42 protein-coding genes and 1 CRISPR repeat array (2 of these 43 cut by a window edge) are annotated in these 57,671 nt (G+C 66.2%); of the genes, 12 read left to right on the plus strand and 30 right to left on the minus strand.

Going from position 1 to position 57,671, the window contains the following annotated elements:
- A protein-coding gene (locus ACQUSQ_RS01185) for a PAS domain S-box protein (protein WP_435066663.1) crosses the window boundary here: on the plus strand, nt 1-409 show its 3' portion. The gene continues 1,277 nt to the left of window position 1, outside the view; 409 of the gene's 1,686 nt are visible here — the last part of the coding sequence; the start codon falls outside the window, past its left edge; its stop codon occupies nt 407-409.
- Between the two features lie 15 nt (nt 410-424).
- Here ACQUSQ_RS01185 and ACQUSQ_RS01190 read toward each other — a convergent pair whose 3' ends face one another.
- The 6 genes from ACQUSQ_RS01190 to cobN all read right to left on the minus strand — a co-directional run bounded on the left by ACQUSQ_RS01190 (nt 425) and on the right by cobN (nt 10,030).
- Nucleotides 425-1,672, minus strand: coding sequence for a glycosyltransferase (locus ACQUSQ_RS01190; protein ID WP_435066664.1), 1,248 nt, complete (start codon nt 1,670-1,672; stop codon nt 425-427).
- Nucleotides 1,673-1,960: 288 nt separating this feature from the next.
- Nucleotides 1,961-3,448 carry a cobyric acid synthase gene (locus tag ACQUSQ_RS01195; protein ID WP_435066665.1) on the minus strand — a complete coding sequence of 496 codons (1,488 nt, stop codon included), beginning with the start codon at nt 3,446-3,448 and terminating at the stop codon, nt 1,961-1,963.
- The gene (locus tag ACQUSQ_RS01200; protein WP_435066666.1) at nt 3,445-4,752 is read right to left on the minus strand and encodes a cobyrinic acid a,c-diamide synthase; all 1,308 of its coding nucleotides are present in this window, start codon (nt 4,750-4,752) and stop codon (nt 3,445-3,447) included. The genes ACQUSQ_RS01195 and ACQUSQ_RS01200 overlap by 4 nt, the downstream gene beginning before the upstream one ends.
- Nucleotides 4,749-5,516: a cobalt-precorrin-7 (C(5))-methyltransferase gene (locus tag ACQUSQ_RS01205; protein ID WP_435066667.1), complete on the minus strand. Its 768-nt coding sequence runs from the start codon at nt 5,514-5,516 to the stop codon at nt 4,749-4,751. Before ACQUSQ_RS01205 ends, ACQUSQ_RS01200 begins: the two co-directional genes overlap by 4 nt.
- Entirely contained in the window at nt 5,509-6,186 is a 678-nt protein-coding gene (locus ACQUSQ_RS01210) for a precorrin-8X methylmutase (RefSeq protein ID WP_435066668.1), read from the minus strand. The genes ACQUSQ_RS01205 and ACQUSQ_RS01210 overlap by 8 nt, the downstream gene beginning before the upstream one ends.
- A complete protein-coding gene (cobN, locus tag ACQUSQ_RS01215; protein WP_435066669.1) occupies nt 6,179-10,030 on the minus strand; it encodes a cobaltochelatase subunit CobN in 3,852 nt (1,283 codons plus the stop codon). The genes ACQUSQ_RS01210 and cobN overlap by 8 nt, the downstream gene beginning before the upstream one ends.
- 4 nt (nt 10,031-10,034) lie before the next feature.
- Here cobN and ACQUSQ_RS01220 point away from each other — a divergent pair, with 4 nt between their 5' ends.
- On the plus strand, nt 10,035-12,197 hold the full coding sequence (locus tag ACQUSQ_RS01220; RefSeq protein ID WP_435066670.1) for an ATP-binding protein: 2,163 nt from the start codon (nt 10,035-10,037) through the stop codon (nt 12,195-12,197).
- A gap of 3 nt (nt 12,198-12,200) precedes the next feature.
- Here the strand turns inward: ACQUSQ_RS01220 and ACQUSQ_RS01225 are convergent, their stop codons facing one another.
- From ACQUSQ_RS01225 to cobA, 12 genes are all read right to left on the minus strand, one after another.
- Nucleotides 12,201-13,433 carry a PQQ-binding-like beta-propeller repeat protein gene (locus ACQUSQ_RS01225; protein WP_435066671.1) on the minus strand — a complete coding sequence of 411 codons (1,233 nt, stop codon included), beginning with the start codon at nt 13,431-13,433 and terminating at the stop codon, nt 12,201-12,203.
- A gap of 2 nt (nt 13,434-13,435) precedes the next feature.
- Complete coding sequence (locus tag ACQUSQ_RS01230; RefSeq protein WP_435066672.1) at nt 13,436-13,813, minus strand: DUF3209 family protein; 378 nt, start codon at nt 13,811-13,813, stop codon at nt 13,436-13,438.
- A complete protein-coding gene (locus tag ACQUSQ_RS01235) occupies nt 13,813-15,024 on the minus strand; it encodes a CbiX/SirB N-terminal domain-containing protein (RefSeq protein WP_435066673.1) in 1,212 nt (403 codons plus the stop codon). Before ACQUSQ_RS01235 ends, ACQUSQ_RS01230 begins: the two co-directional genes overlap by 1 nt.
- Entirely contained in the window at nt 15,021-15,683 is a 663-nt protein-coding gene (locus ACQUSQ_RS01240; protein WP_435066674.1) for a cobalamin biosynthesis protein, read from the minus strand. The genes ACQUSQ_RS01235 and ACQUSQ_RS01240 overlap by 4 nt, the downstream gene beginning before the upstream one ends.
- Nucleotides 15,680-15,925, minus strand: a complete 246-nt coding sequence (locus tag ACQUSQ_RS01245; RefSeq protein ID WP_435066675.1) for a ferredoxin — start codon at nt 15,923-15,925, stop codon at nt 15,680-15,682. Before ACQUSQ_RS01245 ends, ACQUSQ_RS01240 begins: the two co-directional genes overlap by 4 nt.
- Nucleotides 15,925-16,905 (minus strand): precorrin-3B C(17)-methyltransferase, encoded by a 981-nt coding sequence (gene cobJ, locus ACQUSQ_RS01250; protein WP_435066676.1) that lies wholly within the window; start codon nt 16,903-16,905, stop codon nt 15,925-15,927. The genes ACQUSQ_RS01245 and cobJ overlap by 1 nt, the downstream gene beginning before the upstream one ends.
- 2 nt (nt 16,906-16,907) lie before the next feature.
- The gene (locus tag ACQUSQ_RS01255) at nt 16,908-17,720 is read right to left on the minus strand and encodes a precorrin-3B C(17)-methyltransferase (RefSeq protein WP_435066677.1); all 813 of its coding nucleotides are present in this window, start codon (nt 17,718-17,720) and stop codon (nt 16,908-16,910) included.
- Nucleotides 17,717-18,673, minus strand: coding sequence for a cobalt-precorrin 5A hydrolase (gene cbiG / locus ACQUSQ_RS01260; protein WP_435066678.1), 957 nt, complete (start codon nt 18,671-18,673; stop codon nt 17,717-17,719). Before cbiG ends, ACQUSQ_RS01255 begins: the two co-directional genes overlap by 4 nt.
- Entirely contained in the window at nt 18,666-19,469 is an 804-nt protein-coding gene (locus tag ACQUSQ_RS01265) for a cobalt-precorrin-4/precorrin-4 C(11)-methyltransferase (protein ID WP_435066679.1), read from the minus strand. Before ACQUSQ_RS01265 ends, cbiG begins: the two co-directional genes overlap by 8 nt.
- Nucleotides 19,466-20,161: a cobalt-factor II C(20)-methyltransferase gene (locus ACQUSQ_RS01270; protein ID WP_435066680.1), complete on the minus strand. Its 696-nt coding sequence runs from the start codon at nt 20,159-20,161 to the stop codon at nt 19,466-19,468. Before ACQUSQ_RS01270 ends, ACQUSQ_RS01265 begins: the two co-directional genes overlap by 4 nt.
- Nucleotides 20,158-20,709, minus strand: coding sequence for a precorrin-6Y C5,15-methyltransferase (decarboxylating) subunit CbiT (gene cbiT / locus ACQUSQ_RS01275; RefSeq protein ID WP_435066681.1), 552 nt, complete (start codon nt 20,707-20,709; stop codon nt 20,158-20,160). The genes ACQUSQ_RS01270 and cbiT overlap by 4 nt, the downstream gene beginning before the upstream one ends.
- A 103-nt stretch (nt 20,710-20,812) precedes the next feature.
- Complete coding sequence (cobA, locus tag ACQUSQ_RS01280; protein WP_435066682.1) at nt 20,813-21,727, minus strand: uroporphyrinogen-III C-methyltransferase; 915 nt, start codon at nt 21,725-21,727, stop codon at nt 20,813-20,815.
- A gap of 109 nt (nt 21,728-21,836) precedes the next feature.
- Here cobA and ACQUSQ_RS01285 point away from each other — a divergent pair, with 109 nt between their 5' ends.
- Both ACQUSQ_RS01285 and ACQUSQ_RS01290 read left to right on the plus strand, forming a co-directional pair.
- A complete protein-coding gene (locus ACQUSQ_RS01285) occupies nt 21,837-22,025 on the plus strand; it encodes a CbtB domain-containing protein (protein ID WP_435066683.1) in 189 nt (62 codons plus the stop codon).
- Between the two features lies 1 nt (nt 22,026).
- On the plus strand, nt 22,027-22,770 hold the full coding sequence (locus tag ACQUSQ_RS01290; protein WP_435066684.1) for a CbtA family protein: 744 nt from the start codon (nt 22,027-22,029) through the stop codon (nt 22,768-22,770).
- Between the two features lie 36 nt (nt 22,771-22,806).
- Here ACQUSQ_RS01290 and ACQUSQ_RS01295 read toward each other — a convergent pair whose 3' ends face one another.
- Nucleotides 22,807-23,607, minus strand: a complete 801-nt coding sequence (locus tag ACQUSQ_RS01295) for a TrmB family transcriptional regulator (RefSeq protein ID WP_435066685.1) — start codon at nt 23,605-23,607, stop codon at nt 22,807-22,809.
- 375 nt (nt 23,608-23,982) lie between these two features.
- Here ACQUSQ_RS01295 and ACQUSQ_RS01300 point away from each other — a divergent pair, with 375 nt between their 5' ends.
- Nucleotides 23,983-24,783 carry a TrmB family transcriptional regulator gene (locus ACQUSQ_RS01300; RefSeq protein ID WP_435066686.1) on the plus strand — a complete coding sequence of 267 codons (801 nt, stop codon included), beginning with the start codon at nt 23,983-23,985 and terminating at the stop codon, nt 24,781-24,783.
- 61 nt (nt 24,784-24,844) lie between these two features.
- Here the strand turns inward: ACQUSQ_RS01300 and ACQUSQ_RS01305 are convergent, their stop codons facing one another.
- From ACQUSQ_RS01305 to ACQUSQ_RS01335, 7 genes are all read right to left on the minus strand, one after another.
- Nucleotides 24,845-25,144 (minus strand): hypothetical protein, encoded by a 300-nt coding sequence (locus ACQUSQ_RS01305; protein WP_435066687.1) that lies wholly within the window; start codon nt 25,142-25,144, stop codon nt 24,845-24,847.
- A gap of 2 nt (nt 25,145-25,146) precedes the next feature.
- The gene (locus ACQUSQ_RS01310; RefSeq protein ID WP_435066688.1) at nt 25,147-25,491 is read right to left on the minus strand and encodes a winged helix-turn-helix domain-containing protein; all 345 of its coding nucleotides are present in this window, start codon (nt 25,489-25,491) and stop codon (nt 25,147-25,149) included.
- A 60-nt stretch (nt 25,492-25,551) separates the two neighbouring features.
- Entirely contained in the window at nt 25,552-27,009 is a 1,458-nt protein-coding gene (locus ACQUSQ_RS01315) for a molybdopterin-dependent oxidoreductase (RefSeq protein ID WP_435066689.1), read from the minus strand.
- Nucleotides 27,002-27,301, minus strand: coding sequence for a hypothetical protein (locus ACQUSQ_RS01320; protein ID WP_435066690.1), 300 nt, complete (start codon nt 27,299-27,301; stop codon nt 27,002-27,004). The genes ACQUSQ_RS01315 and ACQUSQ_RS01320 overlap by 8 nt, the downstream gene beginning before the upstream one ends.
- A gap of 155 nt (nt 27,302-27,456) precedes the next feature.
- Nucleotides 27,457-27,711: a hypothetical protein gene (locus ACQUSQ_RS01325; RefSeq protein WP_435066691.1), complete on the minus strand. Its 255-nt coding sequence runs from the start codon at nt 27,709-27,711 to the stop codon at nt 27,457-27,459.
- Nucleotides 27,712-27,787: 76 nt separating this feature from the next.
- Nucleotides 27,788-31,414, minus strand: a complete 3,627-nt coding sequence (locus ACQUSQ_RS01330) for a UvrD-helicase domain-containing protein (protein ID WP_435066692.1) — start codon at nt 31,412-31,414, stop codon at nt 27,788-27,790.
- Nucleotides 31,407-34,595: a PD-(D/E)XK nuclease family protein gene (locus ACQUSQ_RS01335; RefSeq protein WP_435066693.1), complete on the minus strand. Its 3,189-nt coding sequence runs from the start codon at nt 34,593-34,595 to the stop codon at nt 31,407-31,409. The genes ACQUSQ_RS01330 and ACQUSQ_RS01335 overlap by 8 nt, the downstream gene beginning before the upstream one ends.
- A 127-nt stretch (nt 34,596-34,722) precedes the next feature.
- On the opposite strand from ACQUSQ_RS01335, the gene ACQUSQ_RS01340 reads away from it, so the two are divergent.
- The 7 genes from ACQUSQ_RS01340 (at nt 34,723) to ACQUSQ_RS01370 (ending at nt 53,268) form a co-directional block, all read left to right on the plus strand.
- A complete protein-coding gene (locus ACQUSQ_RS01340) occupies nt 34,723-35,553 on the plus strand; it encodes a hypothetical protein (protein ID WP_435066694.1) in 831 nt (276 codons plus the stop codon).
- On the plus strand, nt 35,550-39,281 hold the full coding sequence (locus ACQUSQ_RS01345) for a hypothetical protein (RefSeq protein WP_435066695.1): 3,732 nt from the start codon (nt 35,550-35,552) through the stop codon (nt 39,279-39,281). The genes ACQUSQ_RS01340 and ACQUSQ_RS01345 overlap by 4 nt, the downstream gene beginning before the upstream one ends.
- Entirely contained in the window at nt 39,278-39,889 is a 612-nt protein-coding gene (locus ACQUSQ_RS01350) for a BREX protein BrxB domain-containing protein (RefSeq protein ID WP_435066696.1), read from the plus strand. Before ACQUSQ_RS01345 ends, ACQUSQ_RS01350 begins: the two co-directional genes overlap by 4 nt.
- Nucleotides 39,886-43,713, plus strand: a complete 3,828-nt coding sequence (locus ACQUSQ_RS01355; protein WP_435066697.1) for a hypothetical protein — start codon at nt 39,886-39,888, stop codon at nt 43,711-43,713. The genes ACQUSQ_RS01350 and ACQUSQ_RS01355 overlap by 4 nt, the downstream gene beginning before the upstream one ends.
- A 105-nt stretch (nt 43,714-43,818) precedes the next feature.
- Nucleotides 43,819-48,099: a BREX-5 system adenine-specific DNA-methyltransferase PglX gene (gene pglX / locus ACQUSQ_RS01360; RefSeq protein WP_435066699.1), complete on the plus strand. Its 4,281-nt coding sequence runs from the start codon at nt 43,819-43,821 to the stop codon at nt 48,097-48,099.
- Nucleotides 48,100-48,101: 2 nt separating this feature from the next.
- The gene (gene pglZ, locus ACQUSQ_RS01365) at nt 48,102-50,267 is read left to right on the plus strand and encodes a BREX-5 system phosphatase PglZ (RefSeq protein WP_435066700.1); all 2,166 of its coding nucleotides are present in this window, start codon (nt 48,102-48,104) and stop codon (nt 50,265-50,267) included.
- Between the two features lie 94 nt (nt 50,268-50,361).
- The gene (locus ACQUSQ_RS01370; RefSeq protein WP_435066701.1) at nt 50,362-53,268 is read left to right on the plus strand and encodes a helicase-related protein; all 2,907 of its coding nucleotides are present in this window, start codon (nt 50,362-50,364) and stop codon (nt 53,266-53,268) included.
- A gap of 378 nt (nt 53,269-53,646) precedes the next feature.
- Nucleotides 53,647-55,173: a CRISPR direct-repeat array (repeat unit 30 nt; unit sequence GCTTCAATCCCACAAGGGTCCGTCTGTAAC).
- 111 nt (nt 55,174-55,284) lie between these two features.
- On the opposite strand, the gene cas2 is transcribed toward ACQUSQ_RS01370, so the two are convergent.
- The 4 genes in view from cas2 to ACQUSQ_RS01390 are tightly spaced (at most 2 nt apart) and all read right to left on the minus strand, a layout consistent with a single transcriptional unit that may run on beyond the window.
- Nucleotides 55,285-55,548 (minus strand): CRISPR-associated endonuclease Cas2, encoded by a 264-nt coding sequence (gene cas2 / locus ACQUSQ_RS01375; RefSeq protein WP_435066702.1) that lies wholly within the window; start codon nt 55,546-55,548, stop codon nt 55,285-55,287.
- Nucleotides 55,549-55,550: 2 nt separating this feature from the next.
- Nucleotides 55,551-56,543, minus strand: coding sequence for a type I-B CRISPR-associated endonuclease Cas1b (gene cas1b, locus ACQUSQ_RS01380; protein WP_435066703.1), 993 nt, complete (start codon nt 56,541-56,543; stop codon nt 55,551-55,553).
- Between the two features lie 2 nt (nt 56,544-56,545).
- Entirely contained in the window at nt 56,546-57,094 is a 549-nt protein-coding gene (gene cas4, locus ACQUSQ_RS01385; protein ID WP_435066704.1) for a CRISPR-associated protein Cas4, read from the minus strand.
- Nucleotides 57,091-57,671 carry the 3' end of a CRISPR-associated endonuclease Cas3'' gene (locus ACQUSQ_RS01390; protein ID WP_435066705.1) on the minus strand. Its footprint extends 2,002 nt past the window's final position, so 581 of the gene's 2,583 nt are visible here — the last part of the coding sequence; its start codon lies beyond the right edge, outside the window; its stop codon occupies nt 57,091-57,093. Before ACQUSQ_RS01390 ends, cas4 begins: the two co-directional genes overlap by 4 nt.

Raw genomic sequence — 57,671 nt, forward strand, 5'->3', positions numbered from 1 at the left:
GGAGACGGCCGGGGCGACGCTCCACGTCGACGCGACACACACGATTCGGGCCGACCACGCCCGCCTCCAGCAGTTACTGGAGAACCTCATTCGGAACGCTGTCGAACACGGTTCGACAGGCAATCAGACTCCGTCTGATGACGCAGTCGACCACGGTGGCACGGACGTGCTGGTTCGGGTTGGAGACCTGCCGAGCGGGTTCTTCATCGAGGACGACGGCCCGGGCATCCCCGAAGAAACGCGCGCGCAGATATTCGAGGCGGGGTACACCACAGCCGATGATGGGACGGGATACGGTCTCCAAATCGCTAACGAGGTCGCCGTCGCCCATGGGTGGGACATCATCGCCTCCGAAGCGGATAACGGGGGCGCACGCTTCGAAATCACGGACGTAACTCTGTGTGACTGACGGCCGCCGAGCGGATTACTCGCCGCCCACTTTCGTCGTCACCCGGAACGTCTCGGGCGGGTTGAGGATGCCCGCGACCGTTCCCATCGAATGAATGACGGTGATGACCGGTGCCAGCGGGAGCGCGAGCGCCCAGTGTCGGTGGTCGGCGCCGTAGTAGACGACACCGAGGAGGAACCACGCGAGCGTACACAGCGCCAGCCCCATCGACGCCGCGAAGAACAACCCGCCGTAGACGATTGTCACGCTCAGGAGCGACAGCGGGATGGCGAGCAGCGTGACGATGGGCGAGAGCGCCCAAGCGTAGTTTCGCACCCGGGTCAGAATCTCGTATCGCAGGGGAAGCATCGTCGACGCCTGCACGTTGCCGGCCGCCCAGCGCCGGCGCTGTTGCAGGATTTCGTACAGCGAGGGCGGCGCCTCGTTCCGACAGACCGCATCCGCCAGCGCGAACGTGACGTCGAACTCCTGAAACGCCGCCCAGACGAACGCGGTGTCCTCGACTAGCGTCTCACGGTCCCACGTCGTCATCTCCTCGACTTCCGTCCGAACGGCGACACCGCCACCCCACGCAAAGAGGGGAATCGACAGTCGCGCGAACGCCCGCTGTTCGAACTGGACGCCCATCCGGTAGACGTCGGCCAGATAGCTCAGATTCGACCCCGTGCGGCGAGGCTTCTCCCGAAGTTGGACGATATCCGCGTCCGGAAGCCCAGCGAACGACTCGACGACGCTGTCCTCGTCGAGATAGAGGACGAACTCCCGCTGGCAGTCGAGCGCCCGTCGCGCCCACTCCTGTGCCCGTCCCTTCCGGACCGCACGACACGTGAAGTCCTCAGGAACGACGTGGACCGTCGCCCCGGAGACGTCGACGGGCGACTCCGCTATCACGTGGACGTCGTCAAGTCCGTCTGGCAGAGAGTCGACGGTCTCTTGGACGACGTCGGCGGCGTCGACGGTCATGATACGCACCTGCACGTCGTCGAGGCCGTACTCGTTCGGCGGCGCTTCGTAGCCCGCCCCCACAATGGTCGTGAGGATGAACCAGACGAGAGCGGTCGCTCCGAAGAGAAGCGTCACGCCCCAGAGCGTGGCCCCGAACAACCACCCGAGGCCACCGTCGGCGACGGTGGTCGTCGTCGCCGCCGCGTGACCGGGGGCGGTTCCGGGGCCAGACAGCACGGTCGGTGCGAACAGCGTCGCGGCACCGCCGACGAGAAGCGCCAGCGTGACCGCGACCAGTGCGACGCGTTCGGTGTTCATCGTATCACCCCCTTCTCCCCGACACACATGAACCGTCCAAACGCTGCACCCGGATTCACTCGCCTTTCGCCCGGATTTGTGACTTTAATCCCGCCCGATTCGGATTAATCCACAGACGAAACCGCTATGGTATCCGTTAGCGTGTGTCGCGGTATCGAGCAACCCGAATCGAGGAGATACGACTGACGAGTCCGCCTGACTGTCGCGCGCGCCGGGGCGATTCTCGGACGGCCCACAGGTGCCACCTCTACTCTGGCGTAGAACGCGGTCGGATGGCTCTCCGACGACTTACGCCACCGGTAGCAGGTCCGAGAGCGTCACGTGGTCGCCGACGAGTGTCGCCGCGGCGTCGTAGGGCGTCCGCCGGTCGGGTTTCTCCTCGGGCCGCGTCCGGCCCGCAGACTCGTAGACGGCGTCGACGAACGCCTCGCGGACCGCGCGGTTCTCGAAGAGGCCGTGGAGGTACGTCCCGGCGACGCCCTCGACGGCGGCGCTCTCGGGGCCGACTGGGCGGTCGACGGCGCGCAACGCCCGGGTGTCGCCCATATGTATCTCGTAGCCGGACACCTCGCCGCTCGCGCCGGCGAGCGGCCCCGCCCCCGACACGTCCCACGTGACGGCCTCGACTCGCTTGTCGGTGGAGAACGTCGTCTCGACGGGGAGCCGACCGACGCCCGTCACGACTCGCTCGTCGCCCACGCCTTCGACGTGGGCGTTGACGATGCGCTCGCCGAGTAGCTGATAGCCGCCGCAGATGCCCACCAGCGGCCCGTCGAATTCGTCGAGTTCCGCGTCGAACCCCGCCTCGCGGAGCGCGAGCAAGTCGTCGACCGTGTTCTTCGTCCCCGGAACGACGACGGCGTCCACGTCCGCGAGCGAAGCCGAGAGCGACAGATACGCGACGCGGACGCCCGGCACACGCGCCAGCGGTTCGAGGTCGGTGAAGTTCGACACCCGGGGGAGGGTCGGGACGCCGATAGTGACGGTTCGGTCCGGGGGCGCGTCGTCGTCGCCCCGGAGTCCGCCGTTCTCGGGGAGGGCGACGCTGTCCTCTGCCGGCAGTTCGGGGTCGTCGTACGGCAAGACGCCGAGGACGGGCACGCCCGTCCGCTCCTCGACCATCTCGATTCCGGGTTCGAGGATGGACCGGTCGCCCCGGAACTTCGTGATGACGACACCCGCGACGCGGTCCGTGACGTCGTCGGGCGCGAGTTCGAGGGTGCCGACGATGCTGGCGAACGCACCGCCGCGCTCGATGTCGGCGACGAGAAGCACGTCCGCGTCGGCAAACCGCGCCGTCTCGATGTTCGCCAAATCCCGGTGGCGGAGGTTCGGCTCCGCGATACTGCCGGCCCCCTCGGCGACGACGACGTCGTGGGCGTCGGCGAGTCGGCGGTACGACTCCTCGGCCGCCTCGCGGACCCGGTCCCAGTGGCGCTCGTAGTACGTCCCCGCCTCGAAATGGCCCACTGCTTCCCCCTGCACGACGAGTTGGCTCTCGCCGTCGCCCCGGGGTTTGAGCAGGACGGGGTTCGTGTCCGTCGTCGGCGTCATTCGCGCGGCCTGTGCCTGCACGTACTGCGAGACGCCGATTTCGCCCCACTCGGCCTCGGTGTCGCCGGCCGTGAGGACGGCCCGCGCGTTGTTGCTCATGTTCTGGGCCTTGAACGGGGCGACGTCGATGCCGCGGTCCGCGAGGAGGCGACAGAGGCCGGCCGCGACCGTACTCTTGCCGACGTGACTCGCCGTCCCCGCGACGAGAAGCGTCCGCGTCATCGCTCGGCCGCGCGTTCGACGAACGCGTCGAAGGCTCCGCTCTCGGCGTGGAGGTGGCAGTAGGTGCCGAGGGTTCGGTACTCCGAGAGGCCGTCCCGTCCGTCGTCGATGCCGTCGCCGCGCACGACGTCGAACGCGAAGCGGGCGTCGCTGTCGACGTCGGCGCTGGAGTAGTGGAACTCGTGGCCGCGCCGGCTGTCGTCCGCCGCGGCGGTCAGGGTGTCCTGCGTCGCCCGCAGTTCCACGTGGTCGAGCGCCTGATACCGGTCGTGCATCCGGACCGACGCGGGAAGGACGCCGGCCATCTCGTAGGTGTCTCCGTCGGTCGTCGTCAGCGACTCCGTCAGCGCCATGAGCCCGCCACACTCCCCGAGGACGGCTGTGCCGTCTTCGGCGCGGGTCGCGATTTCGCCCAGCGTCGGGCTGGCTTCGAGCGCCTCCCCGTGGAGTTCGGGGTAGCCACCCGGGAGATAGACGCCGTCGCACGCCGGTAGGTCGTCGCCGGCGAGCGGCGAGAACGCGACAACCTCTGCCCGCTCTCGGAGTCGCTCGACCGTCGCCGGGTAGGTGAAACAGAAGGCGGCGTCGCGAGCGACGGCGATGCGGGTGTCCATTGGGTCCGCCGCGGGACGCGCCTCGGGACGCGGTGGCGTCGCCGCGGCGTCGAGGAGGCGGTCCACGCGAATCGTCTCGGCGGCGTCGTCGAGGGCCGCCTCGTCGAGAGCCGCCTCCTCGCCCATGTGGAGTCCGAGGTGTCGGTCCGGAATCTCCAGCGCGGACTGCGGTGGGATACGACCGAAGTACGTCAGGTCTTCGGGAAGGGCGTCGCGGATGCCCTGTTCGTGACGGCCGCCGTGAGCGCGCTGCGCGACGAGACCAGCCACGTCGATATCGCGGCCGGCGTGGGCCGCGTACTCGCGGAATCCGTGGACCGTCGCGGCGACGCTCTCCATCCCCGCCTTCGCGTCGGCGACGAGTATCACCGGCAGGTCGAGGACGTCGGCGACCATCGCGGTGCTGGAACAGTCGCCGTCGTAGAGCCCCATCACGCCCTCGACCACACAGACGTCGCCGTCGCCGCGGTGGTAGTTGCGACGCGTCCCCTCTCGGCCTTCGAGCCACAGGTCGAGCGTCCGCGACGGGGTGCCCGTCACGGCCTCGTGGTGGCTCGGGTCGATGAAGTCCGGGCCGGCTTTCGCTGGCTGAACGTCGTGACCCTGCGCTTCGAGGGCGCGGGCGATGGCGAGTGTCGCCACCGTCTTTCCGACGCCCGACCGCGTGCCGCCGACGACGAATCCGTTCATGGCGCCTCCGCTCGCACGGCGAGGACGGAGAGGTCGCTGTACGGCGTCGATTCCCGGTCCGACCCGCCCGCCGACGCCCGCAACTCGCCGAGCGTCGTCCGCGTGATTCGTTCGTCCTCGTGTGTCAACCGTTCGAGGACGAGGGCGTCGAGAGCGGGGTCGGCCCCCGACTCCACGAGCAACTCGGCAACGTCGCCGGGCATCCAGTCGAACGGGCGCGGGAGGACGAGCAGATGCCGGTCACCCACCGCGTCGACGAGGCGGTCACGGTCGGCGTTGAGGTTCCCGCTCTTGTGGAGGGTGACGAACTCGGTGTCTTCCATCGGGGTGCGCGCCCGACTCGCGGCAATCTGCAGCGACGAGATGCCGGGAATCACCGTCACGGGGGCGTCGACTGCCCGTTCGACCTTGCCGACGAACTGGTAGCCCGAGTGGTTCGGGTCGCCCATGAGGACGGCCGTCCCCCGGTCGCCGGCGGCGACGCGCCGGGCGAACGCATCGAGCGTCTCCCCCTCGTCGGCGTAGCCACACGTGAGCAGGTCGGCCTCCGTCTCCCCTGCCACGAAGTCGACGACGGTTTCGAAGCCGACGACGACGTCGGCCTCGCGGATGGCCCGCGCGCCGCGCCGGGTCAGGTACTCCGGGTTCCCCGGCCCGATACCGACGGCGTGGACCGGGTCGTCGGGACGGGGTGACGGTTCCGGGCCCGCGGCCGCGAACGTCGCCGGGTCCGGTCCCGAGTCGAGGTCGTACTCCTCACTCATCGGCCGGCAGGTCGATATCACCCTCGCGCGCGTCGCGGGCGACGTGGACGAGTTCGTTCACTATCGCCGCGCCGAGGCCGCTCCCGCCCCGCGTTCCGACGTTCGTGATGGCCGGCACGCCGTACTCTTCGGCCACGTTTCGGACCCGCTTGCGGCTGTCGGCCGCCTTTACGAAGCCGACGGGCGTCGCGACGACCACCGCCGGTCGGGTGCCGTCTTCGATGCAGTCCGCGAGCGCCATCGCACCCGTCGGGGCGTTGCCGACGACGGCGATTGCGCCGTCGTACGCCCCCTCGCGGTCGAGTTCGAGGACGGAGGATGCGGTCCGGGTCATCCCCGTCTCGGCGGCCAGTTCCGCTCCGTTCCCGATTGCCTTCCGAACGGGGCAGTCGTGGCCCCGGTTCGTGATGCCCGATTTGACCATCGTGATGTCCGTCACGATGGGTCGCTCGTCGAGGACGGCGCGCGCGCCGGCGACGACGGGGTCGTTGTTGAATCGAATCAGGTGCTGGAAGTCGGGAGAGCCGGTCGAGTGGACCGCCTTCTGTCGGATGCGGTCTTCGAGCGTCTCGTCCGGGACGAACGAGCGGACGATGTCCATGCTCGTCTCCGCGATGTCCATCGCGTCCTGTGTCGTTGCGCCAAGGTCTGCGTAGTCGTCGTCAGTCATTGGAAATTGCCTCGCTGGATTCGGTCGTCTGTGCCTCGAGGTCGCCTTCGACCGAGAGGTTGATGTCGCGCAGTCGGTCTTCCACTTCTTGATTCGCGTCCCACAGGCCGCGGTCGATAGCTTCGAGGAACGTCGACGTGATGCTCTCTAACGCCCACGGGTTCACGTCTCGCAGCCACTCCTGTCGCTCCTCGTCGAAGGCGTAGGCCTCTGCGAGGTCCGACCAGAGCGTGTCGCTCACGACGCCCGTCGTCGCGTCCCAGCCGAGGGCCACGTCGACCGTCGTCGACAGGTCGCCCGCCCCCTTGTAGCCGTGTTCCTCCATGCTGTCCAGCCAGTCGGGGTTGAGCACCCGCGCCCGCATCGTCTTCCGCACCTTCTCCTCGTTGGTGTAGACGGTCACGTTGTCGGGGTCGCTGGAGTCGCCGACGTAGGAGGCGGGGTCCGACCCCGCAATCTCGCCGACCGCCGATATGAAGCCACCGTGGAAGGCGTACCAGTCCGAGGAGTCGAACTCGTCCTGTTCGGACGTGTCCTCGATTTTCACCGTCGCCTCGACGGAGCCGAGTCGGCGCTCGAAGCTCTCGTGAGCCTCCGAGACGCGCCCCCGGGACCCGAGGGCGTAGCCGCCCCACTGGACGTAGACGTCGGCGAGGTCACTCCGATCGTCCCAGTTGCCCTCGTCGACGGCCTTGTTCGTCCCCGCGCCGTAGCCGCCGGGTTTCGTCGTGAAGACGCGGTGCCGGGCCAGCGTGTCGGCCTCGTCCGGGTCCACGCCGTCCGCTTCGAGTTCCGCCGCCTCCGCCTCGACGTGCTTTTTCACGTAGTTCATCTCGGTCGGTTCGTCGAGGTCGGCGACGGCGTCGACGGCGTCGTGGACGACGCTCGCGGCCTGCGGGAAGGCGTCCCGAAAGAGCCCCGAGACGCGCGTCGTCACGTCGATGCGCGGGCGGTCGAGTTCGTCCAGCGGAATCGGCTCCACGGCGTCGATGCGGCCCGCGTCGGTCCACACCGGTTCGACGCCCATGAGCGCGAGTACCTGCGCGATGGTCTCGCCGCGGGTCCGCACCGTCGGCGTCCCCCACGCCACGACGCCGATTTCTTCGGGATACTCCCCCTGTTCGTCGCGGTGACGTTCGGCGACGCCGTCCGCGACGCGCTTGCCCACGTCCCACGCCGTCTTGGCGGGGACCTTCCGCGGGTCGAGCGTGTAGAAGTTCCGCGCCGTCGGCAGGAGGTCGACGCCGCCGCGCGTCGGCGCGCCGCTTCCGCCCGGCGGAACGTACGACCCGTTCAGGGCGTCTGCCGTCTGTGGAATCTCCTCGGCCGCGCCGGCGACTCGCGGCGCCGCCTCCTCGCAGATGAACGCGAGAACGTCGCGGAGGTCGTCGTGAGCGCCGGATTTCGCCCGCGCGTCGCCGAGGGGGTCGATGTCGACGACGAGGAGGTTCATGTTCACCTCGTCGTCGGGACCGGCGCCGGCCTCCGACTCCGGCACGTCGAAGTCGTGGCGCGCGAGTTCCGAAACGAGTTCGACCGACGTGTCGTAGACGTGGTCGGCCGCCTCGGAGAGATACATCCCCAACTGCTCGTCGTACGCGCCCGGTTCGTCCAGCATCCGGTCGTAGTCGACGCCGAGGACGCCCGCGACGGCCCGCCGAAGGCTCGGCGCACCGGGATTCTCCAGCCGCGTGAGCGCGACCAGATACTCCACGAGACGGTCGCCGCCCGGCGGTTCGCCCATCGTGTGCAGGCCCATCCGAATCTGGGTGGTCTTCACGTCCGTGAGATACTCGTGAATCCGCTCGACGAGGTCCTCGAACGCCAGTTCGTCCACGTCGTCGACGCCGAGGTCGGTCGCGAGGTCCAAGTCCGCGACCACCTCCTCGATGCGCGCCCTGAGTTGCTCGCCGCTGTCGGACCGGGCGTCTTCCATCCCCGCCTCGCGGTACTCGCGGACGAGTTCTTCGAGGTTCGAGAGGTCGTCGTAGGTGCCGGCCGTCCGCATGACCGGCGTCAGGTAGTCGACGACGGCGGCGTAGGACCGGCGCTTGGCCTGCGTCCCCTCGCCGGGGTTGTTGATGATGTAGGGGTAGACGTTCGGCAGGTCGTCGATTAGCTGGTCCGGGGCGCTCTCGCCGTTCAGGCCGACGGTCTTGCCGGGGAGCCACTCCAGACTCCCGTGGGTGCCGAGGTGGACGACGGCGTCGGCGTCGAACTCCTCGCGGAGCCACGCGTAGAAGGCGTAGTAGTCGTGTGGGGGCTGGAGGTCCGAGTCGTGATACACCTTCGAGGGGTCCATGCCGAACCCGCGCGGCGGCTGAACCGTCACGAGGACGTTCCCGTACTCGACGCCGGGGATGGCAAAGGGTCGGTCCGGCGGGTCGCCCCACTCGTCGACGACGTGGTCACGGAACCGGTCGTCGGCGTCGGCGAACCACTCGGCGTACTGGTCGGGCGACACCACGTCGACGCTTTTCTCGCGTACGTCCTCGGGCGCGACCCACCGGGAGTCGAGGGTCAACTGCGACGTGAGGCGGTCGATAAGCCGTTCGCCGTCGGTGGGATGGTCAGAGACTGCGTAGCCACGCGCGTCGAGTTCATCGAGCAGGTTGACGGTGCTCTCGGGGCTGTCGAGGCCGAACGCAGTCCCGATGCCGTCGTCGCTCGGCGGGTAGTTGTGCAGGACGACGGCGACGTCTTTCTCCTCGTTCGGCAGGTGGCGGAGCCGCGCCCAGTTGACGGCCAATCGGGAGACGTGGTCGATTCGGTCGTCGATGGGGAAATGCTGTTTCGGCGCGCTCCCGATGCCCGCCTCGTCGTCCATGCGCTCCTTGCCGCTGATGGGGTGGGTGATGACGTTGCCGTCGAACTCGGGGAGAGCTACGGAGAGGGCGAGTTCGAAGCCCATCACGCCCGTATCGCTGCTCTCGTAGCGCGACCGGGAGCGCATCGTCGTAATAGCTTGAAGGACGGGCACGCCGAGTTCGGTGAGAAAGACCTCCTCGGCGCCCTCGCCCTCGTCGCTCGCGTCGCGGCCCCGCTCGCTCATCGACAGCGAGAACATGAACGAACTCACAACGGCGTCGACGACGGGGCCGTCGTCGTCGCTGAACCAGTTGCGCGCGACCCACTCCGCGTTCTCCTGCCCCTCCTCGTCCGTCGCCGGGTTGCAGAACGCGGGGAGGACGTTCGCGCCCTCCGCCTCCAGTTTCCGGACGAGCGCGTCGACGTATCGCGTGTTGGCGTGTGTCCAGTGCGACTCGTAGAACCAGACGCCGATGGTCGGGTTGTCGGGGTCGTGTGTCGCCAGTAGTTCGTCGTACTCCACGCCGGGGTGGTCGGGGTGGTAGACGCCCTCGGTCGGCAGCGAGACTGGGTCGTCGTAGTCGACGTCGACGCCCTCGTACTCGCTCGCGAGAAAGCGACAGCAGTTCGCGATGTTCACCACGCCGCCGGCCTCGAGATAGTCGTACACGCGGTCGCGGTCACGCTCGGAGACGGTGGTGTCCTCGAACGCGAAGGCGTCGCCGGTCGACTTGACGACCAGCGGCACACCCGCGTCGCGGAGGCGGTCGACCGCGTGGTCGTAGCCGGGCATACTCTCCTCGGCGCCGTGAAGCCAGAGGACCACGGCCGACGCCGACTCGACGTCGTCGACGAAGGCGTCGACGTCGGCTTCGTCTTCAAGATCGCTCTCGGAGCGCACCACGAGGTCGATGCCGTCGAGCCGTCCAGCGGCCTGCTGTACCGCGCCCAACTCGTTTTCCGTCGCCGTATACAGCCCGATGGTCGCCATGAGTTGATAAAGCGTTATTGCGGTACTACAAGTAAACTTTCGCATCCACATGGAGCGTCGCCCCACACCGTTCCCGGCAATCGTCGGGCAGGAGGAGTTGAAGCGGGCGCTGCTGGCCGTTGCCGCGAACGACGCGCTCGACGGTCTGCTCGTCCGCGGAGAGAAAGGGACGGCCAAATCGACTGCCGTCCGCGCGCTGGTCGACCTGCTACCGGAGCAACGCGTCGTCGCAGGCTGTCCGTACGGCTGTCCGCCGGACGACCCCGACAGGCAGTGTACCGAGTGTCGGTCGCGCTCGGAGTTCGAGGTGGAGACGCGCCCCGTTCCGCTCGTGACGCTGCCGCTGGGCGCGACCCGCGAACGCGTGGTCGGCACGCTCTCGGTGACGGACGCCCTCGCCGGCGACGCGGAGTTCGACCCCGGCCTCCTCGCCCGCGCGAATCGAGGTATTCTCTACGTCGACGAGGTGAACCTCCTCGACGACCATCTCGTGGACGTCCTCCTCGACGCGGCTGCGAGCGGCGTCAACCGCGTCGAGCGCGACGGCGTCAGCGTCGAACACCCGGCCGAGTTCACCCTCGTCGGGACGATGAACCCCGAGGAGGGTGACCTCCGACCACAGCTACGCGACCGGTTCGCGCTCCAAGCGACCGTCACGGGCAGTCAGGACGTCGACGACCGGGTGGCCATCATCGACCGCGCCCTCGACAGACGCGACGACCCGGCGGCGTTCGCGGCGACGTACGCGGACGAAACCGACGCAATCCGCGACCGACTCCACTCGGCCCGACGGCTCGTCGACGAGATAGCCCTGCCCGAGGAGTTCAAGGCCGACATCGCGGAACTCTGCCGCGACGCGGGCGTCGAGGGCCACCGAGCGGACATCGCCATCGCCCGCACCGCGGTCACGCTCGCCGCACTCGACGGCCGACGGAAGGTGATTCAGTCCGACGTGCGCGAGGCGGCGGAGTTTGCCCTTCCCCATCGCTTGCAACGCCGTCCCTTCGACGACTCGCCGGAGATGGACGACGTTCTCGATGACCACTTCGACGACGAGTCGGATGGCGACGACGAGGCAGATGGCGACGACGAGGCAGATGGCGACGACGAGGCAGATGGCGACGAGGAGACGGACGGCGACGACGGAGCGGGAGATGGGGAAGCGGCGGACGACACGGACGAGGAGGAGGGCGACGGTGGGAACGAGTCGGACGGCGACGACGCAGGTGGTGAGGGAAACGGCGGCGGTGAGAGCGGCGATAGTGAGGACGGCGACGCCGACGATTCGGACGGCCCGCCTCGCCAGCCGACGCCATCCGGTGCCGAGAGCGAGTCTGGGGAGGAGGACGACTCTGGCGCCGACGATGGCGACGATTCCGGGACCGACGACGGCGACGACGCCGACACCGAGGCGACGCCGCTCGTTCCGGGTCAGCAACGGGCCGAGGTGGGTGACGCCGACCGGCCGCCCGTCGACGACGTGGACATAGAGGCGTCGACGCCCGGCGACGGAGTGCGTGCCGAGGCAACCGAGAGCGGCCGGGGGTCGCGGGTCCGAACCGAACGCGCGACGGCCGACGACGACGTCGACGCGGCGGCGTCGGTACGCGCCGCGGCGGCGGAGGGCCGGACGCAAGTCGAGGAGCGCGACCTGCGGACGCCGGTTCGGAGCGGGCGTGCGGGCACGCTCGTCGTGTTCGTCGTCGACGCCAGCGCGTCGATGCGGCCGGCGATGCGCGAGGCCAAGGGGACGGTCATGGCGCTGCTTCGTGACGCCTACGAACAGCGGGACGAAGTCGCGTTCGTCGCCGTCGCGGGCGACGAGGCCGACGTCCTCCTCCCGCCGACGAACAGCGTCACGCTCGCGGCCCGCCACCTGAAGGACCTCCCGACGGGCGACCGGACGCCGCTCCCCGACGGCATCGCCACCGCCCACCGACTCGTGGAGCGGTCCGACGCCGAGGCGAGTCTCGTCGTCGTTGTGACCGACGGGCGCGCGAACGTCGCCGACGGTAGCCCGACGCAGGCGACGCGGGCGGCGGCAGAACAGTTGGCGACGAGCGACGCGTCGGTCGTCCTCGTCGACGCCGGCGACGACGGCGCGGGACTGACGGATATGCTCGAAACCGAAACCGGATGGCGACGTATTTCGCTCGCCGACCTGACCGCCGAGCGCGTGGCCGACGCCGCGGCCTCCGCTCACGAGGAGTAGCCGTCAGCGACCGCCGTCGACCTGCCACGCGTGCAGGCGGTAGGCGCCGTGTGTGACGCCCTCGTCGTGGTACTCGACGGGTTCCTCGACGACGGCCAGCGTGTCGCCGTCGAGCGCCGCCGCCGACGCGATGCCGGCCACCGACTCGGTGTCGAGGTGGTCGTCGCGCGCGTCGAGGAGGTGGACCGCGTGCGTGTCGGCCGTTCGCTCGCGGAAGTTCTGGGCCGAGGGGACGGCGACGAGTGACCCGTCCGACGCGAGGCCGCGGGCGAAGCCGCCGACGTCGTGTGTCCACGCCACCTCACCATCGTTGACGGCGAGAGCCGTGTGCTCGCGGGGGTGGCGCGCGTCGGGGTCGCGCGTCGACTCGGCGAAGGTGTTGCCCGTCACGAACACGGCGGTGCCGTCGGCGGTGCAGACGTGATTCGGGTAGGCGTACACCGTCTCGTCGCCGACGGTTCGTTCGCTCGCGAGGTCGACGCGCCAGCGCTCGCCCCCGTCTTCGTCGAGCAGGTAGCCGTGTTTGTCGCCGTGGCTCGCGACGGCGATATCGCCGTCCGCGAAGGCCACGTCGCCGACGCGCCGGTCGCCCGCCGTTCCGGGGTCCCAGTTCATCACGAGGGCGCCGGTGTCGACGTCGAGAACGACGAGGCCGTGGACGTGGTGGTCCGTACAGCGGTTGTACGCGACGGCGACATGCCCGGCGTGGGTGTCGAGTGCGATGGGCGACGCGCGGGCGCGGTAGCGCCAGCGCACGTCGCCGTCGGCGTCGACGCCGAGGACGACGCTCGACCAACTCCGGCCCTCGCCGTCGCGTTCGTAGCGTCTGGCGGCGACGACGGTCGTATCTCCGGCGACGGCCACGTCGACGACGTAGGGCTGGGAGAGGAGCGACTCGCCGGTCGCCCGTCCGACGTCCTCGGCCGTGGCGTAGCGCCACCGGCGGTCGCCCGTGGCCGTCGACAGCGCCGAGACGTAGCCGTCGGGGCCGCGTTCGCCGACGACGAGGGTATCACCCTGTACCGACAGCGACACGACGTAGCGGTCGGCCCCGCCGGGCGAGGCCGTCCACCGCTTGGCGGGCGTCTCGTCGGGTCGATAGGCGGCTACGCGGCCGTCGGCGCCGCCGGCGAAGACGGTGCCGTCGGCGACGGCCGCCGCCGACCGCGCCCAGTTGTGACGGCTCCGCGCGGGGTCGAGGTCGCCGAGCGAGCGTCGCCAGTCGCCGGTGACCACCGTCACTCCTCCGTCGGGAACGTCTCGTGTAACGTGTGGTGGGCCTCGCCGAGGTCGTCGAGGAACGAGTCGGTCTGCTCTCGCAGTCGGCGGACGGTCCGCTCGGCGTCACGGACGGCGACGACGCGACCGCGGAGATACGCGCCGTCCGGGTCGGCCGGGTCGGCCTGCATCGCTTCCTCTTCGAGGTCGACGAGGGCGGCGTCGAGATGCCGCTGGATTTCGTCGAGCGTCGAGGCGTTCGCCAGCGCGGCTATCGGGCCGCCAGCCTCCAGTTCGTCGCCGATTTCGGCCTCGGCGTGTTGCCGCACGCTCTCGTCGACGGTGCCGTTCAGGTTCATCAGTGCGAGTCGGAGTGCTTCGAGTTCAGCGCAAGCCATTATAGTGTCTGGTGTACGAGGTCGGAGACGATGCGGTCCCGTTCGAGGTGGGACGAAACGATGCGGTCGGTGTCGTCGGCGGTCACGCCACCGTACCAGATGCCGTCGGGGTAGACGGCGACCATCGGCCCGTCGCCGCACTGCCCGAGACAGGAGGTGCGCGTGACGCGGGCGTCACAGTCCTCTGCGTCGCGGACGCCCTGTCGCAACTCCTCGATGACCGTGGCCGCGCCGCTCGCGGCACACGTCTGGTTCGTGCAGACGGCGACGTGTTTCGCCGGCGCGTCGTGGACGTGTGGGTCGTCGTCGACCGACTCCCGGTCGGCGTGTTCGGCCTGATGGACCATCGAGCGCAGCATCGCTCGCGCGCCCCCTTGGTCCTCCTCGTAGCCCGTGAGTTCGACCTTGTACTTACAGGTGTCACACGACATCTCGACGCTATCGGAGCGAGCCTCCTGAAACCGGTCGGCCAGTACGTCGACGACCCGGTCGTCCGTGCCGAGTGGGTCGCCCGCGGCGGCGGCGACGTAGGGGTACTCGTCGTCGAACTCCGCGGTCCGGTCGAGGATGCGCTGGGTCAGCGTCCCGTCGCCGAGCATGTAGGGGACGACCACCACCGCGTCCGGGCGCTTCTTCGTGACCGTGTGGAGCGTCTCGTCGAGGAGCGGCGTCGTCACGCCGATGAAGGAGGCTTCGACGCGGTCGAACTCCCGCCCTTCGTAGAGCAGGCGCGCCAGTTTGTGAACGTCGGCGTTCGAGTCGGGGTCGCTCGACCCGCGGGCGCAGATGACGACGGTCACGTCGTCGTCCGCCCGGTCGACGCCGAGGTCGGCCTCCACGTCGCGGACGCGTTCGTCGAGCAAGTCGACAATCGAGGGGTGGACGCCGAGATGCGAGCCGTAGTTGATGGTCAGGTCCGCGTGTTCGGCCCGCGCCGTCTGCACGGCCAGCGGCACGTCGTTTTTGACGTGGCTCGCGCCGAACAGCGATAGCGGCACGACGGTAACCGTCCCGTAGGCGGGCGCGAGCGTATCGATGGCCTCCGAAATCGTCGGCTCCGCGAGTTCGAGATAGGCCACGTCCACCGGGACGCCGAGTTCGGGTTCGAGTTTCGCCGCGAGGTCACGGACCTGCTGGTTGGACTTCTCGCGGCGCGACCCGTGGCCGACGAGGAGGACGGCGTCGCTGTCGAGTGGATGCTCCTGACTCATACGTTCTCGGCTTGCTCCAGACTCCGCAGCAGTTTCCGACGGCGCGTCGGGGCGAACAGCCCCGTCTCCTCGCTCCCGTCGTAGACCCACTGGCCGAAGTCTCCGGCCGCGTGGTCGTCGATGCCGAACCAGTAGCCACCCGACGACGTCTCCTGAATCTCACCCGTCGGCGCGTCGGCGGGGCAGTCCTCGAGGAGGCCGTCGATGGTTTCGAGCAACGTCCGACTGTCGTGGACGAAGGAGATGCCGACGGTGCCGGACGACGATTTGAAACACACCGTCCCACAGCTTTCGAGGAGGCCCCGGAGGAGTTGCTGGTCGGCGTCGGTGAGCGCGTCCAGCCGGTAGCCGCCCCGTTCGTCGCCGGTCGGGAGGCCGAACGCCGCGCTGGCGCGACCGGCCACGTCGCCCGTCACGGTGACGCTGTACTCGTCTTCGGTCCGCGTGATGGACGTGTCGTGGGCGTAGGGCCGCTCGATTCGGCGGTGGTCGACCGCGCCGCCGCCTCCGATGGCGGCGAGTCGGTCCGCACACTCCTCGTCCGGGGCGCGGACGGTGAGTTCGTCCGCGTCGATGTCGCCGTCGCCGACGACGTGCCCCCAGAAGTACGCCGTTTCCGGATGGCACGCCAGCAGGTCCGCGGGCGCGTCGTCGCTCATTCCGACACCTCCTGTACGGTGATAGCGCCGGGAGGACAGGCCCTCGCGGCCATGTCCGCGGCGTCGGTGTCGCCGTCGAAGGTTGCGACGACTTGCTCGTCCGTCCGGTCGACGCTCACGACGCCCGCCGCGTCCGGGTCGACCGTCGCCAGCCCAGCGTCGTCTTCGACGAACCGCTCGTCGTGGACCAGGCACGCGAAGATGCCGTCGCAGGCGTCCCGGTCGATTTCGACTCGGTACATTAGTACTCGTATTTCCGCTCGTAGCCCCGCGGCGTCACCATGCGGTCGTCCCAGACGTACGTCTCGTCGTTGCCGACGAGAAGCGTCGTCGTCATGTCGATGAGGTCGGTCTCGCCGAGTTCGGGGAGGTCTTGAAGCTCGACGATTTCCGTCTCCTCGTCCTCGCGACCGGCGGCGTGGACGATGCCGACGGGCGTCTCGGGGTCGCGGTGTTCGAGCAGAATCTCGCAACACTTCTCGTAGTTGTCGCGGCGCTTGCGACTCCACGGGTTGTAGATGGCGATGGTGAACCCCTCCTTGGCGGTTGCGTGCAGGCGGGATTCGATGGTCGACATCGGCGTCAGGTGGTCCGAGAGGCTGATGCTGACGGTGTCGTTGACGAGGGGCGCGCCGAGGCGGGCCGCACACGACTGTGCGGCCGGGACGCCCGGCACGACTTCGAAATCGACCATGCTGGCCGACCCGCCCTTGGATTCGAGGATTTCGAGCGCGAGGCCGCCCAGCGCGTAGACGTTGGGGTCGCCGCTGCCGACGATGGCGACGTCGTTGCCGGCGAGCGTCCGGTCGACCGCTTCCTCCGTCCGCGACACCTCGCCGCACATGGGCGTCGAGTAGATGTCCTCCGCGCCCTCGACGATGTCGTCCGGTAGGAGGTCGATGTACGTCGTGTAGCCGACTATCTGGTCGACGCCGCGAAGCGCCTCCTTCGCCCGAGCAGTCATTTCGTTCGGCTGGCCGGGGCCGAGACCGACGGCCACGAGTCGACCGGGGTCGGCGTCGAAGTCGTCGGCCGTCGCCGCGACCGTTTCCTCGGAGTCCGATCCGCCGCACTTCGAACTCGTGTCCGACGTCGACCCGCCGCAGGCCGACGACTCGGAGTCGCTCGTGGAGTCGCTCGTGGACCCGCCACACTTCGACTCCGTATCGCTGGAGTCAGTCGATGCGCCACACGCCGAATCGGATGCTGTGTTCTCGCTCATGGTCAGAAGTCGTCGACGTCACGCCCGCCGCGCGGGGTGACGAGATACGTTTCGAAGTCGTTGCTCCACGTGTCCGTCTCGTGGGTGCCGACGAGGATTGACGTGCCCATGCCGCCGACCTCCTCGTCGTGGGTCTCGGCCTCGCCGAGGGTCGTGGTGGTGAACGCCTCGCCGTCGACGTTCCGCCCGGCATCGCCTCGGCCGGCGTCGTTGAAGATGCCGACCGGTACGTCGTCCGCCCGTTCCTCGCGGATGACGTCGATGGCTCGCGTGTAGTTTCGCCAGCAGTTGTAGAGGACGATGACGAAGTCGCTGATGGCGGCGGCACGGAGTTTCTCCTCGATTTCGTCCCACCCGCGCCACTTGTCGGACAGCGATATCGTACAGAAGTCGTTCGAGAGGGGCGCGCCCATCATCGCCGCGCCGCCGAGTGCCGCCGTGACGCCGGGGACGATTTCGATGGGGACGTCCGTCGCATCGTCCTCGTCGGCCATCGTAAAGACGAGGTCGGACTTGCCGTAGACGTTGGGGTCGCCCCCCGAGACGTGGGCCACGTCCTCGCCGTCTCGCACGCGCTCGAACGCCTCGCGGGTGAGTTCGACCTGCTGGCCCATCGACGAGCGGACGATTTCGGGGTCGTCCGCCGCCGCCTCGCCCTCTGGCGGGAGCGTCCCGTCGTCTCGGAGGAACTCCTGATAGAGGTTCGAGGCGATGACGCAGTCGGCGTTCGCGATGACGTCGCGAGCGCGCTGGGTCATGTGGTCGGGAAGTCCCGGCCCGATGCCGACGACGTAGAGCGTGCCGTCGGCGCTCATTGGCCCACCGCCACGGTGACCGCGTCGTCGTGTCGTCGCTTCTCCAAGAGGAGTTCGTGGTCACGCCCGGCGGCGATGGCGCTCGCCTCGGCGATACCGGGCCACCCGATGAGTTCCTTCGACTTCGAGGGTGTCGGTCCCTCGAACTCTTCGAGCGTCTCCTTATCGAGATAGACCACGCCGACGCCGAACTCCTGTGCGGCTTCGACGAGGCCCGGTTCGCCCTCCTTCCGGGTCGCCGTCGCGACGAACTCCACGTCGTCCGGCGTCAGGTCCACCTCGTCCAAGGCCTCGGTCCACGCCGTCACGAACTTCGATTTCTTCGCGCCCGAGACGCTGCCCGTGCCGAGGACGACGCCGTCGTCCGTGTTGCGCTTGAGGACGGTCACGTCGTCGTCGGCAAGGACCGCCCGCGGCCCGTCGAGTCGGGCCACCGGGCCCAGTTCCTCGTTGAGGACGGCGAGATTCGTCTCCACCGTCGAGTCGCCGTTGACGACGTGGGTGTCGAGCGCCTTGGCTCGGCTCTCGACGCCCTGTTTGCCCGCCGCCTCGGAAGCCGTCGTCATCGCGGGCACGGCGCCGAGTTTCGAGAGGTCGTACGCGACCTGATTCGCGCCGTGGTGGCCGCCGGTGAGCGGAATCGCCCACGTCAACTCCTCGTCGACGACGACCACGGCCGGGTCCTCCCACTTGTCGTCGAGCAGTGGGGCGGTCTTTCGCATCGCAATCCCGCTCGCCATCAGGCCGACGAAGCAGTCGTACTCGCCCCAGTGCTCCGCGAAGACGTCGCCGTGGTATTCGAGAATGTCGATTCGGTCGTAGTCGTCAGCGAGGTCAGTGCGAATCTCTTCGGCCGTGTCCAACTTGCGCTCGAAGCTGATTATCGCAATCTCGTCTGCGACCTCGCCGTCGCTATCCGGTGCGCTACAGTCGTTGTCTGTGGTTTCACTCATCTGTCGTGGAAGAATCGTCGCGTTCGTTCGCCCAATCGCCGTACAGGTACGACCGCTCGTACCCGGCGCCGGTCGCCGCCTCGCCGATGATGACGAGCGCCGACGCCCGATACCCGGCCGCCTCGACTTGCTCGCCGATGGTGTCGATGGTGCCCCGAATCACGTCCTCGTCGGGCCACGACGCGTGATAGACGACCGCAACGGGCGTCTCGGGGTCGTGGCCATCATCGAGGAGGCGGTCCATCGTCTCGGCGACGGCGTGTGTCCCCAGATAGATACACGTCGTCACGTCGCCGAAGCCGACGAAGTCGCTGATGTGGTCTTCCTCGTCGGAGAGGGTCTTGCCCTGCGGTCGGGTGAAGGCGACGTGATTGGCCACCTCGTTGAGCGTCAACTGCGTCCCGAGCGTCGCGCTGGCGGCGAACGCCGACGTGACGCCGGGCACGAAGTACGAGGGCACGCCGTTGGATTCGAGGGCGTCCATCTGCTCCAGCGCCGCCCCGTAGATGGCGGGGTCGCCGCTGTGCAACCGGACGACCGCTCGGCCCTCCTCGTAGGCCTCGGTCATCAGCGGCACCAGTTCTTCGAGGTCCTTGCCGACGCTGTTGACTTGCTCCGCGTCCGCGCAGTAGGCCTCCAGCAGTTCGCTGTTCACCAGCGACCCCGCGTGAACGACGAGGTCCGCGTCCTCGACGAGTTGTTTGCCGGTGACCGTGAGCAGACCGGGGTCGCCGGGACCGGCGCCGATGAACGGAATTCCCTCACCCACGTCGCCCGGTGTGTAGTCGTCGCTCACGCCGACTCCTCCTCGAATTTCGCGGTCGCCACGTCGCGGTCGACCCCCTGCTTCTCGGCGTACGCGAGGGTGTAGTAGTCGCGCTCTGCCACGTCCGTCGGGTCCGACGTGACGACCGTCTCGCCCTGTTCCATGAACAGGCGGCGGCCGTACTGCACGTCGTAGCCGGCGTCGGTGAGTTTTTCGTGAGTCGTCTCGGCGTCGGTGACCTTGAACAGAATCAGCCGGTCGGGACCGGTCGGGGCCGCGCCGTCGGCCGCCTCGCGGAGCGAGAGGCCCGTCCCGGCCTCGATTTCGACGCCGAGCGCCGTCGCGAAAGCCGTCATGGCGCTCACGCCGGGAACGACCTCGACGTCGACGGCCGGGTGAAAAGCCGAGAGCGTCCGCCGGAGGTGGCCGAACGTCGAGTAGACGTTCGGGTCGCCGAGCGTCACGAACGCGACGTCGCCGTCGGCCGCCGTCTCGGCGACGACGCTCGCCGCCTCGCGCCACGCGCTCCGGAGTTTCTCCGGGTCGCGCGTCATGGGGAAATCGAGGTCGCCGAGTTTCGACTCGGGGACGTACTCCCGCGCGACGGTCCGCGAGAGTCGTCCCGGCGAGTAGACCGTCTCGACCGAGTCGAGGACGCGCTTCCCGCGGACGGTGACGAGTTCGGCCTCACCGGGACCGAGGCCGACGCCGTAGACGGTCATTCGTCGTCGCCTCCTCCACCGACGACGACGTAGACGGGGTTGTCGGAGTTGAAACTCGTCGCGCCGGCGAGTTCGTAGCCGTGGCTCACCTGCATCTGAAGCACCTCCGAGAGCAGGTCACGGTCGCGGAAGGCGTCGATGGCGTCGCCCGCGACTTCGACGCGAGAGACGTTCATCACGATTCGGTCGACGTCCGTCTCGACGGCGTGGTCGAGGACGGCCTCGAAGTTCCGACTCCCGCCGAGAAACATCGCGTCCGCGTCGTCCGGAAGCCCCGCCGGCGCTTCCGCCTCGCGAAGCGTCACCTCGGCGTCGTACTCGTTGGCCGCGAGGTTCTTTCGCGTCACGTCCAGTCGGTCGGGTTTCCGTTCGACGGCCGTCACTCGGCCGGCGCGCCGTGCCGCTTCGATTGTGACGGCGCCCGTACAGGAGCCGACATCGACGAAGTGGTCCGAGGGGCGTAAGTCCAACTTCCCGAGCGTCACGGCCCGAATCTCTGCTTTCGTCGGGCCTGCCTTGGCGTCGTGCGGAAGCGCTACCTGGGGCATCATCTCCACCATTTCGGGCCCAGATAAAAACAATTGTGCTTGCTCTACCAAAAGCGCGGTTTCACTACGGCCGGGCTGGCGGCGACGGCGCGCCGCGTCGGCGTCAGGCGGGTTCGAAGGTATCGAGGGAGTCAGCCACGTCGTCGCGGACCGACACCACGTCGCCGACGACGGTGGTCGCCGGCGGCGAGATGGCGGCCTCCTCGACCACGTCGACGATGGTGTCGAGACTGCCGCTGACGACGCGTTGGTCGTCCCACGCCGCCTTCTGGACGAGAGCGACTGGAACGTCGCCGTCGACGCCGTGAGCGCGGAGCGTCGAGACGTTGCGCTCCAAGGTGCGGACGCCCATCAGGATGACGAGCGTCGACCCGCTCGCAATCTCGCTCGCGATGGCCGCCCAGTCCAGCGAACTCCCGTCCTTGTCGGGCGTCTCGTGGCCCGTGATGACGGTAAAGCGCGAGGAGAGTTCCCGGTGCGTGAGCGGAATCCCGGCCAGTCCGGGCGCGGCGGTGACGCTGGAGATGCCGGGGACGACTTCGAAGGCGACGCCGTGTTCCGCGAGGTGTTGGGCCTCCTCGCCGCCGCGCCCGAAGACGAACGGGTCGCCGCCCTTGAGTCGGACGACGGCGTCGCCGGCCGCGGCGCGGTCGACGAGGAGGTCGTTAATCTCCGACTGCGGCGTCTTGTGTTCGACGCGCTTGCCGACGTTGACGACGTCGACCGACTTCGGGATGCGGTCGATGAGTGCGTCGCGCGTGAGAGCGTCGTGTAACACCACGTCCGCCGTCTCTATCAACCGGCGGGCCCGCACCGTCAACAGGTCGGGGTCGCCCGGCCCGGCGCCGACCAGATACACCGTCCCGCTCGTCGCCCGCGACCGCTCCGGGACGGACGTGCGCTCGTCGAATCGCGGGGTCGTATCGTCGCCGGCGGTTGCCGGTCGCTCCGCGTCGCGACCGTCCGTCCGGGACGCCGTCGGCGAGTCTCCAGACCCGCGAGCGGTGTCGTCGTCCATGCTTACTTAAGCGTTATTTGCAGTAACTTCAATCCACTTGTGTTACTACCGCCCGAGAAGCCTCGAAAGTTTTACAAACTTAGTGTAGTTGGGTAAAGTCGAATTTAGTATGACCGCCGAAGTCAACACCGTTCACGGTCGATTCGAGCGCGTCCGGACGGAACTCACGCCGATGCAGATGGCCGCCGGATTGCTTTTCGTCGCCGCGCTGGGCTTTACGCTCCTGTTCGTACAAGAACCGCTCGTCCACGACTCGATGCACAACTTCCGCCACGCGGCCGGCATCACGTGCCACTGAAATGTTCGCGGCGTACCTGAAGCGGGGGGTGAAAGCCGGTCTCGTGGCCGGTCTGGTGTTCGGTCTGTTCATGGCGCTCGTCGCCAATCCGCTGGTCGCGTACGCCGACGAACTGAACCACGCGGGCGCCGACCACACCCACGCCGACGGAGCGGATGGTCACGACTCCGCCGTGTCGACGGCCGTCAACAAGGCGGTGAGCGTCGTCTCTAGCGGGCTGTGGGCCGTCCTGCTCGGGGGCGTGTTCTTCGGTATCGCGTTCTACTTCCTCGAACCCGTCGTCCCCGGGACGGGAGCCACCAAGAGTTACGTCCTCGGCGGCGCGGGCTTCGTGACCGTCTCGGGCGCGCCGTGGCTCGTCCTGCCGCCAGTCGCGCCGGGCGCCGAGCAGTCGCTTCCGGCCTCGACCCGGCTCCTACTGTACGGCGGGATGATGGTGGCCGGAGCACTCGTCTGCCTGCTGTCCGGCGGCGTCTACAACCGCGTTCGGGAGTCGAACGGGCCGCTACTCGCCGTCGTCGCCGGGCTTGCGCCGTTCGCTCTGCTCGCGGTTCCCACCTTCGTCGCCCCGACGAACACGGTGCAGGGGTCGCTCTCGCCCACGCTTCGGGCCGGCCTGATTGGCCTGTTCGTGTTCGGGCAACTCCTGTTGTGGACGCTCCTCGCGACTCTCCACGCCCGATTTCGGCCGGCTGATGGCGAGGGGGCGATGACGGCAGCGGAATCACTCTCGACGGCGGATTGATAGCCGTCCGGAGCCGACACCGTCGCTGGCGTGTGTTCACGCGGCGGGGTCACGCGCAGTCAGTAACCCTTGGGCCATGAGTCGGCGGGCAATCACGACGAGGCCGTTCCCGAACCCCTCGCCGAAGATGGCCTGTTCCTCCTTGCTCTCGGGCATAATCGAACTCACGAGAATCGTCGAGCGGTCGACCAGCAACAGTCGTCCGATTGCCGTCTCGTCTTCGGCGGCGTTCTCGCCGTGCAACCACTCCAGTCCCGAGATGAACGTCGTGGCCTCCGGAACGGCCGTCTTGACCTTCTCTTCCAGCGGTTCGGTCAGGGCGCCGACGAGCAGTTCGACTTCGCCCTCGACCCGGTTGAGCGTGGCAACGAGGTTCTCGGTCAGCAACGATTCGTCGCCGATGACGAGGACGATTTCCTCGGACGCCGTCCCGATGAGTTCCTCCGTCCGATTTTCGATGCCCTCCTGTCCGGACATCGACCACACTTGCTGAATCGGTTCTTCGTCTTCGTCGACGGTGTCGATTCGACTGAGAGATTCGTGAAGTCTGTCGACGCGAGACTCGTACTGGTCGCGCAGCGTCGCAGTCGCCTCGTCGAGCGGCACCGCGCGAAACCGCTGTGGGCTCGAATGCTGAATCTGAACCAGTCCCTGTGCTTCCAGCACCCGAATCGCATCGTACACACGCGTCCGGGGAACTTCCGTCATCTCGCTGAGCTTCTTCGCCGTTCCCGTCTCCAGACGCGTGAGGCCGACGAAACACCGCGCTTCGTACTCCTTCAACCCGAGTTCTTGGAGTACCTGTATTGCCTCCTCTATGTTTTCGGATGCGTTCATCATATCTCGCCTACCGCCTACGCGGGAGCAGACGTTCCGTTAACTCGGGAGACAGATAGGGTTTGTCACTCGGACCATCACTCTGATTCCTTTCAGAAGTCAGAAGCCGCGATACAATCGGTTTGTATCGCCCAATTGGTGTCTGAATTGTCTTCACCGTGACTAGACGAGTTACAAAACCTCCGTGACGCGCGACGCCGCTACGAGGCGGCTCCACCCGATTTGCCAGTATTAACTCGTTTAATCACAACACATATATTCGAGTGGAACACGTCCCTCACATCCAGCATGCAGCGAAGCAGTGTGTCTCGACCACTCCCCACTGCATTTGTCCCCACAACCGCGTGGCGGGGTTCCGAGAGGCGGTTCTAATCGATGACGACTGACCCGACACAGGACCCACGGCCTGCCGCAGTCGAGCAACTCGAACAGTTCGGGTTGAGTTCCTACGCGGCACAGACGTTCGTCGCCCTCGCGGGACTCGGCATCGGGACGGCACGAGACGTCAGTCAGGTGTCTGAAGTCCCTCGAACCCGCGTGTACGATGCCATCGACGAACTCCACGACCGAGGTCTCGTCGACGTCCAGCAGTCCTCGCCCAAGAAATTCTGGGCAATCTCCGCCGAGACGGCGAGCCGTATCTTCGAGCACGAACTCCAGCACCGGACGGACGTCCTCCGGACTGCACTGACCGAACTCGAACCAGTCGAGCGCCGGAACGAACAGCGGGGCGTCTGGACCGTCGACGGCCAGACCGCAGTCACGGAGCGGGTTCTGGAGTTTTTCGACGATGCAGAGGAGCAAATCGTCTACATGACCGTCGACGAGTTGCTCACCGACGACCTGATAGCCGCGTTGCGCGACGCCGCAGACCGGGGTGTCGACATCAAGATAGGCGGTATTTCGGACGACGTACAGCGGCAGATTCGAGCCGAGGTTCCCGGCGTGTCGGTGTTCGAGTCGCTGTGGGTCTGGTCGGACACGCCGGCTGGTCGGCTCATGATGATTGACGGCCGGAAGACGCTCGTGAGCGCACTTGTCAACGGCGCCGACGCGGGTCCGCACGACCCGCGCTCGGAGACGGCCATCTGGGGCGAAGGCGAGGCCAACAGTCTGGTCGCGGTTTTGAAGGGGATTTTCACGTGGCGACTCGACGCCTCCGATTCGGACTCGTAATCGGCGACGTCACTTACCCCCGTCGCGGAGTACGACTAGCGAACTACTCAGACCGTGACTCTCATCGTAGCGAGACGATTGTCAAGAACAGCACTGCGACGAACTGCAGTCCCCGCATCAGCAGGACCGTCAACTGCGCCGTCCCCGAATTGGCGTACAACATTCCCATACTGAAGAAAAACGACAGCGCGACTAGGTTCTCGACCACCAGCACCGCCGCAAACCCAAGTAGCCCCAGTGTGAGCGGCGTCTTGAACTCTCGGTAGTTCTGGACCCAGACCGTCCCCAACACGAGGAGAAGCAGGATGTTCAGCCCAGAGAGGGCGCTCGCTACCGCCAGAATCGGTGTCATTGTTGCCATTGTCAGTTCGATGTCTCCTGTTCGTTGTCAGTCGGACCCACAGCGGAGTCGCCGCCGTCAGTGCCGGTTTCGACGTCGGTTTGGTCGGTGATTCGCTCGAAGATGTCGCGGTTGTTCTCGAAGCGCTCGGTCAGGAAGTACAACTCCCCGTAGTCCTCGCCGCCAGCCTCGACGACGTCGTGTTGGATTAGTATGTCCAGATGATGGCGAGCGGTGTTGTAATCGACTCCGAGCGCGTCGGCGAGACGGTTTGCGTTTCGTGGCCGGTCGTCGAGAAGGCGGATAATGCGGACACGGTTCGGACCGCCGCGCATGCCCGCAAGCAGGTACCAGAGTGCCTTCTCCATTGGGTCGTGCGTATGTCAGTGTCGATGACTGTAAAGGGTTCCCGCTCGGCGGCGAATGCGTCATACACTGATATCCTTAGACACCCAGCCGGTCGCGCCGCTGGGGAACGAGTCCGAACGCTCCTGTGGCTGAAGGGTCCCCTCGCCGTCGACGGCTCTGACGACCACCTCGTGGTCGCCGTCCGGCTGGTAGACGTGACGCCACTGCCGCCAAACGTCCTCGCCGGGGAGGCGTCGAGAGAGTTCGGCGTCAGTCCAAGTGTCGCCGCCGTCAGTCGACACTTCGACCCGTTCGATACCACGGGTTCCGGCGTAGGCATGCCCTGCCACCTCGATGCGGCCGTCTTCTAACCGAGTGTCTGCCCAGAGCTTCGTGACGGTGTTCACGGGGCCGGTACCGTGCCATCCCCGTTGCTCCCAGTAGCCGTCCATCTCCGTCTCCAGGAGTTCAATCTCTGAGAGCCACTTGACGTTCGTCTCTCCCCAGTGGCCGGGGACAAGCACCCGCACGGGGTGTCCGTGGGCAGTCGGGAGCGGCCGGCCGTTCATCTTCCACGCGAGGAACGCGTCGTCGAGCGCTTCGACTGGGAACTGTACGAAGTAATCGTCCGCTGCGTGGAGCATCGCACAGCCGCAGTCACCCTCCGGGTCGACTTCCTCGAGTAACGGCTTCAGCGGTGTGCCGGTCCAAACGGCCGTATCCATCTTGCGGCCGTTGATGCTCTCACCGACGCATCGGAGCGTGACGTAGCGGTGTTCGACCGGTCTTTCCCGCAGTTCCTCGAAGGTTATCGTGCGTTCGCTACCGACCGCACCGGTGAACGACAACGACCAATCCTCGTCGGGCACCTCGGGGTCGAATTCCGCTATGTCGACGTTATAGAACTGGCCAATCTCGCTCACCAGACTTGGAAGATTATCACTGGCAATGTCAAGCGAGTACTCCTCGGCCTGCGAGAGTCGCTGGGTAACAGCGGCGGGTCGTTCAATATCGCCGTCGGTCGTACTAGTCTGGTTTCTGAAGAGGCCGGCACCACCGGCGACGGCGACAAAGCCGAGCGCGCTCGCAATCGAGACGAGGGCATCCCGACGAGAGCTATCGTGCTGAGTGGTCGAGCGGCTGCCAGACCCGAGTAGCGTCAGCAGCGCTACTGGAACGGCAGCACCGAGCGAGAACATCGGCTGAGAGGTGAGTATGGTAGTTACACCCCATGAGAGAGCGCCAGCAAGGCCCGGGCCGACGAGCCCCCGGTCGAGCCTGTCTGCTGCGAGTTGCCCCAGACCAGCTATCACGCCGAAAAGCGCCATAGCGATGGCCGCCGACAGCCCGATATGGAGGAGGTGGCCCTCCTCGCCGATGTTCGTGATTATCCAAGCGACGACCACCCCCGGCGTCGTGCGGACCACAGCAGCATCTATCGGTGCGAGGATGAACGCTGGCGAGTATCCCGCAGCCAGATACGACCCCGCGACACCGCTAACACCGGCGAGCGCAGCTGTCCGGAGGTTCCTATTCATCCTCGTCCATCGTCTCGGTGTTCATCGAGCTATCGTTCATAGTGTCACCATCCATGGTCTCGGTGCTCATCGAACTGTTGCCCATAGAGTCATTATCCATGGTCTCGGTGCTCATCGAATCGGATTCCATCGATTCGTCACTCATCGTGTCGTCCGATGTCGTCTCGCCAGCCATCGAATCTCCGTCGTCGCCAGCGTCGTCCCCGGGGCTAGAACAGCCCGCCAAGGCGACAACTGTCGTCATCCCGGCAACACTCAGGACACGTCGTCGCGTCGTGTGGGTATCAGACATGCAGACAGAGAGGGGCAGTGTGCCCGGAAGTAAATTTTTCAATGTTGACACGAACTCTCTGTAGGGTTCGTACAAACTCTATACAAACTTGCTTTCGAATGGCTCGTCACCGTAGACGACGACGCCACGCTCACAAATCGGTGTCTCTTCGACGGTCACTGTTCAGCCTCGACGCTCGGAGGAGTTCCTGCGGTGCGTACTCGCGCCACGCCACCCGCCGTACCGAGTTGCCCGTCGAACAGGCCAGTCGCGCGTTCGTAGCCGCTGTGTCCTTCGAATCGCTCGGTATCGTCGGTGAGCGCCTCAATCCCCGTCTGCACGAGGAGCGGGTGGCGATGACGGTTTTTCGTGAACTCGTCCCGGTCCGCCTTGCGTAGCTTCGACTGCGATTCGAGATACGTCTTCTCCATCTCGATGAGGATGTCGTCCGGAGGATGGTTCGTGCTCTCGTTGAACGCAGACTACGGGCTCTCGAAGAGCGGTAAGCTACTCCACTAGCTCCAGCATCGACCGAAGGTCGGATTCGATATCCGGCATCTGTTCCGACGCCCACTCGAAGCGCTCCTCGACGCTGGCATCGGTAAATCTGAGTGAGGCCCGCACGTCTCGGCTCCGGTCGTGTTGCAGGAGCGCGAAGGCGTAGGCGAGCATCTGGGGACGGTAGTGTGCTGCGAGCGCAGTCGACGTCGTCGACGAGAGGTCGTTCGTCTTGTAGTCGACGATGTGGTAGGCGTCCGGCGTGACGAGCAGGCGGTCGATATCGCCGACGACCCGTGACTCGCCGATGCGGGCGACGACTGAGTATTCGTCGTAGGCCGCTTCGAGCCGAGAACCGGCCTCGACCCGCTCCACGAACTCGACCGCATCAGTGGCGTGGTCCACGGCATCGCTGAGGTCGGCCTCCGTCGGGTCCTCGCCCGCCATCCGACTCAGACGACGGACGAGCGCCGGCCACTCGTCTCTCGGTGGCCGGAGTTCGGCGATTCGATGGACGACGGTCCCGAACGTGGTCGGACTCAGTCCCGACGACGCGTCGCTTTGCGTGTGGCCGTGTCCGGTCTCGGCGGCGTCTGCAACCGCACTCACGAGCGTCGTCGCCGCGACCCGTTTCGCCGGCGGCGACGCGGGCGGCGTCGGAATCGATATCGCCGGCGTCGACGCCGCAGCGTCGGGTCCGGCGCCCCAGTCGACCGGGCTGGGGGGCTTCCGTATCGTGTAGCTAGCCGCTCCAATCTGCCCTTCCGCCTGTCCCTCCCGCATCGCTCGCTCGACGAGGTCATTATCGAGAAGCGCCGGTTGCACCCAGTCCCGCCACCGCTCCGCCTCGTCGACGGCCGCTGGCTCACCGAGTTCGATGGTGCCCGCGTCGTCGACATCGAGTTCGTGCGTGCCGGAGAGGAGGAGATGGTCCCGCGTCCGCGTACACGCGACGTAGAGCAGTCGCTTCGACTCCGCCCGCTCTCGGGGGAGCGACTGCCGGTCGGCGTACTCGTGGACGGCTGTCTTCTCGATGGCGAACGCGTCGCTCGGGTCCGGGCCGCCGACCGCTGGAATCGGTGGCGCGTCGTCGGTTCCGTCCACGAGGCGGACGTACCCGTGGTCGTCGACGGACCGACCGAAGTTGAGACGGCTGCCGATGTCGGGGACGGCGACGACGGGGAACTCCAGTCCCTTCGCGGAGTGAATCGTCAGTATCCGGACGCCCTCGGCGTCGCCGGGGATGTCGGCCTCACCCTCTCGGGGGTCGATATCGGCCTGTCGGTCGATGCGGTGGAGCAACCCGGCGGCGGTGTGGGCGCCGTTCTCGCTCCAAGTCCGCACTTGGTCGCGGAACTTCTCGACGTTCGCGACGGCCTGCCGACCCCGCTCGTCGGCGCTCACGCTCGCCAGATAGCCGGTGTCGTCGATAACCCGCGTCAGCAGGCGGTTCCACGGAAGCACGCCGTTCTCGGAGGATGTCGCACATCCGCTGAGCGTCCGCCACGTCGACAGGAGGTCGAAGGCGTCGGCCAGTTGCGGGTCGTCCGTCTCGGCGAGCGCGTCCCACACCGAATCGGCCGTCGCCACCGCCGGCGCGAGACGGTCGTCCGTGAAGCCGAACAGCGGCGACCGGAGGACGCCGTAGAGCGAGACGTCGTCCCGCGGGTCACCGAGGACCCGGAGCAGGTTCGTGAGCGCCTGCACCTCGGGCGTGTCGTAGAACCCGACGCCGCCGACGACGGTGTAGGGAACGTCGGACGCTTCGAGGGCTCGCTGATACCGGTCCAGATGCGTCCGCCGGCGGAGGAGGATAGCGACGTCGTCGGGCGTGGCGTCGCGGTGGTCACCGGTGTCGGGGTCCTGCACCGTCGGCGGGTCGTCGAACAGATGCGTCAGCCGGGCGGCGAGCGCCCGTGCCTCCGCCTCGATAGTGTGGTCGAGCGCCCCCGCGGCGACGGGATGGTCGTCGCCGAGGATGGCCGCCGCCGTGTCGCTGTCGTCGGGGACCACGAGATACTCGACGCTCCCGGTCAGCCCCTCGATATCTTCCACTTGGTCGCGCTCCGTGGACAGTTCCTGTGGCGGCGCCTCGTAGGGCGCGTGGCCGTCGCCCGCGGGCCGGAACAGGTGCTCGAAGAGTTCGTTCAGGAACGACAACGGCCCGTCGAGCGTCCGGAAGTTCCCCGAGAGTTCGAGTGCCGTCGGGCGCTCGGCATCGCTGTCGGGGACGGCGTCGACGCCGCGGGCCGCGTTGACCGCCCCGAGTTCCACTCTCGCCGTCCCGAACGTCGTCACGTCGGCGCCGCGGAACCCGTAGATGCTCTGTTTCTCGTCGCCGACGAGGAAGACGTTCGACGCCGCCCCCTCGTCGACGCCCGTGAGGAGTTTGACCAACTCCCACTGGCGCGGGTCCGTGTCCTGAAACTCGTCGACCATCACGGCCGCGAACTGCGCTCGAAGCCGCTCCGTGACCGCGTCGTTGGCGCGCAGGAACTCGAGTGTCGTCTCGATGATGTCGGGGAAATCGAGCGCGTCGCGGCGCTCCTTTTCGGCAGTGTAGGCCGCGAGGACGTCGTCGAACACCCGCATCAGGGCGAGCGCGTAGTGAGCGCTGTTCGTTTCGAGTTCGCCGGGCGTCGTCTCGACTGCCTGCGCGTGTGACTCGACGGCCGCGATGACCGCGTCGATAGCGTCCTTCAGGTCGTCGTAGACGGCCCCGTACTCGCCCCAGTCGTCCCTATCGCCGACGACGTACCCGGAACTGCTGTACAGGCCGCCGTTTTTCTTCTCGCAGGCCGTATAGAGGTCGAGTATCGCCCGCTGGCACGCCCGCGGGTCGCTCTCAGTCGGGTCGTCGGCGAGCGCCGTCGCAATCTCGGTGAGGGTCCGGTAGGCTCGAAGGCCGTCCTCGTCGGCCACCGCCGCCTCGCTATCGACGCGGCCCGCGACCGCTCGTAACCGTTCGAGAAGCCCGTCCGCGTACAGCGTCCGTCGGGCGTCGGCCGCGTCGAGGTCGCAGACGACTTCCCAGAGAACGTCGACGTAGTCGTCGACCGTGGCGCCGCGCCACTCGTCGAGGACCGCCTCGCTCTGTGGGCGCCCGTCGAGCAAGCCGGCGAGGACGCCGACCAACTGGTCGCGGCCCCAGAGTTGCGCGAGGAGCGCGACGTCCTCGCCGTCCTGATTCCGTTCGAGATACTCGGTCACGACTTCGCGCTGGAGCGTCGCGGCGCCGTCTTCGTCGAGTACGTCGAATCCGAGCGGGACGGGGGCCTCGACGGCTCGCTCCCGCAAGAGCCGGGTGCAGAACGCGTGGATGGTGTGAACGTAGCCGTCTTCGAGGTCATCGAGGACGTCCCGCCAGCGCTGATAGGCCTCGGGTGAGTCGGCGGCTTCGAGGCGGTCGTACACCTCCTCTCGGACGCGTTCGGTGAGTTCCGCGGCGGCCTTTCGGGTGAACGTTATCGTGACGACGTTCTCCGGCGTGAGCGACGGGTTGTCGGCCAGAATCGTCACGTACCGCTCGGTCAGCGTCGTCGTCTTCCCGGTCCCCGCGCCGGCGGTGATGGCGACGTTCCGACCCTGAACGAGTGCGTCTGCCTGCTCGTCGGTGAGTCGAATTTCTTCAGTCATCGCTCATCACCGCCTCGATGTCCTCGTCGTCGCGAACGCGGAGCGGCACGTAGGCGGCGTCGTCCGCGCGAACCTCGTCAACGAACTCCCGCTTGCGGTGGTGGCGAACGTCGCACGCCCGCCGGTAGTCACAGTACTTGCAGTTCGCGCCGCGAGCGGACAGGAGCGTCGTGTGGAATCGCCCGCTGGCAATCGCCTCGTCGACCTGTCCCAGCCACTCCGGGACGACGTCGGACAGGAACCGCCGGAGTTCGGCCTGCGAATCGAACTTCGACTCGACGCCGCGTGGCACCTTGAGGTCGTTCGGCGGCCGCACCTGATAGTACGTCGCCGAGAGCGCGCCCCGGTCGAACAGGTCGCCGTCGACGACGTCGGCAGCGGCGAGCAGATAGATGGGGAGTTGGAACTTCGTGCCCCCGGTCGTCTTCGTCATGTACGGCGCCCGCCCGGTCTTGTAGTCGTAGAGCGTGAGCGTCGGTTGCTCGCCGTCCCGGTTTAGATCGACGCGGTCGATATACCCCCGGACCGAGACGGTCGACCCGTCCGGTCGCTCGACGGCGAACGGGCCGGCGTCCGAGTCGGGCAGGCCCTCGCCGAACGGCGCCTCGAACAGGTGGGGTCGGGCGGCGCCGTCCCGCGAGAGTTCCTCGTCGAGGAACGTGGCGAACAGGCCCCGTTCCGGCGCGTCGTGGGGCTTGATGCCGGCCCGGTAGGGAAGGTGCTCGCTCTTTCCAAGCCCCGCGAACAACTTCGCCTTCCACCGCTCGTAGAACAGGCCGTCGTACTCGAAGTCCGCGTCCCGGAGTTCCGCGACGGCACTCTCCCGGAGATGGGCGGCCAGTTCGTCCCGGTCGAACTCGGAAAGGTCGACGCCACCCTCAGTCTCGTCCTGCAGGTCGGCGTAGAACCGTTCGAGGACATCGTGGACGTACGACCCCGTTTCGAGCGGCGTCGGCACCACCTCGACGTCGTCGGGGTCTTCGATGTCGAGGACGTTCTCGGCGTAGAACTTGAAGCCGCACTCGACGTAGCGCTCGAGTCGACTCGCGCTGTAGGGCTCGCGCTCCGACGGCGGATACACCTCGTCGACCGTCTCGGGCGCTAAGACGCCGTCGTGTTCGGAAAGGCCAGCGGTTCCCCTGTTGCCCGCACAGTGCAGTCCCCTGTCCGTGCGCTTGGTCTGTTCGGGCGAGAGGTCGCCCCGGTCGCCGGCGTGACTGACCGCCGCGCGCCGGTCGGCGGCGTCGGCGACGTGTCGCTGGAGGTCCTCGCGACAGCCCACCCGGTCGTCGACGCCGGTTTCGGGTTCGATGCCAGTCACGCGCTGGAGTTCGTCGAGGACGGGCGACCGGACGACGGCGGATTCGTCGTCGCCCGTCTCGGGCGTGGTGACGGTGAGGGCGTCGACGTTTCCGAGCAACGTCGCGAAGAGATACCGGCCCCGGAGCCGCTCGTCCCCGGTGTCGAACCGCGGGTGGGCGTCGGTCATCTCCTCGAAGAAGGCCGGGCGCTCCGGCGTCACCGGGAAGTGCTCGCTCGTCACCCCGACGAGAAACACCGTCTCGAACGAGCGCATCCGGGCGTCGAGCAGTCCCATCACCTCGACGTGGCCGCCGGCGGCGCGCTGGGGCACCCGAACCGGAACGCCGTCGAAGGCGCGGGTAAACAGCGCCAGCGGAGACAGGTCGCTGTCGACGGCCGCCAGCGACTCGAAGGAGGAGAGTACCTCGTCCACGAGGTCGTAAGCCCGCCCTTCGATGGCTCGCTCGGCGCCGCTGGCGTACTCCGCCGTCGCCGCCGCCAAGTCGAACCGGTCGTCCAGCAGGTGACGGAGCGTCTCGGTCGCATCTTCGACGCTTCCCGTCCGAAGCGTCTCCAGCGTGGCCAACAGGTCCCGAATCAGCGTCGCCGCCCCGTCGTCGACGTCGTCGAGTAGCGGCCACACCGAAACCGTGTCTCGGCGGCGAGCGGCGGCCGTGACGGCGTCGGCCCGGTCGGCGTCGACGACGTCGACCAGCGGGTTCGAGAGTAGCGACGTGAGGTCCTCGGCCCGCGGGTCGGACTCGGCCAGATTCAGCAGATCGTGAACGACGCTCCCGGTGAAGGTCCGAGTCAGGGGTTCGGCGGCCGTCGTGACGTGCGGGACGTCGAACGTCTCGAACGCGTCCTCGACGTAGCTAGCATACGCCTCAGTACCGGGAATGACGACGGCGAGGTCGTCGGGGTCCCGACCGTTTGCCAACTCGGTTCGGAGTTCGCGGGCCACGAAGCGAATCTCGCGCTCCGGCGTCGGGAGTTCCCGCCATCGGAGTCCGTCGGGAACTGGGACGGTGTCGGGGTCTGGTCGATAGAGGGCGTCGGTAATCGCGCCGAAGGCGCTCCCGATGTCGTCGTCCGGGTCGAGTCGCACCGTCTCGAAGTCGAGCGATTCGTAGACGTCTAGGGCGTCTTCCGCGACGGCGTCGACCCCGCTCCGACCGTCCCGGTGGAGCGGCAAGAGCGCGATAGTCGGGAACTCGTCGACGAGGCGTTCGACGAGGCGGCGTTCGACGGGGCGGAACTCGTGATACCCGGAGAGAACGACGACGTCGAGTTCCGGGGACAGGTCCGATAACGGCTGTGCCGCCGTCGCGACGGCCTCGAACGTCGCGCCCCGCGTACACACCCACTCGTCGACGTAGTCGGTGTAGAGGGTTCGGTAGTGGCGGTAGGCGTCGACGGTGGCCGTCGCGATACGGGCATCGAGCGTCGAGGATTCGAACTCCGCCGCCAGCGCGTCGGCCGTCTCGACGCCAGCGTCACCGAAGAGCGAGAAGCGACTACTGAACGCGTCCGCGAGGGCGGCGGAGGCGGGTTCGCCGGCGAGAGCGCCGTCCGTCTCGGCGGTCGTTCTGTCGAGTGCGTACTCCGCGAGACGGCGGTTCAACTGTCCGGTGAGCGGTCGAACCGGACCGTGGAGCTCCTCGTACCACTCCCGAACGACGCCGTCGAGCGTCTCGGCACGGAGGCGGAGCGGGTCGTATGAGTCGGCCCACGCGTCTTCGACGTCGCTTCGGCGAGCGTCGTTCCGCGTTATGTAGAGAACGCTCCCGAGCGACTCCCCGGCACTCTCGGCCGCGCGTTCGAACGCCGCCTGCTCCAGACGCGCGTGCCGAGACCCAGTTAGAAGCGTAGCGTGCATCGAATACGGGTCTCAACAGCTGGCACTCACTTCACTCTTGGTGGTCGCTCGAACGCCGCCGGGCCGCCCTCGGGCGGCGACTCCGCGATGACAAATAGTAAAGTGGGTCGGTCGATTCCACCAGCGTATGAACGCGCTCCCGGACGGCGGGGATGGACCGCCGTCGCTTTCCCGCACGTTCTCTCCCGAGGCGGTCAACATGTCGTTGACCACGTGTGGCCTCTTGCCCGCCCGAGCGGCGGAGGTGGCTCGGCTGTACCGAGCGCACGGGAACTGGAGCCAAGTCGAGGACGTCTGGTTCGGCGAACGGCGCGCGAACCGCAGCACGAAAGCGAGTTCGCGGAAGCTGTATCGCGTCCTCTCGTCGCGATTCAAGAGCGCGCCCGCCAGCCTCCCCAACCCGCGCACCCTGCCCGACGTGTTCGACGCCTGTTCGTCACCGCGAGACCGGGCGCAGGTGTGTTACCTGTATCTGGTCGCGGACGATGCCCTCGTTCGGTACGTCGTCCACGAATACGCCCGACGCCTCGCCGCGGACGACGCCGACGCGCTCGATTTCTCGAACAAGACGCTCACGACGCTCCTGAACCGGTTCGAGTACGCCGACGGGACGTCGTTCGACTACGCTAACTCGACGACCGAGCGGTGGTGCGAAGGGTTCCGGTCGGTCATGCGCGAAATCGGCGCGCTAGAGAGCCAGCAAACGGTCGTCGGCGCCCCGCCATCGCTGGGCGAGACGCCGCTTCTCGTCGCGATGGGCTACTCGTACGCGGAGGGCGGGGACGAGTGGGTCGAGTCGCCGGTCGGCCTGCAGTACCTGCTCCAGCCGAGCGCTCGCTGGACCGAACTCTACGACCGGGTCGCGGAGACGGCGGCGTGGGAGTACGTCGAACTCCACGGGAGCCTGCAACTGCGCCCGACGGAGGGGCCGTACGCGTGGGTCGGTGGTGCCGAATGACCGTCGACCCGACGTGGTTCGAAGACCTGCCCGAGGATTTCGAGGAGTCGGTGCGTATCGACCGCGAAGATCAGTCCGCAGACGGGCACAGACACCGAACGAAGGCCATCGACTCGTATCACGTGACGGCTGACGCCCAGCGCTTTCTCGACGACTTCGTCGCCCGGCTACTCGGGGACGCAGAGGACATGCGGACCGGGTCGAACTACTGGCTCTACGGCTACTACGGCAGCGGGAAGAGCCACCTGCTGACCGTTCTGGACGGGTTGCTCGATACGCGGTGGCTCCAGACTCGCTCCGACGACGTCTGGCGCGCGCTGGTCCCGGAGGCGTCGGCGAGCGAGGACCTCGATACGCTACGAACCCGGTGGGAAACCGTCCACGCCGACTCCCACGTCGTCCCCGTCTCGGTGAACCTGCTGAAGTATCAAGGCCAGAAACAACGCAGCTTCAGCGAAATCGTCCTGCGACACGCCCACCAGAACCCGACGCTCACGGGCGTCGACGGCGGGCTCTCGTCGCAACTCGACGTCGCGTATTTCGAAGACTGGTATCGGACGACCGAGGCGTGGACGGACCGACGGGAGCGAGCGGCGGCGGTCGTCGACGGGGTGACGCCGGCGTCACCCCGATACGAGTGGGACGCGGAGACGCTGTGGACCGACATCCAGCGATACAGCGCGCTGTCGGACGTGGTGTTGCCGGAGCTGTTCGAGGACGTGACGGGCACGCGCGACGGCTACACCGACCTCCAGCCGTCGGACATAGACCCGGAAGAGGTGGTCAGTCGGCTGGAGTCGCTTCGGCAGGCCCGCGAAGACGAGTTGGGGGAGCCGGTGAAACTCGTCCTCCTGCTCGACGAGGTGAGTCTCTTCATCGGGACGGACTTCGAGCGCCTCACCGAACTCCAGACGCTCGCGGAGAACGTCGACGACATCGGCGACGGCGACATTCAACTCGTCGCGACGGCGCAGGCGAAAATCGAAGACGTCCAGCCCAAGTTCGCGGCCCACGGCGCCGATTTCAGCATCGTCAAAGACCGGTTTCCCCACCGGTATCAGCTCCCGAGCAAGCACGTCGGCGACATCGCCAAACGGCGGCTCTTCCAGAAGACGGCGGCGGGCGAGGACGCGGTTCGCCAAGTGCTCGACGACGCCGACGTGAAACCCTCCGAATCGCTCGTCTACAACGAAATCAAGCAGAACACGAAGCCGCCGCTCGACGCCGTCGACGACGCGGAACTCGTCGAGTTCTACCCGTTCCTCCCCTACCACGCTCCCCTGTTTCTCGAAATCCTGTTCAACCTCCGCCGGGAGGCGAGCGACCCGGCGAAATCCATCTTCTCGGGGATGGCGCGGGCCATCCTCGCGCTCATGCACGGATTGCTGGAGGACTGGGTCGCGGACGGCGAGGCCAACCGGGTTATCTCGCTGGTGGATTTGTTCGAACTCATCGAGCCCGAACTGCGGGAAATCCTTCCCCAAGATATGCGGGTCGTCGAGGGCGCCGAGGAGACGACCGGCATCGCCGACGAGGTGGCCGACGAGGAAAGCGAGCTTCAGGAATTCGACCTCGACGTCGCGAAGGCGGTGCTCCTGCTTCAGCACGTCCACGAAATCGTCCCCCTGAACGAGGGGAATATTGCGGTTGCGGTCATGGACGACCTGAACGGTCGGTCGTGGATTAGCACGACGAACCGGGTCGAGGAGTCGCTGGACCGACTCCAGAAGTTCATCCGGCCAGCAGAGGACGAGAGCGCCCCGCGCTATCGGTTCGCGACGCAGGAAGAGCGCCTCATCTACGACGAGACGGAGGCAAACGAGGCGAACCCGGACTGGGACGCCGTCGTCACGGCGCTGGACGACCATCTCTGGGAGCGCATCGCTCAGGACCTGTCGCTTCCCGAGTCGGTCCCCTACGGCGAGTCGGGCGACGAGTACCCCGTCTCGTATCACTTCGACCTCGACGGGACGGCGTTCGAGACGAGCGTCGACTCCGAGGGCGGTCTGGATATCGACGTCGCCGTCCGAGGGGTGCGTCCGGACACGGCGGCCGACCGGACGGCCGAGGACACGCTCTACTGGGAGCTAGACACCGACGGCCTGCAGGACCTCCGCACGCGACTGGTCGAGTGGTGGGCGCTTCGGGACGCCGTCGCGACGCGCGACGTGCCGCCGGCAGTCGAACACGACCTCGAACAGCGAGCGAGCGCCGTCCGCAGCAAACTGACGAGCGCGATGGCGAGCGGGGCGTACGCGGTGAAAGACCGGACGGACATCCGCAGTCTCTCGAAGGCCGTTCGCGCTACGGTCGAAGTCACCTTCCCCGACGACTTCCACCCGATGCTGTTGCAGGTCGACGAGAGTCGCCTGCGCGAACTGCGGGAACTCGACGGCGACGCGTCGCTTCCGGCGTGGGCGCGGACGATTCAGGTCCCTTCGCAGAACGAGGGTCGCGGCAAACAGACCATCCAGCGAAACGTCATGTCCCTCACCGGTCGACAACTGAAGGGTCGCGACGAGGGCCTCAACATGACCACGGTCCTCGACGGCATCGTCGAGCAGAAGCCGTTCTACGACGAGGCTCGGCCGGCGCTCCGCGCAATCATCTGGGGCTTCTGTCGGGAGGGGCGGCTCCTCCCCATCGACGAGGACGGGGAGACGCTGGCGGACGAGGCGGTTCTCGGCCTCGACGACCGCTCGACGACGCGACTGAAACTGCTTCCGCGGACGAATCTGGGCAAACTTCTGGAGGAGGGCGGGTTCAAGAAGACGACCGAGACGGTCGCGGACGGCCTCATCCACCTCCGAGACGCCAATCGGGGGATTCGCTCGACGCTGTCCGGTCTTCGCGAAGACGTCACGCTGGTCGTCGACACCGACGTTCGAACCGACGCCGTCGCCGGCTTGCTGGACGCGTTCGCCGCCGAGTTGGCCGAGCGAATCGACGCGACCGACGACCGCATCGCGACCGTCAAATCACAGGACGAGGGAATCGGAGAGGTCATCACCGAGACGAACGACGTCCGGAAGTGGGTCGAGGAAGTGACCGACGTCTGGAACCGACGCCTCTCGACGCTGCAACGGCTCGACGCGGTGCTGACGATTGGGAGTCGGCAGTTCGACTGGGTGGACGAGCAGGCCCAATCGGCCATCGACGCCCGGTCGGCCGCAGTCACGTCCTTCGACGGTGCGTGGTGGACGACCGACGGGTGGAGTACGCTTTGGGAGGAGTTGGTTCCCGACGTCGCGCCCGAACTCGAACGGTCGTGGGAGGCGTTCGTCGACGAGCGTGGCCTGCGCGAACTGGTCGCGCGAATCGAAGCGCATCCGTGGGTGCTTCCGGCGACCGACATTCCGGCCGGCGTCCACGTCGCCTTCGAGCGCGAGTACGTGACGCCGATGCGCCACCTCCAGCAGTGGTACGAAACCATCGAGACCGCGCTCGCGACGCTCGCTGACGACGCCGAGACGGAGGATATCGTCGACGTGACGGAGGATATCGCGACGGTCGGGCCGCTCGCCGATGCCGTCGCGTTCGACCCGTCCGAACTCGACGCCCGACTCGACGAACTGTCGACCATCGTCGGCGACCGGACGCCGGACGACGTCGACCAGATTGGCGTCGTCCCCGACGACCGGCAGAAACTGAGCCGGCGTCTGGAACGGCTCGTCGAGGAGCGAGCCCTCGAAATCGAGGAGACGGACGCGGGGGTGGTCATCCGATGAGCCGAGGCAGCGCGTCGCCGTACCACGAGTTCAAAGCGAAACTGGAGACGTTCGCGCAGGGCCAGCACGGCATCCGGAATCCGTTCGTCATCGCCGCCGTCGACCCGGCGGTCGAACACCGGGTCGCGAGCCGGCTCGCTACTTGGGCGGCGGACCGAGCGTCGGCAGAGTCCGGGGTCACCGTCCAGCCACTCTGGCTCGACGAACTCCTCCCGCGGACGGACGTGTACAAACTCCTCGTGGACCTGGGCGACTCCCTGACTGCTATCGAGGACGGGACGCCCCCGAGCGAGCGCATCGAGACGACGATGCAGGACCGACTCGCGGACGAACTGGTACAGGAGATTATCGAGCACGAACTCGACGAAACTCAGCTCGAAACCCAGAGTCACGTGGTGGTGCTTCTCAATCTCGGCAGTCTGTATCCGTTCACGCGCGCGTCGGAACTGCTCGACGAACTCGACCGGCGGAACGTCAAATCAACCATCGGCATCCCGTTCCCGGGCGACGTCGTCGGCGGGAAACTGAGCTTCTTCGGCGGCGAATCGCGCCACTACTACCCCGCCCACCAGATAGACGGCCAGATTCAGGAGGTGCATCTCCAATGACTATCGGCGACCTCTTTCACAGCGACCCGACGCGACAGCTCGAAGAAGTGCAGAAAGTCAACGCTCGCGAGCGAGCCGAGACGGACGTCAGGGAGTTCTACGAGACGGACAGCGCCGAGCGAGTTCTCAGAGAACTCGGCGCGGCCATCGAGACCCATCCCGGGGAAGCCGCGCGATTTCTCTACATCCACGCGACGTTCGGGTCGGGGAAGACCCACCTCCTGAAACTCGTCGGCCTGCTGGCCGACGACGACTCCGAGTTCGCCTATTTGGGTGACCGGCTGGCCGAGCAGTGGCCGGGATTCGACGAACTCCAGCGGTCCATCGCTGACTCTCACGTCGACCGCCTCGAGCCGGTCTTTCTCAATCTGCTCGACCGCGACGCGTCGAAAGAGCCGCCGCTACCCTTCCTCGTCTTCGAGGCAATCGGACGCGAACTCGGATATCCGACCGACCCGAACTGGCTGCTGGAGTGGGCGTGGCGGCTCGACATGGAGTACGACGGCGTCTGGGAGGCGCTGCAGGCGTTCGAACACGACGGGGAGACGTTCGAGGACGTCCTCGCCGAGCGCGCCACGCTCCGCAGTTGGCTGTACGAGGCGTTGCCAGCGATGTCGGAGACGGCGGGGACCGACCTCGACTCACCGGCGGGCGCGAAAGCCGCCATCGAGTCCGCGGAGGCGGACGTCGACCCCGAGGCGTTCGACCCCGCAGACCTCGTCTCGCGGGTCGAGGCGGCGGTCGACGCCCTCGGCGACGGCCGCGAACGGACCGAACTACTGCTCGGACTGGACGAAGTCGCGCTTTTCGTCGGCGACAGTCGCCATCGCTATCGGGAGTTCGAGGAGACGATGGAGGCGCTTCAGCGCGGCCCGAACCCGGTTGTCGTCACCACGGGGCAGTACTCGCTTCCCGATACGCGGGCGAGCCTCATCGGCGAGCCACCAGCGGACCACTGGACCCACCAGCAGGTGCCGCTGGAGGGCGCGGACACCGAGATTATCGTCCGGAAGCGGTGGCTCCAGAAATCAGAGCCCGACGGCCGGGCGCGCGTCGAATCGCTGGTGTCGTCGATGCCCGAACTCGCGCTGCACACCTACGCGCCGGTGACGAGTGCGGACCCGGACCCAGTCGAGTCCTACCCGTTTCGCGAGTACGACCTGTCGCTCCTGCGGTCGGTGATGCAGGAACTCATCACGCAGGGTCGCTCGACCGACCGCGACTACATCCAAGGCCGGGCGCTGCTCGTTCTGGTCCGGTCGCTGTTCACCACGTTCGGGTGGGCGTCGAAGGCGGAGGGGGCGCTCGTCACGTGGGACGTTTTGTTCGACCTGCTGGTCGCGGAGACGACGTATCTCCCACTGTGGGTGCAGGAGATGATTGACAACACGCTGGTGCCCACCTTCGGCGACGAGAAGGCGTGGGAGGTGCGTCTCGCGAAGGGGCTCTATCTCCTGAACCAGACGCCGGCAGTCCCCTCGACGCCCGAGAACCTCGGTCGGCTGATGGTCGATGACGTGACGGCGTCGGTCGGCGACGTCGTCGAGCGCACCGAATCGGGGCTGGAGACGCTCGTCGACACGCAGAAGGCGCTCACCGAGACGACCGACCAAGGCGACGAGGTGTACACGCTCGTCTCCGAGGAACAGGAGAGCATCCTCAGTCGCGCGGAGGACGAGGCGGCGAAGATTTCGCCCCACCAGTTGTCGGCGTGGCTGGAGACGCGACTGCGCGAGGCAGACGACTTCTTCCGAAGCGACGGCAGTCGTCACGAAGTCGACGTCGGCGACGAGCGTCTCGTCCCGCTTCGATACGACTACTCCATCCTCGAACCCGTCGACCGGGCGCCGTCGCCGGAGTACGACGCGCTTCGGGTTCGCGTGCTGGCAGACGACCACGACACCGTCGCCGAACAGGTCGAGACGTGGCAGGGGGTAAACGCCGGCCGCGACGGCGGCGAACACGTCCTGATTACCGTCGACGTGCCCGAGACGATGCTGGAGCGGGTTCGCAACGTCATCGGGATGGGGACGGTGTTAGACGAGGAGACCGAGTCCCACGAGGAACTCGAGCGCGAACACCGGGCGGACAAGCGCCGCCTCGAATCCTCGGTGACCGAGATGCTCGACGACGCGTCGGTGTACACGCCTCACGACCGCCGGGGCGCGCGCGCCAGCGTGCTCGAAGACGTCGTCGCCGACCAAGTCGACGCCGTGTTCGGGTCGTCGCGAAAGACGCTCTCGCGACCGCTGGTCGAAGTCGACGACGCGAAAGCGATGGCGCAGTTCTTCCGCGGCAGCGGTGCGTGGCCGCTCTCGGACGTCGACGCCGCGATGCTCGGCGTCGACACTGCGAGCGCCGAGCTATCCGACACGGGCTGGTGTCGCGAGTTCGTCGACGCCTACGAGTCACGGAAGTCGGTCGGCGTGGCGTCGCTCCTCGAGCAGACCCGCACCGCCAACGGCGACTATCGCGGCACGCCACGGGAGTCGATAGCGGCGCTTCTCATCACGCTCGCGACCGCAAACGTATCCGTCGCCCTCAAGCAGGACACGGAGTACGTGTCGGACCCGGCCGCCATCGGCCGGCAGGTGCGGACCAAAGGGGGGCTGACGTCGCTCCAAGTTCGCTTCGGCGTCGAGAGCATCGACCCGAAGACGGTACGGGAACTCGTCGCGACGGTCGTCGGCGAGGAGCCGTCGGGCGACGGCCCGGACGAGTGGCTGAGCGACCTCGGTCGGTGGGTCGACGAACACAGCGCGACCGTCAAGCGGACGCTGAAAGGGGCGACCCGAGAGTTCGGCGTGTCGCTCGATACCTTCGAGGCGGTGATTGCCCCCGCCCTCGGCGGTGCGGACCTCTCCACGTCGGACTTGGGAAGCGAGGCCGACCTCGAAACGGCGCTCGGCGAAGCCGAGACGTTCGCAGACGCTCGCGACCTCTTCCGAGTCGACGGAGACACGACGCTCTGGGACCGCTTCGAGGACGAACTGGACGCGATGACGTCGCTCCATCCGAACGCGTCGGTCACCGACAGCATGCGAGCGACGGCGGCGAGCGACACCGTCCCCAGCGTCGCCACGGTCGAGGCGCGGCTTCAGGACGCCGAGACCTATCGCGTCGACGTCGCGTCGGCCCAGTACCGGCGCATTACGGGCGAGACGACCGCCGAATCGACCCCCGAGACCGTCTGCGACGACCTGCGTGCATGGGTCGAGGCGAACGAGAGCGAGGTTCGAGCAATCGTCGACGCGGCCACCGAGGAGTTCGACGGCGTCGTCTTCGACGACCTGACGGCGGTGTTCGAGTCGGTCTGGCGCCGCGAGGCGCTGTCAGAGAGGGATATCGTCGATTCCGCAGTCGTCCAGCAGGCCGAAGCGTACGAGCAGGTTCGCGTTCTCTTCGACGACACCGGTGGCGCGAGTCTCTGGTCGCAGCTACGGGCGGCGAGCGAGGAACTGGCGGCGTCGCATCCGGACTCGCCGACGACGGAGGCAGTCGAGGCCGCGCTCGACTCGTCGCGGCCGCCGACCGAACGGCGGGTGCGCCAACTCATCGAGCGCGCCGATTCGCCCACGTCGCCCGGTGCGGGCGACGACGCGTGGGCCGACCTGCAGCGGGTCGCCGACGCGCTACGGCAGGAGCTTCCGAACGCCGACGTGACTGACGAGGTGACGGCGGCCATCGACGCCGACGACCGGCCGAGCGAGGAGCGGGTGACGGAGTTACGCTCGGAGGCGGAAACGATGCTGGAGCGGATTCGAGCCGTGACCGAACGACTCGACGAACTCGACGACGGCAGCATCGTGCTACTCGAAGACTGAGGCGTGTGCGGGCGGGGCGTGACTCGCGTCAATCGCCGGACACGCCCCCATCGGCAACATTAATGGTGGTCGTCTGATTCGGACATAGCAGACACGTCGTCTCCTATGGCACGCGATTCTCTCTCCCAGCGGAAGGCCCAACTCGACAAGGCAGAGCGCGAGCATCTCGAAGACGTCGTCACCGAGATGCGAGAGCGCGTGGAGGACAACGTCGCGTTCCAACTCACGCAACGTGGACTGGACGAGGAACCAGAAGATTCGCCGGACGAGGATATCCAGAAACTCGTCGAGGCAATCGAACTCGAAGCCGTCGACGGCGACTCGTGGGCCGAGGCCGTCGACCAGTACGTCACGGGGGTCGGCTACACCATCGTCAATCGCCTCGCCGCGCTCCGCTGTATGGAGGTACGAGGCTTCGTCGACGAGGAAGTCACGGTGTTCAAGGAGAACGGCCTAACGCCGGCCGCCGAGACGCTGGTTCACGGGGAGTTCTTACTGGAGGACGAGGCCATCATTCAGGCCTATCACGACGCCTGCGACGACTTGGCCGACGAAATCGAGATTCTGTTCGACCGCTCCTCTGCGTATAGCTTGGTCGACCCCGACGACGACACGTACGAAGACCTCTGTGGACTGCTGGATTCGGTCCCGGACGAGGTGTGGCGCGCCGACGACGTGCTGGGATGGGTGTACGAATATTACAACGTCAAACTGCTCGACGACCTGCGGCGGAAAGGCGACCGAGAGGGCCTCGAACCCGAGGACGTCCCGCCAGCCAATCAGTTCTACACACCCCACTGGGTCGTCCGGATGCTCACCGACAACTCGCTCGGCAAACTCTATCTCGAATCGGCGGGGGAGTTGTCGGACGTCGTCGAATCGCAGGCGGCGCTCTCGCCCGAGGAGCGGAAAGACCGTCCACTCTCGCCGGACGAGTCACCCGACATCGCCGACTTCTGTACCTATCTCGTTCCGAGTGAGGAGGCGGGCGAACCGACCGACTTCGACCACCCGCGGGAACTGCGGGTCATCGACCCCGCCTGTGGGAGCGGCCACTTCCTGCTCTATGCGTTCGACGTTCTCGAACGAATCTGGCGCGCCGAGACCGACGTGCCCGACGCGGAGATACCCCGGAAGGTTCTCCAGCACAACCTCTACGGCGTGGACCTCGATATGCGGGCCTGCCAGTTGGCGGCGTTCAACCTCTATCTGAAGGGTCGCACCCGCGCCGAGGCGGAGGGCGCGGCGGGTTTTGCCATGCCCGAGGTGGGCATCGTCTGTGCCGACGCCTCGGTCGCGGACGTGGAGGGCGTCGAAGCCGTGTTCGAGGAAGTGGCCGGCGACGACGCGGACGTGCAACGTGCCCTGAACCGGATTCTCGACGCCTTCGAGGAAGTTCACGGTCTGGGGAGCCTGCTCGACGTGCGCGGCACGCTGGGCGACCTGTTCGAGGACGACGCCGACGGCGGTCTGCAGTTGACGCTGGGCGACGACCCTCGCAAGAGCCACACGCTCGGGCAGGTGCTTCACAGCCTTCGGGACGCGGTGGCGGAGCATCGCGAGGGGGGGTCGTTTCTGGCACAGGACCTGCGGAGTTTCGTCCGGTTGCTGGACATTCTGGCTCAAGAGTACGACGTTGCGCTGATGAACCCGCCGTACGGGTCGCGAAACCGGATGCCGACGGTCGTGAAGGAGTACGTCGAGAAGCGATACGAGTACAGCCCGGAGTTCTACATCAACTTCTTCGAGGTGTGTGACGCCCTGACGGAACAGTCCGGTCGAGTGGGTATGCTCGTCCCGCGGTCGTTCATGTTCAAGCGGTCGTTCGAGGACTTCCGCACCGACTTCGTCGGCGGGCAGGGAAGCTTCGACTTCCTCGCGGAGTTCGGCCTCGGCGTGTTGGACAACGCGACGGTGCGAACGGTGGGGACCGTCGTCCGAACGGACACTGCCGGGGACCGGGTGGGCAACTTCATCCGCCTGTACGACGCCGAGACGAAACAGAAAGAGGCCGAGTTCCTCGCCGGCGTGTTCGGGACGGAGTACGGCGGCGTCAAGCGACTCTTTCAGGTCTCGCTCTCGGAGTTCCAAGCCGTCCCGAAGTCGCCGATGAACTTCGCGATTCCGAGCGAGGTGCGAGCGCTGCACGCCTCGCCGAAGAAGATAGACGCCGACGCGGCGAGCATCGAGGGCGAGAGCGTCGCGAAGCTAGCACAGGGACTCGCCACCGGAGACAACCCCCGATTCATCCGAAAGTACTGGGAGACGCTCGGCATCGACTACTTCAAGCCCATCTCGAAGGGCGGGTCGGAGGCGTGGATTCGCCCGAAAATCTCGCACACGGTCAACTACCGGGCGAACGGGCGGGAGATGCGACCGATGGTCGGGTCCCGCATCCAGAACGAGCGGTACTACGGCCGGCGGGGGCTGACGTGGACGTACATAAAAGAGACGGGCCGACGGTTCGGCGCCCTCGGCGACGGCTACTGGTTCGACCAGACGGGGTCGATGCTCTTTCCGAACGGCGACGACCTCTGGACGATGGTCGGGGTGCTCAACTCCAAACTGTATCACGCACTCTTCCTCTCGTTGACGCCGGGTCGGCACTGGACGCCCGGCGTCGTCGGGCGGATTCCGTGGCGAGAGGGCCTCTCCGAACTCGACTCGATAGGCGAGCGCGGCCGGAGCCAGCACGCGGCGCTGCTGCGATGGCGCGCGACGGACCCGACGAGTCTCTACTACGTGGGGCCGGCACTCCTGCCGACCGAGTACGACTCGGGGCTCTTCTACGGGGAGCCGGACACGGGCGACGTCGAGGAAACGAAGGCCGTCGACCGTATCGGGAGCGACGCCGGGGACAGCATCACCCGCGCGGCCGAGAAGGTAGACGCCGCCAGAGCCGAGTATCAAAGCGAACTCGAATCCGAAGCGGCGGACATCGACCAGCGGCTCTACTCGCATCTCGACATCTCCGCCGAGGCACAGGCCGAACTGGAGACGGAAATCGAGCTTCGAACCGGCGGCGGGGAGACGGGGACTGACGGCGTCGACACGCAGGCGTTGGTCCGAGCGCTCGTCCACCACTTCGCGATGGAGGCCGTGAGAGCGGAGCCAGACGGGGTGGTGCCCCTGCACGCCACCGACGGGCAAGCCGATATGCTGGGCCGCATCGTCGCGCGCTTCGAGGACGCCTACGGCGAACACGCCGAGGACCGACTGGTCGAAGTCGACGAGATTCTGGGCGCCGAATCCGCCGCCGACGAAGCCTATCCCAACCTCCGGGCGTTCGTTGCCGACGACCTGTTCGACGACCACGTGAGTCGGATGGAGAACACGCCCATCGTCTGGAAACTCACGACAGAGCGACTCGTCTCCGACCCCGCGGGCGAGGGCTTTGCGTGCTTTCTCGACTATCACGCCCTCGATTCGGGGCTGTTCGACCGCCTCGCGAACCGGTATCTCGAACCGCGGAAGGCCGAACTGCGGGAGCGCCGAAGCGCGGCGAACCGCCGACGGAGCGACGAGTCGCTCTCGGCGAGCGAGCAGGCCGCGGCCGCCGAGGAGTACGAGCGGTGTGCGAGCGGGCTGGACCAGATTGCCGTCTTCGAGGACGTGATACAGGACTTGGGGAGCGTCGACGAGCGAGACGTCGGCGCCGAGACGCGCGCGCTCGCTTCGGAACTGGCGCCGAAAGTCGCCGCGTTCCGCGAGGCGACTCGGGAGCGCGTCGAGACGCTGGCGGAGTTACACGAGCGTAAGGGCGAGGCGTGGTTCAGAGACGCCTTTTCGGACACCTTCTGGCGCACCGTCGACGAGGAGCGTGCGGAGTGGCTGGACGCGCTGGCGGAACTGGAAGGCGCCTGCGAGGCGTACGCCAAGCCCGCGGACGAACCCGTGGCGGCGCATCTCGCGGACCTGTTCGATTACTTCCACCGCCGGCTCAAGGGCTCGGACCACTACTCCAGTACGGGCATCCTGTTCATGACCTACTACTTCGAGCGGGAGGGAAGCGACTTACTCGATGCAACCGGCCAGCCCCACGACCACCTGTCCGAAGACGAGCGCCTGCTGGCGTCGCTCGCCACGGGCCTCGACGAGTCCGGCGTCGTCGACGAGGCGTACCTGCAGGAACTCGTCGCCGAGGAGGACGTCGAGGGCGTCGAGGCGCTCCCCCCGCTTGCCGAGTTCAAGGCGCTGGCCGAGGAAATCGATGACCGCTGTACGACCCTCGACGAGCGCATCCCCGACGACTGGGCCGACCGCGCGCTCGCGGAAATCACGACCGCCGGCTACCAGCCCAACCGGAAACACGGCGTCGAAATCAACGTCACGCCGCTGGCCGACGCCGAAATCGTGCCGAAGACCGTCGAGGAGGACGTACTCTAACCATGCCCGCAACGAAGACACTCTCACAGTGTGCCGAAGACGCAATCGAGACGGCCATCGACGACGCGGCCGACGACGACCCGGTCGTGCTCTGGTGGGACGACGGCGGCTACCTCCGGAATATCGTCGAGAGCGTGAGTCGGGCGCGTGGCTGTGCGTTCCGCGCCGCCGAGGGGACGCCGCTCGAGTTGCGCGCCGACGCGCCCCGCGGTCGGACCGTCTGGTACGTCCCGCGGGCACACGGCGACGACGTGGACTGGTTCAAAGACGTCGAACACACGGGCGGCGTCGTCGACGCCCACATCGGCACGCTTGCCGCCCGCTGTTTCGAGAACGACCGCATCCAAGCCGCCTCGATTCGGACGGCGTACGAGGACGCGGACAGCGACGACCGGGCGCAGGTCGCGGAGACGCTCTTTCGGGAACTCAACGGCGACGGGGGCCTGCCGACGCTTCAGGGACTCCAGACGAAGATTGTCCTCGACGGGCACGACGACCCGGTGCAGTTCGTCCTCGAACACGGCGCCGAGAACCTGCCCGACGACGCCGACGACCGCCTGAAGATTCGGGACCTCTTGGTCGACGACGGCGTCAGCGCCGCCGAGGGCGTCACCGACGGGGACGCACTCGTGACCCGGACGCGCCGCTGGGCAGTCGCCGAGTGGCTCGTCGAAGCGGGACTGGACCCATCGCTACTCGACGCCGAGTACCGACCCGAATCCAGTTCGGGGCTGGGAATCTCTCGCCCCGAACTCCAGTCCCTACTGAGCAAGGTCGACACGGAGCGGGCCGCGGAGTTGGCGCAGGTGTATCTCGACCCCGACGCCCGCTTCTGGCACGATATCCTGCGCACTCACGACGACCCGTGGGCCCTCGCGGACTGCCCGGTCGACGCCTCGCTCGAACACGAACTCTGGGACGCGTGGACCCAAGCCTTCCACAACGGCGAGTACGAGACGTGTGCGACGCGGGCGGCCACCCGCCACCAGCGTCTCGACACCACCTACGGCGACGTGCCGTGGACGCGCGTCTGGGCGCAGGCTATCGACATCGCCAACCTCGCGCACGAACTGGAGACGTGGGAAGAGCGGGGCGACACGACCGACGTGGTCGACCTCTACGGCGACGTCGACGACGGCACCTGGCAAATCGACAACGCCGTCTTCAACCTCATCATCTCGGGCGAACCGGAGCGTGACCTGCCGGCGGAGCATCCCGCGACGGCGACGCTCGACGACCTACGCACGTCGCTGACCGAGTCGCAGTATCTCGACTATCTCAGCGACCTCGCCGACCTCGTGGTCGAGCAAATCGAAGCCGGGTCGCCTTTCGTCGGCGAGAACTACGCCCACCAGTTTTTCGACCAAGAGCAGGACCACCTCGGGAGCGGCCAGAGCGTCGCGCTGTTCGTCGTCGACGCGCTGCGGTTCGACCTCGCGCACGAACTGGCCGACTCAATCCGCCGCGAACTCCCGAGTCTCGAAGTCGACGAGACGGCTTGGGTCGGGACGCTCCCCTCGGACACCGAGTTCGGGAAGGCAGCGCTCACGCCGGGCAGCAAGTTCAGTTTCAACGTCGAACTCGACGACGGCGAACTCGTGCCCCAGCGAAGCGGGCAGACGGTGACCAACTACCAGCGCGAGAAACTGCTGAAAGACGAGGGCTGGAGTTACGTCATGCAGAGCGAGGACGACGCGTCGGGGTGGAGCAACACCCGCGTCGCCTACTACTGGAACGACCTCGACAAGGCCGGCGAGGAGGAACTGACGGACTTCGAGGCGCTGTTCAGCGACCGCCTCGAAACGATTTCGGACATCATCTGCGAGAAACTCGGGCAGGGCGAGTGGGACCGCGCGTACATCCTCGCCGACCACGGCTTCGTCTCTCTCCCTCGGGGCATCGACCTCGACGGACTCTACCCGCCGGACGAGGCGGCGCAAGTGACGCGTCGATGGGTCGCCGGCAAAGACCTCGACGCGGACGCCCCGGGTGTCCTTCTCGACGAAAACGCCCACCTCGGGTACCTCGACGACGACACGAAACTCAGCATCCTCGCGGACCCGATTCAGCGCTTCCGCAATCAGGGGCTTCCCGACGCCCGCTTCTACCACGGCGGCGTCCTCCCACAGGAGTTCGTGCTGAACTTCGTGACGATTACACAGGAGTGACCAATGTCTGAACCCACAGCCACACGGAAAGCACAGCTGGACACGGCAGAGCGCGAACACCTCGAAGACGTCGACGACCGCGTGCGCTAAACCCATGACTGACTTCGACCCCGGAGACACAATCCTCCTCGACGGCACGCCCGCGGAGGTCATCACGACCTACTCCGTCGGCGACCTCGACTACCTCCGGGCGTACGTCGAGGACAGCGGCGTGAAGACCGTCTGTATCGAGGACGTGGACATCGAGGCACGGGATGACCGGTTCGGCGGGTTGACTCCGGACTCTGTCGGCGGCTTGCACCCGGACCACGAGGCAGTCTCGGCGGAGTGGTTCGACCTGCGGTCGCAGGCGCTCCAACTGCAAATCGCCCACGAACAGGGCCAACTGCTGAGCATCTCGAACTCGCTGGTTCGGCTCGAACCGTATCAACTCGCCGCGGTCAACTGGGTGATGCAGAAACTCCGACAGCGCGCGCTCATCGCCGACGACGTCGGCCTCGGGAAGACCATCGAGGCGGGGCTCATCCTCAAGGAACTCACGGCGCGGAATCGCGCCGACCGCGTCCTGTTCGTCGTCCCCGCCCACCTCCAGAAGAAGTGGCTTCGGGACATGGACCGCTTTTTCGACATCGACCTCACGCCGGCGGACCGGCAGTGGGTCGAGGGGGAGCGCCGCCGACTCGGCGAGGAAGCCAACATCTGGGACCAAGACCACCAGCGGATGGTCACGAGTCAGGCGTTCCTCCGGCAGGACGAGTTTCAGCCGGCACTCGAAGGGGCGTTCTGGGACGTCGTGGTGGTCGACGAGGCACACAAGGCCGCCAAGCGCGGCGAGTCACCGAGCAAGACGTCGAAGATGGTCGAGCGGGTCGCCAGCAACTCCGACGCCCTCCTCCTCCTGAGTGCGACGCCACACGACGGCAAGGGCGAGGCGTTTCGCTCGCTGGTCGAGTACGTCGACCCCTTTCTCGTCGCGGAGGACCAAGAACTCTCGAAAGAGGCCGTCGACCGCGTGATGATTCGCCGGGGGAAGCAGACGCTGTACGACGACGACGGCGAGCGCATCTTCCCCGACCGCGAGGTGAACACGGTTCCGGTGGAGATGACCCACGACGAGCGGCAGTTCTACCGCGCCGTCACCGACTACGTCCAGAACGTCTACAACCGCTCCGAGAAACTGAACGAGCCTGCGGTCGGGTTCGCGATGGCGCTGATGCAGAAACGCCTCGTCAGCAGTATCGGCGCCATCCGAGCGACGCTGAGTCGTCGGCTGGGTGACCTCGTCGACGAGCAGTCGACCTCGGCCAGCCTCTCGGAAGAAGCCGCGGCGTATCTCGACGGCGAAGACCTCGACGAGGCGGACAAACGACGGGCCGAGGAGGAACTCGCCGCGTTGACCGTCACCGAGAGCGACGCCCAACTCGAGGAGGAAATCGAGACGCTTCGGGACCTCGTGGCGCTCGCCGAGGGCATCTCCGTCGACTCCAAGGCCCAGAAGGTGCGTCGCTACATCCAACAGCTTCTGGAGGAGAACCCGGACGAGAAACTCCTGCTGTTTACCGAGTACCGCGATACGCTGGACTACCTCCTCGAGTTGGTGAAAGACGAGCCGTGGGCCGACGAGATTCTCGTCATCCACGGCGACGTCGACAAGGAGGACCGCGCCCGCATCGAGGAGGAGTTCAACCACGGCCAGTCGCGACTGCTCTTTGCGACCGACGCCGCGAGCGAGGGCATCGACCTCCAGCACAGCTGTCACATCATGGTCAACTACGAGTTGCCGTGGAACCCGAACCGGCTCGAACAGCGCATCGGTCGCCTCCACCGCTACGGGCAGGAGAAAGAGGTCAAAGTCTGGAACTTCACGTTCGAAGACACCCGCGAGGGCGAGATTTTCGAACTGCTCCAGAACAAGGTGGAGAACATCCGCGGCAAACTCGGCAACACGGCCGACGTGTTGGGAATGCTCGACGACGTCGACGTCGATTCGCTCATCATGGAGTCCATCCGGAACGAGGAGCCCGCGAGCGCGACCAAGGCGGAACTGGAGGACCTCATCGACGAGCGCCAACGAACCCTTCAGGAGTGGTACGAGCGCAGTCTCGTCGATACGAGTACGTTCGACCGAGAGAGCCGGGCAAAGATTCAGGCAGTCATGGACGAGTCCGAAGACGTCTACGGGACCGAGGCGGACATCCGCGAGTTCGTCGAGCGCGGGGTCGAGGCCTTAGGTGGCACCGTCGAGAACGCCGGAAACAACCTCTACAGAGCTCAGCTCCCTCACTCCCTTCGACAAGGGACGGACGAGGAGCACGGCCCCTTCACCTTCAGTCGGGACTTCGCGATGGACCACGACGGCATCGACTACGTGTCGCCGGACGACGACTTGGTCCAGCGACTCATGCAGCAAGTGCTGACCAGTGAGCGGGGCGAAGTCGGGCTGAAGCTCCTGCCGTTCGTCGACGAACCGGGGATTGCGTACAACTACCGCGTGACGTTCGAAGACGGCACGGGCGAGGTCATCCGTGAGGAGGTGATTCCCGTGTTCGTCGACGTCCACCATCGGGACCCCCGACAGCGACTCGGGCGGCGCGTCGTTCAGGGCGAGAGCATCAGTGGGACGCCCGACGCGGACCGCGTCCGAGCGCTGCTTCAGCGTCGAGAGCAACTGCGAGCGACGGCCGACCGCTACATCAGCCAGCAGGTCGCGTCCCTGCGGGAAGAACTACACGAGCGCCGGCGCGAGGAGACACAGCAAGAACTGGACGACTTGGCGGCGTACGCCGAAGCCGAACGCCGCCGAATCGAGGAGTTCATCGCAGACTACGAGCGGAAGGCGGAGGCCGGGTCGGATATGGACATCGCGATTCGGGGCCAACGGGACCGCCTCGACAAACTCGAAGGGCGCATCGAGAACCGGCGAGCGGAACTACAGCGGCAGGCGCGGGTCATCTCGCTCGCACCCGAAGTGGAGAACGTCTGTCTCGCGCTCCCGGTGTAATCGATGCCTCGCGGTCGGTTCTTCCTTTTCGCCAAATTAAATCGAGTCCGCGAAGGTGTCTCGCGGGACTGGACCGACGCCGCTCGTGGGGCTCGAACGAGAGACTCGGCCCTCGTGTAACCGGAGCCGACCAGCTCACGGAAGCACAAGCGGGGCTCTGGCAGCGTTCGATGGTACACGAGTCCTCAATTTAGAAACGAATGGAACGAACTGACATAGCTGTGGCACAAACCCTCGTACTTCCGCCGGGGGAGACGAGTAGCCCGAAATTTTGCGCAAGACGACATTGGTGGTCGGTTGAGATTCGCCGCTGGAAGACAGGATTCGTAGGTCGTCTCCGCTTCGTATCGTCGTCGCGTCGGTTGCGATGATGTCCTTGTTTCAATCAGATAAGAATCCGTCTGTAACGCAGTGAGAAACATCACGAAGTCGTCCATGTTAGCTTCAATCCCACAAGGGTCCGTCTGTAACGCGCTCATCAATTTGCGCGTTGAACTTCTCGTCCCGCGCTTCAATCCCACAAGGGTCCGTCTGTAACGACTGGTGTTCCAAGTGATGGCTATTTAGGGACTGCTTCAATCCCACAAGGGTCCGTCTGTAACCTGTCCGGGTCATCTCCTCAACGGTCGCCTTCCGGCTTCAATCCCACAAGGGTCCGTCTGTAACACGGCGACGGAGACCATTGGACCTTCGGCGTCGTCGAGGCTTCAATCCCACAAGGGTCCGTCTGTAACTCCTGCTCGGGGATGAGGGAGATGGCGAGACGCCAGCTTCAATCCCACAAGGGTCCGTCTGTAACCGGCGACAGGGCAGGCCTCATGACGTGCGTGGAGGACGCTTCAATCCCACAAGGGTCCGTCTGTAACGCATTCCTTATCGCCATTTGCACAGGTGATCGAGCAGCTTCAATCCCACAAGGGTCCGTCTGTAACCGTCGACGATTCGCTCGCTTCTCCAGCGAGCGAGGAGGCTTCAATCCCACAAGGGTCCGTCTGTAACACGGCCTTGTCAGTTAGGCTCCCTCGCCTTTGTATGCTTCAATCCCACAAGGGTCCGTCTGTAACACTTCACCTCGACGGGTGTGTCGCCGTCCTCGACGTCGCTTCAATCCCACAAGGGTCCGTCTGTAACCGCTTGCGATTCTCCACATCGCTGTCGCGATGGGCTTCAATCCCACAAGGGTCCGTCTGTAACCAGTATCGCTGGCGGTCTCGCCGGAATCCTTGTCGAGCTTCAATCCCACAAGGGTCCGTCTGTAACCCGTCTCGTCGTCGAGATCGACGACTACGGTGCGCTTCAATCCCACAAGGGTCCGTCTGTAACCAGCAAGCGTGCAAGCCACGATGACAGCAATCGGGCTTCAATCCCACAAGGGTCCGTCTGTAACAGGTCTTGCCGCCGGGTTTCGGCTGACATTACCGCTTCAATCCCACAAGGGTCCGTCTGTAACGACGTTGAGGAGATGAAAGCCGACGACCGCGGTCGCGTGCTTCAATCCCACAAGGGTCCGTCTGTAACCGGCGAGAACCATCCCGCCGTTCATCCACGCGTCGGCTTCAATCCCACAAGGGTCCGTCTGTAACGGTGAGTCGCCAGTCGTCGCGGCGGCTTGACCGAAGCTTCAATCCCACAAGGGTCCGTCTGTAACCAAATCCCGCCCGCCCCCGACGCCTCTCCCCACGAGCTTCAATCCCACAAGGGTCCGTCTGTAACCCGCGCGGTCGCCCCGACCACGCTCGGCGTCGACGGCTTCAATCCCACAAGGGTCCGTCTGTAACACGCGGCACCGTCACGGCCGAGAGCGAGTACGAGCTTCAATCCCACAAGGGTCCGTCTGTAACGAGTCTGACCCGGCCGTGTCGCCCTGCCGAAGTCGCTTCAATCCCACAAGGGTCCGTCTGTAACCATGGCCGATTCAGCCACGTGTACGTCTCTACTGACCGTTCACACTTCATCGTTTCCGTCGACCTTCGATAGCCCACGAACCCCCGGGGGGTCGATGGACGAGGGGGAAACTTAGAGAAACTGGTCGTCGGCAGCGGGGTCGTCACCGAAGACGGTTCGCTCGACCATCTTCTCAGAGGAGACGCGGTAGATAATCGTCGATTCACCGGGCTTCAGCATCTCGTCGACGGTAGAGCGAATCTTTTCGAGGTCGCCCTCCGTCACGTCCCCTTCGAGCACTGAATTTTGGACGTGTGTGAGATACCGACGGAGGAACTTCAGCATCTTCTGGGTTCGGTCGGCTTCCATATCGTAGACCACGACGACGTAGACCACACTCACCACCACCGTCGGAACGGGACGTACTCCTCGCCGGTCAGGAGGTGTTTTTTCAGTTTGTATGCCTCGATACGAAGGAGATACTGATAACTCACTTTCTTTCCCAGGTCTGGGTGGTCGATAGTCTCGTCGAGTGTCTCCTCGTACGCTTTCGAGTAGGTCTTTCGACCGTCTTCGTTCAGCAGACAGGAATTCATCTCGTCTTCGAAGTCGTCGGTGGTTAGCTGGCCGCGATTGACGAGTCTGAAGATGACTCGGTCGGCGAGCAGCGGTTTGAACAGGTCGGCAATGTCCAGCGCCAGCGAATACCGTCGTTCCCCGGGTTCGTGGAGATAGCTGACCGTCGGGTCTAACGCCGTCGCACGGATTGCCGAGACGACGTTCGCGTACACCAGCGAGTTGCCGAACGAGATCAGACTGTTGACTTCGTTGTTCGGTGGGTTGTACTGGCGGCCACCGAAGACGAATCCGTCGGGAAGAATATCATCGAAGGTCGAATAGTACACCTTCCGGGCGCGCGCTTCGACGCCCATGGTCTCGTCAATCGTCTCCATTTTGTCGAGTGACGCCCGTACATCCTCCAGTTCCGTCAGTATCTGCTCGAAGTCGTGTCCACGGCCGTTGTAGTACGTGACGTTCGAGCGCATATTGTGGATACTGCCGTCGACGAACGCCTTCGCCAGTTTGAGCCTGTGTGCAGAGTCGTCGTAGGCCCGGACCTGATCGACAATCGTTTGACCGGAGGTCTGGCCCCGCTTGGGCATAATCGACCCGGCGTAGTGGTCGTGCCAGCCGAAGACGTGCACCGCGACGCCTTCCTGATTAAGGAAGGAGATGAAACGAGTGTTGTACTCTATCTGTCCGTGCAGGAAGATTGCCTCGGCGTTCTCAACAGGGAGGTACTTTTTCTCGCCGTCATCGGTGACGACACGCACCGTGTCGTCCTGGCGTTCGATTCGTCCGTCGGAAAACACGTGATAATTGTCGTTCATTATCAACAGCTCCAGCAGAAGTCGTGATAGGCACACGAGTCACAGACCGGCTTTTCCTCGGCCGGTGGCGGGGATTCTGCGGTCACAACCTCGCGAATCCCACGGATGGCCGATTCGACTTCGGTTCGGATTTCCGGAGTCAGTTCGATTGTTTCGCGTCGTTTCTCTGTCGGATGTGCCAAGACGCCGGTCTTCTCGACGCCGGTCACTTCATCCAGATACCAGAGATAGAATAGCAACTGGAGCCGCGCCGGGTCGGTCATCGACGACGATGGTTTGACCTCGAGGATTTCGCCGCTGTCAAGCACGTCAATAGCGATAATCCCATCGACACGGACGTCCCGGCGTTTGTCCGAATAGGCCGAATCGTCGACGATGCTTCCACGGACGATAGCCGGCGTGTCACGGTCTATCTCTACATCACGGCTGAGAAACCAGAGCTCTCGCTCACAGACCGCGTAATACTGGAACATCACACCAGTGAGGCGAAAGGGCAGTTCCTTGCTCTCATCTTTAGCCGCGGCAAGAAATTGGTCGACGGGGTCAGTCATAGGAATCGGTCGTCGACACCCGGCTCGTCCACGGCAAGGCCCTTCGTCTCATCGAAGTGCGAAGTACTCCGTGGATGCCGAAGGACGCGAAGATTGGTGTCACCGAGTGGTTCGAGCTTCCGCACTATCTCGGCCTCACGTGACTCTTGGCTGTAAATCGGAACTGAGACGGTGATATCTTTGGCCTCGTCACGAAGGTCGTCGAACGTATCGTAGTCGAACTCGTTCAACGCTGCTTCCATCTCATCGACGAGTGCCTTCTCAGCACCAGTACGACAGACGATTACATCGACGCTATCTCGCTTGCCGATGAGAGAGAGCGTGCCGAGTTTTGTAGCGTTTGCTTCGTTGACCCAGTCAACGTACTCTGGAGTGCCCGGGTTACGTTCGGAGACGAGACCGTAATAGTGCTTGACTGCTTTGCGAGTCATCGTCCGCTCGGCAACGACACCGTCGTCCGCCCCAATCACGTCGAGCGTCTGTGACGTCAGCGAGAGCGTACTCACGCCACGGGAGTCGTACACGGCCTGTGACGGAGTCGTGGTCGTTCCCTCCGGTGCTGCGAGCCACCAGAGCG

This window comes from Haloplanus sp. C73, assembly GCF_051195115.1.
GTDB lineage: Archaea > Halobacteriota > Halobacteria > Halobacteriales > Haloferacaceae > Haloplanus.

Coding starts and splice junctions, on each gene's coding strand:
- ACQUSQ_RS01190 (WP_435066664.1), bottom strand. CDS start 1,672: ATGAACACCGAACGCGTCGCACTGGTCGCGGTCACGCTGGCGCTTCTC.
- ACQUSQ_RS01195 (WP_435066665.1), bottom strand. CDS start 3,448: ATGACGCGGACGCTTCTCGTCGCGGGGACGGCGAGTCACGTCGGCAAG.
- ACQUSQ_RS01200 (WP_435066666.1), bottom strand. CDS start 4,752: ATGAACGGATTCGTCGTCGGCGGCACGCGGTCGGGCGTCGGAAAGACG.
- ACQUSQ_RS01205 (WP_435066667.1), bottom strand. CDS start 5,516: ATGAGTGAGGAGTACGACCTCGACTCGGGACCGGACCCGGCGACGTTC.
- ACQUSQ_RS01210 (WP_435066668.1), bottom strand. CDS start 6,186: ATGACTGACGACGACTACGCAGACCTTGGCGCAACGACACAGGACGCG.
- cobN (WP_435066669.1), bottom strand. CDS start 10,030: ATGCGAAAGTTTACTTGTAGTACCGCAATAACGCTTTATCAACTCATG.
- ACQUSQ_RS01220 (WP_435066670.1), top strand. CDS start 10,035: ATGGAGCGTCGCCCCACACCGTTCCCGGCAATCGTCGGGCAGGAGGAG.
- ACQUSQ_RS01230 (WP_435066672.1), bottom strand. CDS start 13,813: ATGGCTTGCGCTGAACTCGAAGCACTCCGACTCGCACTGATGAACCTG.
- ACQUSQ_RS01235 (WP_435066673.1), bottom strand. CDS start 15,024: ATGAGTCAGGAGCATCCACTCGACAGCGACGCCGTCCTCCTCGTCGGC.
- ACQUSQ_RS01240 (WP_435066674.1), bottom strand. CDS start 15,683: ATGAGCGACGACGCGCCCGCGGACCTGCTGGCGTGCCATCCGGAAACG.
- ACQUSQ_RS01245 (WP_435066675.1), bottom strand. CDS start 15,925: ATGTACCGAGTCGAAATCGACCGGGACGCCTGCGACGGCATCTTCGCG.
- cobJ (WP_435066676.1), bottom strand. CDS start 16,905: ATGAGCGAGAACACAGCATCCGATTCGGCGTGTGGCGCATCGACTGAC.
- ACQUSQ_RS01255 (WP_435066677.1), bottom strand. CDS start 17,720: ATGAGCGCCGACGGCACGCTCTACGTCGTCGGCATCGGGCCGGGACTT.
- cbiG (WP_435066678.1), bottom strand. CDS start 18,673: ATGAGTGAAACCACAGACAACGACTGTAGCGCACCGGATAGCGACGGC.
- ACQUSQ_RS01270 (WP_435066680.1), bottom strand. CDS start 20,161: ATGACCGTCTACGGCGTCGGCCTCGGTCCCGGTGAGGCCGAACTCGTC.
- cbiT (WP_435066681.1), bottom strand. CDS start 20,709: ATGCCCCAGGTAGCGCTTCCGCACGACGCCAAGGCAGGCCCGACGAAA.
- cobA (WP_435066682.1), bottom strand. CDS start 21,727: ATGGACGACGACACCGCTCGCGGGTCTGGAGACTCGCCGACGGCGTCC.
- ACQUSQ_RS01285 (WP_435066683.1), top strand. CDS start 21,837: ATGACCGCCGAAGTCAACACCGTTCACGGTCGATTCGAGCGCGTCCGG.
- ACQUSQ_RS01290 (WP_435066684.1), top strand. CDS start 22,027: ATGTTCGCGGCGTACCTGAAGCGGGGGGTGAAAGCCGGTCTCGTGGCC.
- ACQUSQ_RS01295 (WP_435066685.1), bottom strand. CDS start 23,607: ATGAACGCATCCGAAAACATAGAGGAGGCAATACAGGTACTCCAAGAA.
- ACQUSQ_RS01300 (WP_435066686.1), top strand. CDS start 23,983: ATGACGACTGACCCGACACAGGACCCACGGCCTGCCGCAGTCGAGCAA.
- ACQUSQ_RS01305 (WP_435066687.1), bottom strand. CDS start 25,144: ATGGCAACAATGACACCGATTCTGGCGGTAGCGAGCGCCCTCTCTGGG.
- ACQUSQ_RS01310 (WP_435066688.1), bottom strand. CDS start 25,491: ATGGAGAAGGCACTCTGGTACCTGCTTGCGGGCATGCGCGGCGGTCCG.
- ACQUSQ_RS01315 (WP_435066689.1), bottom strand. CDS start 27,009: ATGAATAGGAACCTCCGGACAGCTGCGCTCGCCGGTGTTAGCGGTGTC.
- ACQUSQ_RS01320 (WP_435066690.1), bottom strand. CDS start 27,301: ATGTCTGATACCCACACGACGCGACGACGTGTCCTGAGTGTTGCCGGG.
- ACQUSQ_RS01325 (WP_435066691.1), bottom strand. CDS start 27,711: ATGGAGAAGACGTATCTCGAATCGCAGTCGAAGCTACGCAAGGCGGAC.
- ACQUSQ_RS01330 (WP_435066692.1), bottom strand. CDS start 31,414: ATGACTGAAGAAATTCGACTCACCGACGAGCAGGCAGACGCACTCGTT.
- ACQUSQ_RS01335 (WP_435066693.1), bottom strand. CDS start 34,595: ATGCACGCTACGCTTCTAACTGGGTCTCGGCACGCGCGTCTGGAGCAG.
- ACQUSQ_RS01340 (WP_435066694.1), top strand. CDS start 34,723: ATGAACGCGCTCCCGGACGGCGGGGATGGACCGCCGTCGCTTTCCCGC.
- ACQUSQ_RS01345 (WP_435066695.1), top strand. CDS start 35,550: ATGACCGTCGACCCGACGTGGTTCGAAGACCTGCCCGAGGATTTCGAG.
- ACQUSQ_RS01350 (WP_435066696.1), top strand. CDS start 39,278: ATGAGCCGAGGCAGCGCGTCGCCGTACCACGAGTTCAAAGCGAAACTG.
- ACQUSQ_RS01355 (WP_435066697.1), top strand. CDS start 39,886: ATGACTATCGGCGACCTCTTTCACAGCGACCCGACGCGACAGCTCGAA.
- pglX (WP_435066699.1), top strand. CDS start 43,819: ATGGCACGCGATTCTCTCTCCCAGCGGAAGGCCCAACTCGACAAGGCA.
- pglZ (WP_435066700.1), top strand. CDS start 48,102: ATGCCCGCAACGAAGACACTCTCACAGTGTGCCGAAGACGCAATCGAG.
- ACQUSQ_RS01370 (WP_435066701.1), top strand. CDS start 50,362: ATGACTGACTTCGACCCCGGAGACACAATCCTCCTCGACGGCACGCCC.
- cas1b (WP_435066703.1), bottom strand. CDS start 56,543: ATGAACGACAATTATCACGTGTTTTCCGACGGACGAATCGAACGCCAG.
- cas4 (WP_435066704.1), bottom strand. CDS start 57,094: ATGACTGACCCCGTCGACCAATTTCTTGCCGCGGCTAAAGATGAGAGC.